Source organism: Mycobacterium sp. BK086 (genome assembly GCA_004362315.1).
In the GTDB taxonomy this organism is placed as follows: Bacteria; Actinomycetota; Actinomycetes; order Mycobacteriales; family Mycobacteriaceae; genus Mycobacterium.
In genome coordinates this window covers 228,125-285,795 of the sequence record SNWL01000009.1, presented here as the reverse complement: position 1 = coordinate 285,795, position 57,671 = coordinate 228,125, and the positions used below count along the sequence as shown (strand labels likewise).

51 protein-coding genes and 2 tRNA genes (2 of these 53 running past the window's edge) are annotated in these 57,671 nt (G+C 67.1%); 28 read left to right on the top strand and 25 right to left on the bottom strand.

What is annotated here, in order from left to right; genetic code table 11:
- Window positions 1-1,944, bottom strand: partial view of an acetyl/propionyl/methylcrotonyl-CoA carboxylase subunit alpha gene (locus EV580_RS30605; protein WP_133696426.1) — the 5' portion only. The gene continues 33 nt to the left of window position 1, outside the view; only the first 1,944 of its 1,977 coding nucleotides appear in the window; the start codon lies at window positions 1,942-1,944; the stop codon falls past the left edge of the window.
- A 2-nt stretch (window positions 1,945-1,946) separates the two neighbouring features.
- Complete coding sequence (locus EV580_RS30600; RefSeq protein ID WP_133696424.1) at window positions 1,947-3,497, bottom strand: carboxyl transferase domain-containing protein; 1,551 nt, start codon at window positions 3,495-3,497, stop codon at window positions 1,947-1,949.
- A gap of 57 nt (window positions 3,498-3,554) precedes the next feature.
- Here EV580_RS30600 and EV580_RS30595 point away from each other — a divergent pair, with 57 nt between their 5' ends.
- Window positions 3,555-4,229: an SACE_7040 family transcriptional regulator gene (locus EV580_RS30595; RefSeq protein ID WP_370581631.1), complete on the top strand. Its 675-nt coding sequence runs from the start codon at window positions 3,555-3,557 to the stop codon at window positions 4,227-4,229.
- Here EV580_RS30595 and EV580_RS30590 read toward each other — a convergent pair.
- The 3 genes from EV580_RS30590 to EV580_RS30580 all read right to left on the bottom strand — a co-directional run bounded on the left by EV580_RS30590 (window position 4,217) and on the right by EV580_RS30580 (window position 6,559).
- Complete coding sequence (locus EV580_RS30590) at window positions 4,217-4,372, bottom strand: DUF6131 family protein (protein ID WP_133696423.1); 156 nt, start codon at window positions 4,370-4,372, stop codon at window positions 4,217-4,219. The genes EV580_RS30595 and EV580_RS30590 overlap by 13 nt on opposite strands.
- Before the next feature lie 40 nt (window positions 4,373-4,412).
- The gene (locus EV580_RS34390; protein ID WP_133696421.1) at window positions 4,413-4,622 is read right to left on the bottom strand and encodes a hypothetical protein; all 210 of its coding nucleotides are present in this window, start codon (window positions 4,620-4,622) and stop codon (window positions 4,413-4,415) included.
- Window positions 4,623-4,684: 62 nt separating this feature from the next.
- A complete protein-coding gene (locus EV580_RS30580; protein ID WP_133696419.1) occupies window positions 4,685-6,559 on the bottom strand; it encodes an alpha/beta hydrolase family protein in 1,875 nt (624 codons plus the stop codon).
- Between the two features lie 141 nt (window positions 6,560-6,700).
- Between EV580_RS30580 and EV580_RS30575 the strand changes: the two genes are divergently transcribed.
- A complete protein-coding gene (locus tag EV580_RS30575; RefSeq protein ID WP_133696418.1) occupies window positions 6,701-7,450 on the top strand; it encodes an MmpS family transport accessory protein in 750 nt (249 codons plus the stop codon).
- Here the strand turns inward: EV580_RS30575 and EV580_RS30570 are convergent.
- Window positions 7,447-8,766 (bottom strand): MFS transporter, encoded by a 1,320-nt coding sequence (locus tag EV580_RS30570; protein WP_133696416.1) that lies wholly within the window; start codon window positions 8,764-8,766, stop codon window positions 7,447-7,449. The genes EV580_RS30575 and EV580_RS30570 overlap by 4 nt on opposite strands.
- A gap of 36 nt (window positions 8,767-8,802) precedes the next feature.
- Between EV580_RS30570 and cmrA the strand changes: the two genes are divergently transcribed.
- Entirely contained in the window at window positions 8,803-9,609 is an 807-nt protein-coding gene (cmrA, locus tag EV580_RS30565) for a mycolate reductase (RefSeq protein ID WP_133696414.1), read from the top strand.
- Here cmrA and EV580_RS30560 read toward each other — a convergent pair whose 3' ends face one another.
- Window positions 9,610-11,181 carry a helicase HerA-like domain-containing protein gene (locus EV580_RS30560; RefSeq protein WP_133696413.1) on the bottom strand — a complete coding sequence of 524 codons (1,572 nt, stop codon included), beginning with the start codon at window positions 11,179-11,181 and terminating at the stop codon, window positions 9,610-9,612.
- Window positions 11,182-11,254: 73 nt separating this feature from the next.
- On the opposite strand from EV580_RS30560, the gene orn reads away from it, so the two are divergent.
- From orn to EV580_RS30535, 5 genes are all read left to right on the top strand, one after another.
- On the top strand, window positions 11,255-11,890 hold the full coding sequence (gene orn / locus EV580_RS30555; RefSeq protein ID WP_166654958.1) for an oligoribonuclease: 636 nt from the start codon (window positions 11,255-11,257) through the stop codon (window positions 11,888-11,890).
- A 44-nt stretch (window positions 11,891-11,934) separates the two neighbouring features.
- Window positions 11,935-12,010 (top strand) — tRNA-His (locus EV580_RS30550).
- Between the two features lie 63 nt (window positions 12,011-12,073).
- Window positions 12,074-12,397 carry an Mtp family mycobacterial-type pilin gene (locus EV580_RS30545; protein WP_133696410.1) on the top strand — a complete coding sequence of 108 codons (324 nt, stop codon included), beginning with the start codon at window positions 12,074-12,076 and terminating at the stop codon, window positions 12,395-12,397.
- A 389-nt stretch (window positions 12,398-12,786) separates the two neighbouring features.
- Window positions 12,787-14,067, top strand: a complete 1,281-nt coding sequence (locus EV580_RS30540) for a hypothetical protein (protein ID WP_133696408.1) — start codon at window positions 12,787-12,789, stop codon at window positions 14,065-14,067.
- 153 nt (window positions 14,068-14,220) lie between these two features.
- Entirely contained in the window at window positions 14,221-14,658 is a 438-nt protein-coding gene (locus EV580_RS30535) for a hypothetical protein (RefSeq protein WP_133696406.1), read from the top strand.
- Between the two features lie 3 nt (window positions 14,659-14,661).
- Here the strand turns inward: EV580_RS30535 and EV580_RS30530 are convergent, their stop codons facing one another.
- Window positions 14,662-15,636: an amidohydrolase family protein gene (locus EV580_RS30530; RefSeq protein ID WP_133696404.1), complete on the bottom strand. Its 975-nt coding sequence runs from the start codon at window positions 15,634-15,636 to the stop codon at window positions 14,662-14,664.
- Window positions 15,637-15,645: 9 nt separating this feature from the next.
- Window positions 15,646-16,866: a L,D-transpeptidase gene (locus EV580_RS30525; protein ID WP_133696403.1), complete on the bottom strand. Its 1,221-nt coding sequence runs from the start codon at window positions 16,864-16,866 to the stop codon at window positions 15,646-15,648.
- A 154-nt stretch (window positions 16,867-17,020) separates the two neighbouring features.
- Between EV580_RS30525 and EV580_RS30520 the strand changes: the two genes are divergently transcribed.
- From EV580_RS30520 to EV580_RS30495, 6 genes are all read left to right on the top strand, one after another.
- Window positions 17,021-17,093: transfer RNA gene (locus tag EV580_RS30520), tRNA-Lys, on the top strand.
- 179 nt (window positions 17,094-17,272) lie between these two features.
- Window positions 17,273-18,847, top strand: coding sequence for a cellulase family glycosylhydrolase (locus EV580_RS30515; protein ID WP_133696401.1), 1,575 nt, complete (start codon window positions 17,273-17,275; stop codon window positions 18,845-18,847).
- Between the two features lie 99 nt (window positions 18,848-18,946).
- Window positions 18,947-20,491 carry a PQQ-dependent sugar dehydrogenase gene (locus EV580_RS30510; RefSeq protein WP_286171929.1) on the top strand — a complete coding sequence of 515 codons (1,545 nt, stop codon included), beginning with the start codon at window positions 18,947-18,949 and terminating at the stop codon, window positions 20,489-20,491.
- A 48-nt stretch (window positions 20,492-20,539) separates the two neighbouring features.
- Entirely contained in the window at window positions 20,540-21,796 is a 1,257-nt protein-coding gene (locus EV580_RS30505; protein ID WP_255496958.1) for an alpha/beta hydrolase fold domain-containing protein, read from the top strand.
- Between the two features lie 4 nt (window positions 21,797-21,800).
- Window positions 21,801-23,174, top strand: a complete 1,374-nt coding sequence (locus EV580_RS30500; RefSeq protein ID WP_133696400.1) for an FAD-binding oxidoreductase — start codon at window positions 21,801-21,803, stop codon at window positions 23,172-23,174.
- Window positions 23,175-23,276: 102 nt separating this feature from the next.
- Complete coding sequence (locus EV580_RS30495; protein ID WP_133696398.1) at window positions 23,277-24,476, top strand: cytochrome P450; 1,200 nt, start codon at window positions 23,277-23,279, stop codon at window positions 24,474-24,476.
- 432 nt (window positions 24,477-24,908) lie between these two features.
- Here the strand turns inward: EV580_RS30495 and EV580_RS30490 are convergent, their stop codons facing one another.
- Window positions 24,909-25,136 (bottom strand): DUF3618 domain-containing protein, encoded by a 228-nt coding sequence (locus EV580_RS30490; RefSeq protein ID WP_133696396.1) that lies wholly within the window; start codon window positions 25,134-25,136, stop codon window positions 24,909-24,911.
- 87 nt (window positions 25,137-25,223) lie between these two features.
- On the opposite strand from EV580_RS30490, the gene bcp reads away from it, so the two are divergent.
- Window positions 25,224-25,697: a thioredoxin-dependent thiol peroxidase gene (bcp, locus tag EV580_RS30485; RefSeq protein WP_133696394.1), complete on the top strand. Its 474-nt coding sequence runs from the start codon at window positions 25,224-25,226 to the stop codon at window positions 25,695-25,697.
- Here the strand turns inward: bcp and EV580_RS30480 are convergent.
- Complete coding sequence (locus EV580_RS30480; RefSeq protein ID WP_133696393.1) at window positions 25,694-26,593, bottom strand: hypothetical protein; 900 nt, start codon at window positions 26,591-26,593, stop codon at window positions 25,694-25,696. The two genes, bcp and EV580_RS30480, sit on opposite strands and share 4 nt — an antisense overlap.
- A 92-nt stretch (window positions 26,594-26,685) precedes the next feature.
- On the bottom strand, window positions 26,686-28,017 hold the full coding sequence (locus EV580_RS30475; RefSeq protein WP_133696391.1) for a dipeptidase: 1,332 nt from the start codon (window positions 28,015-28,017) through the stop codon (window positions 26,686-26,688).
- Between the two features lie 39 nt (window positions 28,018-28,056).
- Here EV580_RS30475 and EV580_RS30470 point away from each other — a divergent pair, with 39 nt between their 5' ends.
- Complete coding sequence (locus EV580_RS30470) at window positions 28,057-28,368, top strand: ArsR/SmtB family transcription factor (protein ID WP_208114679.1); 312 nt, start codon at window positions 28,057-28,059, stop codon at window positions 28,366-28,368.
- A gap of 2 nt (window positions 28,369-28,370) precedes the next feature.
- Window positions 28,371-28,760: a VOC family protein gene (locus EV580_RS30465; RefSeq protein ID WP_133696388.1), complete on the top strand. Its 390-nt coding sequence runs from the start codon at window positions 28,371-28,373 to the stop codon at window positions 28,758-28,760.
- A 3-nt stretch (window positions 28,761-28,763) separates the two neighbouring features.
- Here EV580_RS30465 and acpS read toward each other — a convergent pair whose 3' ends face one another.
- From acpS to EV580_RS30450, 3 genes are all read right to left on the bottom strand, one after another.
- On the bottom strand, window positions 28,764-29,156 hold the full coding sequence (gene acpS, locus EV580_RS30460) for a holo-ACP synthase AcpS (protein ID WP_083119904.1): 393 nt from the start codon (window positions 29,154-29,156) through the stop codon (window positions 28,764-28,766).
- 10 nt (window positions 29,157-29,166) lie between these two features.
- Window positions 29,167-38,403, bottom strand: coding sequence for a type I polyketide synthase (locus tag EV580_RS30455; RefSeq protein ID WP_133696386.1), 9,237 nt, complete (start codon window positions 38,401-38,403; stop codon window positions 29,167-29,169).
- A gap of 511 nt (window positions 38,404-38,914) precedes the next feature.
- Window positions 38,915-39,649, bottom strand: a complete 735-nt coding sequence (locus EV580_RS30450) for a DUF1906 domain-containing protein (RefSeq protein ID WP_133696385.1) — start codon at window positions 39,647-39,649, stop codon at window positions 38,915-38,917.
- Window positions 39,650-39,821: 172 nt separating this feature from the next.
- On the opposite strand from EV580_RS30450, the gene EV580_RS30445 reads away from it, so the two are divergent.
- From EV580_RS30445 to EV580_RS30425, 5 genes are all read left to right on the top strand, one after another.
- Window positions 39,822-40,844: an ABC transporter ATP-binding protein gene (locus EV580_RS30445; protein ID WP_133696383.1), complete on the top strand. Its 1,023-nt coding sequence runs from the start codon at window positions 39,822-39,824 to the stop codon at window positions 40,842-40,844.
- A gap of 15 nt (window positions 40,845-40,859) precedes the next feature.
- Window positions 40,860-42,053, top strand: a complete 1,194-nt coding sequence (locus EV580_RS30440; protein ID WP_133696381.1) for an ABC transporter substrate-binding protein — start codon at window positions 40,860-40,862, stop codon at window positions 42,051-42,053.
- Window positions 42,032-42,883: an ABC transporter permease gene (locus EV580_RS30435; protein ID WP_133696380.1), complete on the top strand. Its 852-nt coding sequence runs from the start codon at window positions 42,032-42,034 to the stop codon at window positions 42,881-42,883. Before EV580_RS30440 ends, EV580_RS30435 begins: the two co-directional genes overlap by 22 nt.
- The gene (locus EV580_RS30430; protein ID WP_133696378.1) at window positions 42,883-43,683 is read left to right on the top strand and encodes an ABC transporter permease; all 801 of its coding nucleotides are present in this window, start codon (window positions 42,883-42,885) and stop codon (window positions 43,681-43,683) included. The genes EV580_RS30435 and EV580_RS30430 overlap by 1 nt, the downstream gene beginning before the upstream one ends.
- Before the next feature lie 70 nt (window positions 43,684-43,753).
- Entirely contained in the window at window positions 43,754-45,049 is a 1,296-nt protein-coding gene (locus tag EV580_RS30425; RefSeq protein WP_133696376.1) for an MFS transporter, read from the top strand.
- Here EV580_RS30425 and EV580_RS30420 read toward each other — a convergent pair.
- Window positions 45,003-45,419: a ChaB family protein gene (locus EV580_RS30420; protein WP_133696375.1), complete on the bottom strand. Its 417-nt coding sequence runs from the start codon at window positions 45,417-45,419 to the stop codon at window positions 45,003-45,005. The genes EV580_RS30425 and EV580_RS30420 overlap by 47 nt on opposite strands.
- 210 nt (window positions 45,420-45,629) lie before the next feature.
- Between EV580_RS30420 and EV580_RS30415 the strand changes: the two genes are divergently transcribed.
- From EV580_RS30415 to EV580_RS30390, 6 genes are all read left to right on the top strand, one after another.
- Window positions 45,630-47,027, top strand: a complete 1,398-nt coding sequence (locus tag EV580_RS30415) for an acyl-CoA dehydrogenase family protein (RefSeq protein ID WP_133696373.1) — start codon at window positions 45,630-45,632, stop codon at window positions 47,025-47,027.
- Window positions 47,028-47,090: 63 nt separating this feature from the next.
- A complete protein-coding gene (locus tag EV580_RS30410) occupies window positions 47,091-48,074 on the top strand; it encodes an Acg family FMN-binding oxidoreductase (RefSeq protein WP_133696372.1) in 984 nt (327 codons plus the stop codon).
- A 69-nt stretch (window positions 48,075-48,143) separates the two neighbouring features.
- Complete coding sequence (locus tag EV580_RS30405; RefSeq protein WP_133696370.1) at window positions 48,144-48,395, top strand: dsRBD fold-containing protein; 252 nt, start codon at window positions 48,144-48,146, stop codon at window positions 48,393-48,395.
- A 76-nt stretch (window positions 48,396-48,471) separates the two neighbouring features.
- Entirely contained in the window at window positions 48,472-49,341 is an 870-nt protein-coding gene (locus EV580_RS30400) for a universal stress protein (RefSeq protein WP_133696368.1), read from the top strand.
- 33 nt (window positions 49,342-49,374) lie between these two features.
- Window positions 49,375-50,022, top strand: a complete 648-nt coding sequence (gene dosR, locus EV580_RS30395) for a hypoxia response regulator transcription factor DosR/DevR (RefSeq protein WP_133696367.1) — start codon at window positions 49,375-49,377, stop codon at window positions 50,020-50,022.
- Between the two features lie 36 nt (window positions 50,023-50,058).
- Window positions 50,059-51,786, top strand: coding sequence for a sensor histidine kinase (locus tag EV580_RS30390; RefSeq protein ID WP_133696365.1), 1,728 nt, complete (start codon window positions 50,059-50,061; stop codon window positions 51,784-51,786).
- Here the strand turns inward: EV580_RS30390 and EV580_RS30385 are convergent, their stop codons facing one another.
- The 9 genes from EV580_RS30385 to EV580_RS30345 all read right to left on the bottom strand — a co-directional run.
- Window positions 51,787-52,668, bottom strand: a complete 882-nt coding sequence (locus EV580_RS30385) for a universal stress protein (RefSeq protein WP_133696364.1) — start codon at window positions 52,666-52,668, stop codon at window positions 51,787-51,789.
- Window positions 52,649-53,641 carry an Acg family FMN-binding oxidoreductase gene (locus tag EV580_RS30380; RefSeq protein ID WP_133696362.1) on the bottom strand — a complete coding sequence of 331 codons (993 nt, stop codon included), beginning with the start codon at window positions 53,639-53,641 and terminating at the stop codon, window positions 52,649-52,651. The genes EV580_RS30385 and EV580_RS30380 overlap by 20 nt, the downstream gene beginning before the upstream one ends.
- Window positions 53,642-53,715: 74 nt before the next feature.
- Window positions 53,716-54,453, bottom strand: a complete 738-nt coding sequence (locus EV580_RS30375) for an SDR family NAD(P)-dependent oxidoreductase (RefSeq protein WP_133696360.1) — start codon at window positions 54,451-54,453, stop codon at window positions 53,716-53,718.
- Window positions 54,450-54,908, bottom strand: coding sequence for a nuclear transport factor 2 family protein (locus tag EV580_RS30370; RefSeq protein WP_133696359.1), 459 nt, complete (start codon window positions 54,906-54,908; stop codon window positions 54,450-54,452). The genes EV580_RS30375 and EV580_RS30370 overlap by 4 nt, the downstream gene beginning before the upstream one ends.
- Window positions 54,909-54,910: 2 nt before the next feature.
- On the bottom strand, window positions 54,911-55,114 hold the full coding sequence (locus EV580_RS30365; protein ID WP_133696357.1) for a (2Fe-2S)-binding protein: 204 nt from the start codon (window positions 55,112-55,114) through the stop codon (window positions 54,911-54,913).
- Window positions 55,115-55,125: 11 nt separating this feature from the next.
- Window positions 55,126-55,722: a fatty-acid--CoA ligase gene (locus EV580_RS30360; RefSeq protein ID WP_133696825.1), complete on the bottom strand. Its 597-nt coding sequence runs from the start codon at window positions 55,720-55,722 to the stop codon at window positions 55,126-55,128.
- Window positions 55,723-55,778: 56 nt separating this feature from the next.
- The gene (locus tag EV580_RS30355; protein ID WP_133696355.1) at window positions 55,779-56,081 is read right to left on the bottom strand and encodes a hypothetical protein; all 303 of its coding nucleotides are present in this window, start codon (window positions 56,079-56,081) and stop codon (window positions 55,779-55,781) included.
- Window positions 56,082-56,097: 16 nt separating this feature from the next.
- A complete protein-coding gene (locus tag EV580_RS30350) occupies window positions 56,098-57,591 on the bottom strand; it encodes a class I adenylate-forming enzyme family protein (protein ID WP_133696354.1) in 1,494 nt (497 codons plus the stop codon).
- Window positions 57,592-57,618: 27 nt separating this feature from the next.
- Window positions 57,619-57,671 carry the 3' portion of a hypothetical protein gene (locus EV580_RS30345; protein ID WP_133696352.1) on the bottom strand. The gene runs 670 nt beyond the window's last position, so only the last 53 of its 723 coding nucleotides appear in the window; its start codon lies off the right edge, out of view; its stop codon occupies window positions 57,619-57,621.

Below are 57,671 nucleotides of genomic sequence, written 5' to 3'. Positions count from 1 at the left end.
GGCCAGCAGCTGTCCCACCTTGACCTGATCGCCCACGGCGACATGGAGTTCCACCACCCCGTCGACCGGCGCTGTCAGCGAATGCTCCATCTTCATCGCCTCGACGGCGACCACCACGGTGCCCGCGGTGACCTCGTCACCATCGGAAACCCCGACCGCCACAACCGAACCCGGCATCGGGCTGACGAGCTCGGCGTCGCCGCCGACCTCGTCATCCGGGCGCACCGGCGCTTCGCGCACCTCGTCCACCACGACGGTCCGGCCGGCGCCGGCGAGCCAGATCTGGTGGCCGTCGACGGCCACCGTGTAGGTGCCCCGCAGCCCGTCGATGGTCAACGCGAGGTGATCGCCCACCAACTGAGCTGACAACGAACGGCTTTCACCGTCTTCGATCCGGGCCACCGCGCCGGCAGGGGTTCCGGTGATGTGGACGTGATCGGTGCGCTCGCCGCTGCGCAGCCGAATGCTGGTCGGCGCGGGCGCGCCGATCCGCCAGCCCGACGGCACATCCCACGGGTCAGCGGATCCGGTGGGCCAGCGCTGCAGCCAGCGGTAGGCCGCCGCGGCGATGAATGCGTCGTCGCCGGCCGGCGAACCGGTGAAGACGGTGCGGTCGATCAGACCGGTGTCGAGCCGGCCCGCCGCCACATCCTCGTCCGCCAGCAGAAAACGCAGGAACTCGACGTTGGTGCCCACCCCCAGCACCGCGGTCTGCGACAGCGCACGGTCGAGCGTGCGCAGGGCGGCGGCACGGTCTTCGCCATAGGCGATCACCTTCGACAGCATCGGGTCGTAGTCGCTGCCGATCGTCATGCCCTGCGACAAACCGGAATCCACCCGGACGCCCTCACCGGACGGCTCCTGCAGTCCGAGCACCGGTCCGCCGGTCGGCAGGAAGCCTGCGGCGGGATCCTCGGCATAGACCCGCGCTTCGATCGCGTGCCCGTCCATGACGATGTCGTCCTGAGTGATGGGCAGCTTCTCCCCCGCCGCGATGCGCACCTGCCACTCGACGAGGTCGTGTCCGGTGACCAGTTCGGTGACCGGATGCTCGACCTGCAGCCGGGTGTTCATCTCCATGAAGAAGAACTCGTCGGGGCGGTCCGCGGACACGATGAACTCGACGGTGCCGGCGCCCACGTAGTCGACGCTGCGGGCGGTATCGCAGGCCGCCGCACCGATCCGCGCCCGGGTGTCGGCGTCCAGCAGGGGCGAGGGTGCTTCCTCGATGACCTTCTGGTGGCGCCGCTGCAGACTGCATTCCCGCTCACCGAAGTGCAGGACGGTGCCGAACGTGTCGGCGAGTACCTGGACTTCGATATGCCTGGGCCGCAACACGAATCGTTCGAGGAACAGAGTGTCGTCACCGAAGGCCGCGCCGGATTCCCGTCTCGCCGCGGCCAGCGCGGCAGGCAACTCGGCGGCATCGTCGACGCGCCGCATGCCCTTGCCGCCGCCACCCGCGGACGGCTTGACCAGGATGGGGAAACCGATATCCCCGGCGGCGTCGATCAGGTCGGCGTCGGTCAGGCCCGGCCGGGCGATACCGGGCACCACCGGAACCCCGAACGCCGACACCGCGGACTTGGCGGCGATCTTGTCGCCCATCGTGCGGATCGCGCCCGACGGCGGGCCGATGAACGCCACGCCCGAGTGTTCCAGTGCCGCAGCGAAATCGGAATTCTCCGAAAGGAACCCGTAGCCGGGATGGACAGCCTGCGCGCCGGTGCGCACCGCCGCGGCCACCACGGTGTCGATGTCCAGGTAGCTCTGCCGGGCCGGCGGCGGCCCGATCCGGACCGCGACATCAGCCTCGGCAACATGGCGGGCACCGGCGTCGGCGTCGCTGTAGACCGCGACCGAGCGGATGCCCATGGCCTTCAGCGTGCGGATGACGCGCACGGCGATCTCGCCCCGGTTGGCGACAAGCACAGTGTTGAACATCGTCACATCCTGAAGACGCCGTAGGACACGGGCTCGACGGGCGCGTTGGCGGTCACCGAAAGCGCCAGCCCCAGAACAGTTCTGGTGTCGGCGGGATCGATAACACCGTCGTCCCACAGCCGTGCGGTCGAATAGTACGGATTGCCCTGATGTTCGTACTGCGCGCGGATCGGCGCCTTGAAGGCGTCCTCTTCTTCGGCTGTCATGTCCCCGCGCACAGTGGCCAGCACCGAGGCCGCCTGCTCGCCACCCATCACCGAGATCCGCGCGTTGGGCCACATCCACAGGAACCGCGGCGAATACGCCCGTCCACACATCGAGTAGTTTCCGGCGCCGTACGAGCCGCCGATCACCATCGTCAGCTTCGGCACCCGGGCGCACGCCACGGCCGTCACCATCTTGGCGCCGTGCTTGGCGATGCCACCGGCCTCGTAGTCGCGGCCGACCATGAAGCCGGTGATGTTCTGTAGGAACAACAACGGCACCATGCGCTTGTCGCACAATTCGATGAAATGTGCTCCCTTGAGGGCGGATTCGCCGAAGAGCACGCCGTTGTTGGCCACGATGCCGACGGGGTGGCCGTGGATGTGGGCGAAGCCGGTGACCAGGGTGGTGCCGTATTCGGCTTTGAATTCGCTGAATTCGCCGCCGTCGACGATGCGGGTGATCACCTCGTGCACGTCGTAGGGCACCCGCGCATCCACCGGGACGACGTCGTAGAGCTCATGCTGATCAGCGATCGCGTCGACGCTTGCCCGGACATCCCACGGCAGCGGTTCGCGCGGGCCGAGGGTGTCCACGATGCGGCGGACGATGCGCAGCGCGTCGCGGTCGTCGTGCGCCAGATGGTCGGTGACGCCGGAGGTTTTGGAGTGCAGGTCGCCGCCGCCGAGTTCCTCGGCGGTCACGACCTCGCCGGTGGCGGCCTTCACCAGGGGCGGGCCGCCCAGGAAGATCGTGCCCTGGTTGCGCACGATGATCGCCTCGTCGCTCATCGCGGGAACGTATGCGCCGCCCGCCGTGCACGAGCCCAGCACCGCGGCGATCTGCGGGATGCCGGCCGCGCTCATCGTGGCCTGGTTGTAGAAGATCCGGCCGAAGTGGTCGCGGTCGGGGAACACTTCGTCCTGGCGAGGCAGGAATGCACCGCCGGAGTCGACGAGGTACAGGCAGGGCAGCCGGTTCTGCAGCGCGATCTCCTGGGCGCGCAGATGCTTCTTGACCGTCACCGGGTAATACGTGCCGCCTTTGACCGTCGCGTCGTTGGCGACGATCATGCACTCCCGCCCGGACACCCGGCCGATCCCGGTGATGATCCCGGCGGCCGGGCATTCGTCGTCGTACATGCCGTCGGCGGCCAACGGAGCGACTTCCAGCAGTGCGCTGCCAGGATCCAGCAGTCCGTCCACCCGGTCGCGCGGAAGCAGTTTGCCGCGCGCGACATGCCGCTCACGCGCGCGTTCCGGGCCGCCGAGCGCTGCGGCGGCCAGCTTGCCGCGCAACTGCTCAACGAGCTGCAGATGCGCCTCACGGTTCGCAGCCGCTGATGTCATCGTCGATGTCCCGTCGAATTGAGTTAATGACGACTAACTCGTGCTAGGTTAGTGAAGATTAACCGAAACGTCCAGACCTGGTGCAGGAGGGGTCTCATCGAAACGTCCACCCGCCGAAGCAGGCAGAAGTCGGATCGCCGATCTGCCCTGCTGGCGGCCGCGGAGCGGCTGATGGCGGACAAGGGCTTCCAAGCCGTGCGGCTCGAGGACATCGGCGCGGCCGCCGGGGTCAGCGGCCCGGCGATCTACCGCCACTTCCCGAACAAGGAAGCACTGCTGGTCGAATTGCTCGTGGGCATCAGCACCCGACTGCTGGCCGGCGCCCGCAGTGTCGTCGCCGAGGCAGATTCGCCGGACTCCGCACTGACCGGGCTGATCGAATTCCACCTCGACTTCGCCCTTGGCGAGTCCGACCTCATCCGGATCCAGGATCGCGATCTCGCACACCTGCCGGTCTCGGCGCAGCGTCAGGTTCGGCGGGCACAGCGCAGTTATGTCGAGATCTGGGTCGACGTGCAGCGGCAGGTCCATTCCGACCTCGACGAGGCCGACGCCCGGTTGATGGCACACGCGGTGTTCGGTCTGCTCAACTCGACCCCACACAGCATGAAGCCCCTGGCGGCCAGGTCGGCCGACCAGGGGCGTTCACGTGATGTTCTGCGGGCTATGACGATGGCGGCGTTGTCATCTGCCGACCATCACGCCCGCGGTGGCGTCGGTCAATACCAGTAGCGGCGGCCGCCGACCGGGCGTCCGACACTGCCCAGCAACCACAGGACCGCGCCGACCACCAGCAGGATGACACCGATGGTCCACAGGATCTGAATATTCAGAACGAACCCAAGGATGAGCAGGATTGCTCCGAGAACGATCATTGCTTCCTCCAGTTACTCACTTACTGAACCCTTTTCGTTACTACTGGCTGGGCTGTGGCAGGTTGCAACTCGCCACGGTCGGATTGACTCCCGCGTAGTTGAGAGGTCCGGCCACCACCGTCAGGGCAATGGACCCCGCGGTAGCACAGTTGGTTTGGCTGTTGGAGAAGTAACCGCGCTGCCAGGTGGCAAAAACTCCGATGAGCAGCCAGATAATGACGATCGCGCCTATGATCCCGCGGCCTCGCATGGTGTTCCTCCTTGTACGTCCGCAGCACTTGGCGCACAAGGTTTTACCCGCCCGAAAGTTTCCTAAACCTGACGCTTGTCAAACGCCGCTGCCAGCCAGTCGGCAACGGCGCGGGCCAGGGCGGCGTGGTTCTCGCGCTTGACGATCTCGTGCCCGTCGTCGTCGAAGAGCAGATAGCGCACGGTGCGGCCGCGTTCACGCAGTGCCTCGACCATCTGCTCCGATTCGCTGACCGGAACGTTGGTATCGGTGCCGCCGTGCACCACCAGCAGCGGGGCGACCAGGTCGTCCACCCGCTGCAGCGGTGAGAGCGCGTCGAGCAGATCCCGGTCGGCGATCGGATGGCCGTATTCGGGATAGGAGGCCGCCGCGATCCACGGCTCGGTGTTGCGATAGAACGTGCCCAGATCGCTCATCCCGCAGATGCTGACGCCGGCCACGAACAAATCCGGGTGGAACGTCAACGCGGCCATCGTCAGGTAACCGCCGTAAGACCAACCCGCACAAGCGATCCGGCCCGGATCGGCGATGCCGTTCCTCACGAGATAATGAGCGCAGTCGGCGACGTCGTCGATGGCGTCGAACCGCTTTTCCTTGTCGTCGGCGTGAACGAATTCGCGGCCCTGGCCGCCCGACCCCCGCACGTTCGGGGTGAACACCGCGATGCCCTCGTCGAGCAACCCCGGGAAGATCTCGCTGTGCGACGGACGAGCCTGGCCCTCGGGGCCGCCATGCAGGTAGATCATCATGCCGGACTGGGCGACACCGGGCGGCGGGCAATAGAGCCAGCCGAACAGCGAACGACCATCGCGCGCAATCACCGTGTGCAGAGTCGGCCGCGCGGAGACCGGGCCGACACTGGGTTTGCGGTCGATGCGCTCCCATTCCCGGGAACGCGGATCGACAAGCTCGACGGTGCGTGGCATGTCGGCGCCCTGCAGCGTCAGGGCGACCATCGACCCGCCGGCGCTGATGGACAATTCGCTGGCCACCAGGTTCGGCAGGATGATCGGCTCGGTGAGCGTGTTGTCCGCATATTCGAGTATCTGTAACTCGCTGCAGCCGTTGATGTTCCACAACAGCGCGACGGTGGAGAGGTCGTCGCTCACCACGAACTCGTCGAGGTCGTACCCAGGACGCTCGGCAGCCACGTGATACGCCACGCCGTCGGGGGTGACGGTGACCTCGAGCAAACGGCTATGTGTCGCACCGTTATCGCTGCGGATCAGCGCGCGCACGTAGCCATCGGCAAAGTCCGGGCCATAGGTGTACGCGGGGTGATACAGCGTGGTCTCCTCGCCGTCGGGCCCCGAACGCAGCCGCCGAGGGTGGTGATCGTCCAGTATCACGCCCATATCGGTGTTAGAGCCGGGATCCGAAGGCAGCAAAGCGATTTCGGTGAGACCGGTTTGCATGATGAGCTCGCGATAGCCGCGGGGGCCGACCCGGATCAACGCCGAACCGGCCCAGGCGTCGACCAGCCGGCCACCGGAGCGGCGATCCAGGACAGTCACGGTGCCGTCGGCCGGATCGATCAGGCTGGACTGGCCGACCCCGTCCTCGCCGGTCAAGATCACGCAGACCCGGGTGCCGTCCCACGCGATCAACTCGGCGGTGCCCGCCATTCCGTCCTCGCCCATGCCGTCGATACGGCGGGCCATCCGGTCGTCGGGCTCGGTGGTGACCACCCAGATCTGACTTCTGGTGCTGCCCTCCGGGGCGACCTGGCAGGCCAGCCAGTGCCCGTCGGCGGAGTGGATGACCTTGGTGACCGGCCCGTCCACGGGCAACTCGACATCACGCGAGGAACTTGCCCGCCAGCCGCGGAGGAACCGTTGCACGGCGCGTGGATAGCCGCCGTCGTCCACGATGTGGGCGAACGCCGTCGCGTCGGGCGACAGCGATGCGCCGTAAGTCGCGCGAACGTCCTGTTCCACTCCGCCTCACATTCCACTGAGTTTGGGTTACTACTCGGTATCACGTTCCACGCGGCTCACCGGTGGTAAACACATCCAGAGCTGACAGGGACCGGACGGGGGCTGCCGCGCGCAGGTAGCCTGGGCAACCATGAGGTGGGCATGAACGATCCACGTCGATCGGGGTGGTCTGACCCGACGCAGGCCGGAAGCGGCTATCCGCCGAATTCCGATCCCGCCTACGCCGGCCAATATTACGGACCCGGCTACAACCCCCCTGGGTACAACCAGGGCGGGACGCAACCCACCGAGCAGCTGCCGTCGTCCTACTGGCAGCAGGGTGGGGGCTATCCGCCCAACGAACCGCCACAACCGCCACCTGGCCCGCCCAAGTCGCCCAAGTGGCTGTGGATCGCTGCCGGAGTCGCAGTGCTCCTCGTGGTGGGCCTGGTCATCGCGCTGGTGATCGTGAGCAGCTCAGCGCGGGAGACGACGGTGGTGGCGCCGCTGCCGCCGCTGTCCGAAACGCAGTCGACCACTCCCCGGGCGACCACGTCGATCCCGACGACGACGCTGCCCTCACTGCCGACGACGACCGGCACGCCGGGAACGCCGACCGTGCCGGGGGGCACCACCAGCCCGACGGGCACCGACACCGTCGTCTACAACGTCATCGGCGACGGGCGCGCGATCAACATCACCTACGTCGACACCGGCGGCATCATGCAGACCGAGTTCAACGTGATGCTGCCGTGGAGTAAAGAGGTCAGCCTGCCGTCCCCCGCACGCGCGTCGGCCAGCGTCGCCGTCGTCAACGTCGGGCGCGACGTGGTCTGCAACGTGTCGGTCAACGGCACGCAGGTGCGGGAACGCACCGGCCGCGGCCTGACGATCTGCACCGGAGCCGGTTAGCTCGGCTGTCTGTCGTTGGGCACCTTCACCAGGAGCATCCCCAACAGGCCTACGGCCAGCACCAGGCACAGCCCACCCAGGCCTGCGCGGTCGGCGTGGAAGGCGTCCACGAACACGAAGAACAGCCACGGCGCCAGGAACGACGCCGCCCGCCCGGTCATCGTGTAGAGCCCGAACGCGACGGCTTCCTTGCCGTCGCTGACCATCCGCAACAACACGGTGCGTGCCGAGGTCGTGACAGGTCCGACGCAGAGTGCCAGCAGCAGCCCGCAGATCCAGAACACGACAGGCCCGGACAGCGACAGCAGCGTCAGCCCCACCGCGATCATCACCGTCAGCGACACGACGATCACCGGCTTGCCGCCGATGCGGTCGTCGACAGGACCGGCGAGCACCGCGCCGAGGGCGGCCATGGTGCTGGCGATGACGCCGAAGATCAGCACGTTGGCCTGTGAGATGCCATAGACGCTGACGCCGAGCACGGCGCCGAAGGCGAACACCCCGGCGATGCCGTCACGGAAGATCGCGCTGACGATCAGGTAATAGACGAGGTTGCGATCGCGGCGCCACTCGTCGCGCAGGTCGTTCCACAACCGGCGGTAGCCGCCGAGCAGGCCGACGGCCTGGGCTTCTGGGTCGACCGCCGGGGTGAAGGTGTGCGCGGTGATCAGCAGTGGCAGGGCGAGCACGACGAACCAGACCGCTGCCATCACCATCGCGGCACGCACGTTCTGACCATCGGCGACCGGGACGCCGAACAGGCCGCGGTCCGGGCCGTTCCCGGCGATGAACGCGGCGTAGATGACCATCAGAAGCGCGACGCTGCCGAAGTAGCCGGCCGCGGCCCCGATCCCCGAGATGCGCCCGGAGTTCTGCGGGGTGGTGAGCTGCCGCAGCATCGCGTTGTACGGGACGCTGGCCAGATCGCCGCAGGCCGCGGTGAATGCCAGCAGCACCAGACCCATCGCGAAGTACGTCGGGTCGGCCCGGATCAGGCTCATCGTCGCCGTGGAGGCCACCGCCAAACCGGTCAGGATGGTCAACGCGGCGCGGCGGCGATGCGGCGCCTGGACCAGCACCCCGGTGAGCGGGGCGAGCAACGCGACGGTCAGTCCGGCGATGGCCAGTGCGCGGCCCAGCCAGCTGGCCGGCGAGGTGTCACCGGGCAAGCCCTGGCCGACCGTGCTGGTCAGGTACACCGCGAAGACGAAGGTCGCGACGATCGCGTTCATGCCCGTTGAGCCGCAGTCCCACAGTGCCCACGCCACGACTTTCGACCGACCGGCGGTCTGGGCAACCGACGGGGGCCTGCGCATGCCGGTCAGAGTAGTCACTCCCCCTACGATTGCCGCATGCCAGTACCCGCACCTTCACCGGAAAGCCGAGCCGTCGTCACCGGTGCCTCTCAGGGCATCGGCGAGGCGCTGGCCACCGAACTGGCCGCCCGTGGCCACCATCTGATCATCACCGCGCGCCGCGCCGACGTGCTGCACGCGCTGGCCGCGCGGCTGACCGAGCGCTACGGCGTCATCGTCGAGGTGCGCCCGGTGGATCTCGCCGACCCTGCCGCGCGGACGGCGTTGGCCGACGAACTCGCCGAGCGGGACATCTCGATCCTGTGCGCCAACGCGGGCACCGCGACGTTCGGGCCGGTGGCCAAGCTCGATCCGGCCGCCGAGAAGGCGCAGGTTCAGCTCAACGTGCTCGGTGTGCACGATCTGGTGCTCGCGGTCCTGCCGGGAATGCTGGCCCGCAAGGCCGGCGGCATCCTGATTTCGGGGTCAGCCGCCGGGAACTCGCCGATCCCGAACAACGCCACCTACGCGGCGAGCAAGGCGTTCGCGAATACGTTCAGCGAGTCGCTGCGCGGCGAGGTCAAGAGCGAGGGGGTGCATGTCACGGTGCTCGCGCCCGGCCCGGTGCGCACCGAGCTGCCCGACGTGTCCGAGCAGTCACTGGTGGAGCGCTTGATCCCCGATTTCCTGTGGATCAACACCGAGTACACGGCGCGGATCTCGCTGGATGGGTTGGCGCGCAACAAGATGCGGATCGTGCCGGGGCTGACGTCCAAGGCGATGTCGGTCGCCGCGGGGTATGCACCGCGAGGGGTCGTCACGCCGATCGTCGGCGCCGTCTACAAGAAGCTCGGCGGCGACTAGCTACCGTCTCCGGCGGCCGGTTCCGAAAATGCTGCGGGTGATCTCGCGGCCGATCACCGTTCCCGCCGAACGCATCGCGCTCTTGAACGCCGGGCTGTTCATCACCTGATCGAGCACACCCGGTTCCTCCTTCGGAGGCTTGGGCATCGGCGGCAGGTCGATTCCGGTCGGCAGCAGCGGCGGCAGATCCACCAACTCCTCCGGCGACGGAGCCAGTTTCGCGGCCAGCTTCTCGTAGGCGGACTCGCGGTCGACGGTCTGGCCGTACTTCGCGAACAGCGGACTCGACTGCGCGGCAGCCTTGATGGCGTCGGGTCCGATGGTGTCCATCAACGACTGCGGCGGGCGCATCCTTGTCCACGCCACCGGTGTCGGCGCGCCGCGTTCGGAGAGCACCGTGACGATAGCCTCGCCGATGCCGAGTGACGTCAAATCCGTTTCCAGATCATAGAATTCGGTCTTGGGATAGGTACGCACCGTCTTGGACAGCGCCTTCTGATCGTCGGGAGTGAAGGCCCGCAACGCGTGCTGGACGCGCGCCCCCAATTGGGACAGCACGTTGTTGGGCACGTCGGTGGGCAGCTGCGTGCAGAAGAAGACGCCGACGCCTTTGGACCTGATGAGCTTGACCGTCTGCTCGACCTGCTGCAGGAACGCCTTGGACGCGTCGGCGAACAGCAGGTGGGCCTCGTCGAAGAAGAACACCAGCTTGGGCTTGTCGATGTCACCGACCTCAGGCAGGTAGGTGAACAGATCGGCCAGCACCCACATCAGGAACGTCGAGAACATCACCGGCCGGGCCGCCTGGTCGCCCAGCTCGAGCAGGGTGATCACCCCGCGGCCCTGGGCGTCGACGCGCAGCAGGTCCGCCGGATCGAGTTCGGGCTCACCGAAGAACGTGGCACCGCCGTCGGCCTCGAGATTGACCAGCGCGCGCAGGATCACCCCCGCGGTCTGCGGCGAAACCCCACCGATGGTCTTCAGGACTACCTTGCCCTCATCACTGGTCAAGTAGGTGATCACCGAGCGCAGATCCTTCAGGTCCAGCAGCGGAAGCCCCTGCTGGTCGGCCCAGTGGAAGATCAGCCCAAGCGTCGACTCCTGAGTAGGGTTGAGCCCCAACACCTTTGACAGCAGGATTGGCCCGAACGCCGAGATCGTCGCGCGCACCGGGACACCGATGCCGTCAGTACCCAGCGACAGGAACTCGACCGGGAACGGGGCCCCGGTCCAGCCGTCGTCGCCGGTGTCCTTGGCGCGCGCAAGGGTGCGGTCACTGGACTCCCCCGCCCGCGCCAAGCCGGACAGGTCGCCCTTGACGTCGGCCATCATCACCGGCACCCCGGCGGCCGAGAGCTGTTCGGCGACCACCTGCAGCGTCTTGGTCTTGCCGGTCCCGGTGGCCCCGGCTACCAGGCCGTGCCGATTCATCATCGCCAGCGGGATCCGGACCTGCGCTGTGGGATCAACGACACCGCCGACAACGACCGAGCCGAGATCGAGCGCCTGGCCCTCAGTCGCGTAGCCGGCGGCGATCTGCTGGGCAGGAGTCGCTGTCGAGTCGCTCGTCATCGGCCGGCCTCCTGGTCGCTCGGTAATGGCCGCTACGACACTACTGGGCGTGCTGGGCTTAGGGTTGAGCGCTGTGCGTGAAGAATTGGTGTGGATCGACTGCGAGATGACCGGGCTCGACCTGCGGAACGACAAGCTCATCGAGATCGCGGCCCTGGTGACCGACGCCGAGCTCAACGTCCTCGGTGACGGCATCGACGTCGTGATCCACGCCGACGATGCGGCGCTGGACGGCATGGTCGAGGTGGTCGCCCAGATGCACAAGCGCTCCGGGCTCACCGAAGAGGTGCGCACGTCGACCATCGACGTCGCGTCCGCCGAGCAACTGGTCCTGGACTACATCCGCGATCACGTGAAGCAGGCCAAGACCGCGCCGCTGGCGGGTAATTCGATCGCCACCGACCGTGGCTTCATCGCCCGGGACATGCCGACCCTGGACAACTATCTGCACTACCGCATGATCGACGTCAGCTCGATCAAGGAGCTCTGCCGGCGCTGGTATCCGCGGATCTACTACGGCCAGCCCGAAAAGGGACTCGCGCACCGGGCGCTGGCCGATATCCAGGAGTCGATCCGGGAGCTGAAGTACTACCGGCGCACCGCGTTCGTGCCGCAGCCGGGGCCGTCCACCAGCGAGATCGCCGCCGCGGCCGCCCAGATCGACGCACCCGGCGAAATCGATTCGGTTGTTGAGGCAGACAACAGCTAGTATCGACGACGCTGCTGCCGTCCCCGTGACGGTGTCCAGCGATGGTGGCTGTAGTTCAGTTGGTAGAGCACCAGGTTGTGATCCTGGCTGTCGCGGGTTCGAGTCCCGTCAGCCACCCCAGCAGGTCAGGGGCCCTTTTAGGGCCCCTGACTTTTTTCTTGCGCACCTGCCGTCAGCCAAGTCATGCCAACCCGCCGGCGCGCGCTGGCCCTCAGCGGTCTGGGGCTGGCCGCCTCAGCGCAGGGCGCCCCCGCGCCCCTTCCGGCCTACAACCATCACTGGTGCCCGGGAGACAACTGGGATCCGCACTGGGGCAACAACTCCGACTGGAACAACTGCCACGACTGGGACGACCACGGTCCGGCCCCAATGGGCTACGGCGGGCCGCCGCCGTGGGCACCGCCGCCCCCAGGACCGCCGCCGTGGGCGCCATGGGCCTCCGTCTCCTGGAATGCCGACGCCAACGGCTGGGGCTTCTGGAATGGCGGGATGTGGGTGCCGCTGTAGTCGACCAGCGCCACCCATCAGTCAGGGAACCGCATGGTTCCCTGACTTTTTTCTTGCACACAGAACGAAGTATCAAAGTTTGCTGAACAAAGATATACACACGTTTAATACAGGTAGTCAGCTACGGCTCATGAGGTGGGGCCATAACTGGTCTGACCAGTCGGGCCTCTTGATACCGGTGGTAATGCCATTATCCACCCCACCCGCCTCTAGCTGCGAGAAAACGGCCGATCTCGCCCGCCCCGGCACGCCCCGGCTCTCGATTCCGCACCGAAAAACACGAAACGGTAAAAATTCTGACTGAATCTGCCACTTAAGCGGGACAATTATTTGGTTGTACGTTACTGTCCGGTAATAGCTCACATGGCTTAGCTGGGGAGGGCTGAAACATGGACGCCGATCCGACAAGAACCGGACCCACGGGGTTCGCTGAGGACCACGAACGCCTCGGTGTCTGGGTCGACCGGGTCGACGCCTTCCTGCTCGCGCTCGACGCCATCGATGCCGACGATCCGTTCGACTTCTGCGCGGAGGCCTGGGAGATCTGGCAGAGCGCCGTTGCCGCTGATCCCCCGGCCGAAAACAGTCCCGCGGTGCTCGTCGCTCTCGGCGGACTGCAGGCCGTTGCGCACGCAATGACATCGTCGACGCTCGACTACTACCGCACCCCGGACGCCCGGGATCGCAAGACGCTGTCGACTGTTCACGCATCGCTCAAGGCTTGTCTGGGGACCCTCCGGCGCGAGTCCGCGCGGTGGCTGTCCGAAGGTTTGCCCGCCGCGGATGAAATAAAGGCACGCAGTGCAACTTTGGTAAACAGTCTGCAGGCGACAAATGCGCCGGGTGCGTCGCCAATTTCGGACAGCGGAATTGTGTTCGACAAAGTGTGCGCACTCACCGACACCGAGAACCGGCGGTACCGGGAAGCGTACGACCGGCTGCGGTCCATGCTCAGCCGAGAGTTGTTGCAGCACATCAGCGATGAGAGTGAGACCCTGTCCGATGTCGTGACGGGCATCGTCCTGGATCTGCAGACCAGCCGTGGCTCCACCTTCGACGAGAATGTCATGGCCCAACGCCGGGACAGGATCGCTTCTGCCCTGGCCTCCGTCACCGGGGCTCTGCACGCCCACCACGAACAATCGGTCAAGACCGCGGCACGGACCTTCGGTTACGACAGTCCAGAAACCAAAGCCGTCGAGAAGCTCTTCGACGACGCCAAACAGACGTCGTTCGAGTATCGCTGGCTCGACGAACTGCACGAGCCCCTACAGCGCGGTGACGGTGCGGTGAAGTACCAGTTCACCGCAAGGCGGCATGGCGAATCGGACGTGGACGTTCGGATGGATCGCGACTACATGGCTCAGTTCGCCAAGTCGAAGAGGAAGTGGGTCGGCCCCGACGATCTGGTGGTGATGGCCGGCGATCCCAGCGTGCTGGACATGATCAAAGCGATTGCACCCAAGGTGAATTCACTGCAAGGGCAGCTGGACGCGATCCTGTATCCGAACGTCGCCGACGACGTCGCCGCGGTCAAGGAACTGATCGCCCGATTCGGGGGCCAGAAGGGTCTCGACGCGTTGCACTCCGCCCCCGGCGCCACCAACAAGCCGTGGATGCCGCCGCACCTGTCTCCGCGGGTGCTGTCCTTCGTTCGAACCTTCGAATAAGCCAATCTGGCGCTGTAACGCAACTCACTGTTAGCTCAGCAAACACCTGTGGTTGAAAGTGTGAGCGGGCGGGTACAGGGACGTATGCCGCGGATAACCGCAGCACTATGGCTTGGCGTCCGGGGGGACGCAGTTGCGAAGGGACGTAGGGACATGAGCTTTCGGCTATTGACGGACTCTGACAATTCTCTTAGCCCGGGCATCTGGATCGATCGGCTCGACGCCTTCATCGCCGCCCTCGACGCGATCGACGCCGACGAAGCGCTCGAGTACTGCGAGCAGGCCTGGGACATCTGGGACGGCGCCGTCTTCTCCGATCCCCTGCCCGACTCCCACCCCGCCATGATCATCGTCCTCGGGACCCGGCAGGCGCTGGCCAGCGTGATGGCCGCGGCCTACCGCAGCACAGCTGAGGGCCAGGATCCGATGCCGCTGTCGGCCGTGCACGCCTCGCTGTCCGAGGAACTCGGTGCCGTCCGCGCCGAGTGCGACCGGTGGGAACGAGAAGGCCTGCCGTCGGCCGCCGAGGTCAGGGCGCGCAGCGCCACCGCGGTGACCGGTCTGCACGTCGCCACCAAGCGGTCGGCCTAACTCTCACCGTCGGGGGATCTTGTCCCCGAATAGTTGCAGCGCGTTCTCGCCGGCAACCTTGCGCCGCACCGCGTCGTCCACCTCGAGGTCCCGCAGAAATTGCGCGCCCGTCACGTTGTCGTCCATCGGGTAGTCCACCGAGAACATCAGCCGGTCGGGGCCCATCACGTCCAAGGCGCACGCGAACGCAACCGGATTGAAGTTGCCACTCGTGGTGATGTGGAAGTTGTCGCGCAGATAATCCGACGGCAGCCGCTGCAGCTGGCCGCCGCCGTCCCCACCGAGCCCGTAGTAGCGGTCGATGCGGTACGCCGCGTACGGCAGCATCTCGCCCAGGTGGCCCAGGATCATCTGCAACCCGGGGAACTTGTCGAACAGGCCCGAGTAGATCAGACGCAGCACGTGAGTACCGGTTTCGGCGGCGAAGCCCCACGAGGCAAGGTGTAGACCATCTTTCACGTACGGGGCGAACCAGGCGTCCATCACGGCAGGGTGAGGCGTGGTCGGGTGCAGGTAGATCGGCACCCCCAGACGCTGTGCGAACTCGAAGAGCCCCAGATACGCGGGATCGTCGAGATAGCGGCCGTGGGTGTGCCCGTTGATCAGACCGCCGACGAGGCCCAACTCCCCCACGGCCCGTTCCAGTTCGGCGGCCGCGGCATCGGGGTCCTGGGTGGCCAGGGCGGCGAAGCCACCGAACCGATCCGGGGTGGCGCGCACCGTCTCGGCGAGGTCGTCGTTGGCGCGCCTGGCGTTGTCGACGGCGCGGGCGGTGTCGGCATCGTCCTGCACGCCGGGATCGAACAGGGAGAGGATCTGGAAATCGATGCCCGCGGCATCCATCTGCTCCAACCGCAGCGCGCCGCGGTCGTAGAGGCGCTGATGCGCGGTGGCGTTATGCGTTTCGAGCCAGGTGCCGACGACATTGCCGGCGCTGACCGGGTTCCACGCGTAGTGCTCTTCGAGTGCGATCAACACGTCGCGACTCTAGGCGTTCGCGTTGCCCGCTTTCCACTGCGGCCACGGAATGTTCCAGTCGCCGAGGCCGTCGGTTCCCGGAAGCGTTGAGCCAACGGTGTTGTGGACCTCGACGATGTCGCCGCGCTTGGTGTTGTTGTAGAACCACTGCGCGTTGCTCGGGCTGGCGTTCAGGCAGCCGTGGCTGGTGTTGGAGTAGCCCTGCGCGCCAACCGACCACGGCGCGGAGTGGACGTAAATGCCGCTGTAGGACATCTGGGTGGCCCAGTCCACTTCGGTGCGATATCCGTTGGGCGAGTTGGACGGAACGCCGTACGTCGAGGAATCCATGATCATGTGCGAGAGCCGGTCGCCCACGATGTAGACGCCGTTGTTGGTGGGCGTGCTGTTCTTGCCCATCGAGATCGGAATGGTCCGCTCGACCACGCCGTTGCGCCGGACGGTCAGCTGTTTGGTGTCGTCGTCGGCGGTCGCGATCACCTCATCGCCGATGGTGAAATGCGACGCCAGATTCTCCTGGCCGAAGAGCCCGTCCCCGAGGTCGACGCCGTAGGTGTTCACCGCGACGTCGACGGTGGTGCCCGGCTTCCAGTAGTTCTGCGGGCGCCAGCGCACCTCGCGATTGTTGAGCCAGTAGAAGGCGCCCTCGACGGGCGGGTTGGTGGTCACCTTGATGGCGCGCTCGGCGGCCAGCCGGTTGGGGATGTTCTCGTCGAAGCGAACGGCGATGGGTTGCCCGACGCCGACGGTCTCGCCGTCCCCGGGCAGCAGGTACGGCATGGTCAGGTTCTCGGGCGACTGCGTCTCGAAGGTGAGCTTCTCGGCCGTCACACCGCCGAGGCCCAGCGACTGGGCGGTCAGCGTGTAGCTCTTGTTGTAGCCCAGCGGCTCGCTGGTGGACCACGTCACGCCGTCGGGGCTGAGCTTGCCCTCCACCGGGTTGCCGGCCTCGTTGACCATCGTCACCGATCCGAGCACCCCGCTGGTGGCGCTGACCGTCACCGGCCGGTCGAGCGGGACGTCGACCGCGCCGTCCTTGACCGACACCGTCAGCTGGGGAATCAGCAGGTCGCCGTAGGGCGTGCCCTTGTCGGCGATGACCTTGACCGGCGGCGGGCCGGCCGGTTCACTGCTGCAGGCGCCGAGCCCGATCAGTAGCGCCGGGACGAGCGCGAGCGCAACCAGACGACGCCGCGACCGCGGACGGGGTGCCGAGCCGGCCTGCCTCATATCGCTCTCTGTCTCGCTAGCTGTGGAAAAGCTGGGGGTGATTGGCAATATTCTAAGGGAATCCCGGCGATGGTGACGACTACACAGGTCAACGGCCACCTGCGCAATTTCATGTTCGGCAGTGGTGTTTGTTATTGTCGCTTCCGCGGTTCACGCGCCGTTAGCTCAGTTGGTAGAGCAGCTGACTCTTAATCAGCGGGTCCGGGGTTCGAAACCCTGACGGCGCACAGCAGAGGAGCCCCGGAGATTTCCGGGGCTCTTTGCCGTTCCTGGCCCACTGATCAAACGATCAGCGAAGCCTCCCAGCGCGAGAAACACCGTGCAACTTGGCGATTCGACCGGCCAGCTAATCCTCAGCGCGCTAAGGTGTCGCCAATCCATCTACGTCGGACAGCCGGGGGGCTCGATGAAGCGTCGGACTGTCGCTGCAGCATTGACTGCGGCGCTGGTGTGCACCGCCACCACAGGCAGCTATTACGTGGCGCCACCGACCGTGTCCCGGGGCCAGGTGTACTCCATTCCCGTGGTCCTCACCGGCGCGGTCGACGAGGCGCCGACAACGCTCGGCATCGCGGATTCGACGCTCTACACCCTGTCCGACGCCGATATCGACGTCACCCTCGATCACTTGAAGGACATGGGCGTCAACGACATTCGCATCGCGGTGCCATGGGTCTACATCCAGCCTCAGGACAATGAGGACTACAACTGGACCAAGATGGACTACGTCGTGCACGCGGCCAGCGAGCGCGGCATGAACATCGTCGGGGTGCTCAGCGGCACGCCGACCTGGGCGGGCTTCCCCCTCAACGGGCATTCCGATCCTGCCGACTACGCGCGCTTCGCGGCCGCGGTGGCCGGCCGCTACAACGACACCAGCACGATCGGCGCGATCGACGACTACGAGATCTGGAACGAGCCCAACGGTGCGCTCTTCTACAACCCCGTCGACGCGTCGGCCTACACACGGATGCTCCAGGCGGCGTACCCGGCGATCAAGGCGAACAATGCCAACGCCACCGTGATCGCCGGGGTGCTGGGGGCAGTCAAGACCGTCTCCGGGATATCGCTGGCACCGCAGCGCTTCCTGGCGCAGATGTACGACGCGGGCGCCGAAGGCTACTTCGACGCCCTGTCCTACCACCCGTACCACTACACGCTGGCGTTTTCGCTGGGCACCGGTATCGCCAACTCGCCGCTGGAACAGGTGAAGGCCCTTCGGGCGCTGATGGACGCCAACGGGGACGCCGACCTGAAGATCTGGGCCACCGAATACGGCCTGCCGACCAACTGGCCGATCACCCAAACGCAGCAGGCCGCCTTCATTCACGACTTCGTGGTGTCCTGGCAGGACGTCGCGGGCGCGGGCCCGATGTTCATCTACACCACCCGCGACTCCTACACCGGAGGCTTCGACGACGAGCAGAACTTCGGTCTGTTCAAGACGAATTGGACGCCGAAGGAAGCGGTCGCGACGGTCGAGGAATTGATTCATCAGCTCGCAACCGGAACCCTGCAACCCTTCGACGTCACCCCCTATGCGAACAGCGTCGACTTCTTCGGCGCGGCGGTGATCCTCATCCGCCAGTTCATCAACCTGGTGGCGATCGTGCCCCGGGCGCTCTTCCAGCTGGCCAACTCCGCGGTCACGGTCATCACCCGCGCCATCGGATCGCTGTTCGGGATCGTCCCACCGGCTGCCGCAGCGGCCGTTTCGCAGAAGTCCTCGAGCGTCAGGGTCGCCGCGGCGACGCCGACGACGAAAGTCGCTGCTGCACAACCGGACCGCAAAACCGTCGCACACGCGGCACCGCGACCGAAGCTGTCGGCGCCGCGCACCACTCCATCCGACGAACCGGCGCCGACCGCATCCGCATCCGGCAAGACCAAGCCTGCCAAGGCGAGCGCCACAGCGTCGACGCCGTCGAAAGCCAAGACGGGCCACACCGGCGGACCCGCGCCACGTCCTACGGCCCGCTGACGTCCGTCAGCAACCTCACAGAAATCCTCCGCGCACCCCCGCGGGCGTGGCACAATCAGCAAAGCCGTCAATTGGCTGACCACCACTCGGGGGGCACCTATGGTGCACGCCAAATATGTTGCGCGCATTGGCATCGTCGTCACCGCGCTGATCTTCGGTTGGGCACTGTTGGGCTCATCCGGGGTCGCGATGGCCGACACCACCTCGAATTCCGGTGCGACGGGAACGCACGCGCCCCGCACCGGCCATGCCGCACCGAAGCAGTCCACCGCCCGCAAGGCGCCGGTAGCCGTCACCCGTAGCGCGCGTCCGCAGCCCACCGCACGTGCCAAGCCGGCCGCGTCCGCCACATCCAACTCGATCGTGTCCGACGTGACCGCCTGCGCGTGCAACCTGGTCAAGGCGGTGGCCACCCAGGTCGCGGTCTTCGTCTCCGAGCTCCGCCCGCCGGTCGTCCCGCAGCCGCCACCTGACCCGTTCGGTGCCTGGATGGCACTGGCGTGGGTTCGCAAGCAGGCCGACGACGCCTTCGCCCAGATCGCCGCCCAGCCCGTCGTCAAGCAGGTGGTCCAAGCGGTCAGGCACTTCGCCGAACAATCCTTCGACGCCATCATGGCGTGCGGGTCACCGCCGACCGGGTCGGATGTATTCGACCGCACGACAATCGCTTCGGGCCTGACCAATCCGACCGACTTCGCCTTGCTACCCGACGGCCGCATCCTGATCACCGAGAAGGGTGGCGCGATCAGGATCTACGAGAACGGCGCGCTGACCGCCGCCCCGCTCGTGACGCTGCCGACCCGGACCGAGGGCGAACGCGGGCTACTCGGCATCGCGGTGGATCCCGAATTCGCCACCAACGGATACGTCTACGTCGCCTACACCACCACCGACGCCCACTATCAACTGTCGCGGCTCACCGTCACTGATACCGGCATCGACCCCGCCTCCGAGTTCTCGCTGTATCGCTCACCCGACGAGGAAGCGAACTTCCATCAGGGCGGCGCCCTGGCGTTCGGGCCGGACGGCAAGCTGTACTGGGGCATCGGCGACAACACCGTCGGCGCCAATGCCCAGGACCTGTCGAACATCCACGGCAAGATCCTTCGCTTGAATCCCACGGATGGCACTGCGCCGCAGGACAATCCATTCGTCAATACCGCGGGCGCCGAGTCACGGATCTGGGCGTACGGCCTGCGCAACCCATTCCGCCTGGACTTCACCCCTGACGGGCGGCTGCTGGCCGGCGATGTCGGCCAGAACGCCGTCGAAGAGCTGGACCTGATCACCAAGGGCGCCAACTACGGCTGGCCGAACGCCGAAGGCACTTGCGCCACCTGCACTTCCACCAACCCGATCTACACCTACGACCATTCCGCCGGTAGCGCGGCCATCACCTCCGTCCTGTTCTACAGCGACGACGCGTTCGGCCCCAGCTATCAGGACAAAGTCTTCATCGCCGACTACATCCGCGGCTGGATCAAGGTGCTGACCTTCAATTCCACCTTCACGACGTACCTCGGTACGTTGACTTTCGACACCACCGCCGGCAGCACCGTCAAGCTGGCCCAAGGACCCGACGGCACCATCTACCAGCTGACGATCTTCCCCGGTGAGCTGTCGATTCTGACCCCCACTGACTGAAGTCACTGCTATACCCGTCCTATGGGCCACGGGGGCAGGGTTGGGGGTATGGCGGTTGCGCTGGGAATCGGCGCGGCGGTCTGGACTGGCTTGGGGGCATCAACGGCAGCGGCCGACGTCGCCGGAACCGGTGGGGCCGGCAGCCATCAAGCCGCCAAAACCAAGGGCACGGCCGCGTCGGCGCGCGGTTCGGTGACGGCACCGGCCACCGCCAAGCGCCGCGCGCCCGTCAAAGCTCCGGCCTCCCCCACCGCACCGATCGCAATGTCTCACATCGTCACCGCCGCGGCCAGCACCCGGCGCGTAATACCAAGCGTCGCTACCGAATCGGCCCCGGCCGCGCCCGCCACGAACTCGGTGACCTACACCGCACCGCCATCCCTCGGCGACCAGATCACGCTGGCATCCCTGCGGCTGCTGCGCGTCGTCTCCAACATCATCGGAACCGATCTCTACGGCCTCATCGGCAAGGCGATGTCGAGCTCCAACCCGCCGTCGTTCCTGCTCGGCGGGCTGACGGCCACCAAGACCACGTACACCACCACCGAAGGTGCGGAGTGGAAGGTCTGGGAGTTCACCCCACCAGATCCCAGCGGTAAGGCTGTGGTGGCCATTCACGGCGGCGGGTTCATCCTGCAGCCGATCCTGCTGCACTGGGTCGACTACACCAACATGGCTCGCGAGACCGGTGCCACCGTCATCGTGCCGATGTATCCGCTGGCGACCACCGAAGCCGGCGCGGCGGTCCACACCGTTCCGGCGATGGCCGATTTCATCTCCGATCAGATCGACACCTTCGGCGCCGAGAACGTTAGCGTCTACGCGGATTCGGCCGGCCCCAATATCGCGCTGAGCGCCGTCCGGCTGTTGATCAAGGCCGGCAAGCCCGTGCCCGCCAGCATGGTGCTGCTGTCGTTCGCACCCGACCCGACCCTGTCCAACCCGGACATCAAGAAGACCAACGACCCGATCATCGACATCAACAACCTCGAGTTCTATGCCGACTCCAACAACTGGGCCGCCGGCCTCGAGTTGACCGATCCGCTGATCGATCCGATGACCTTCGAAGGCGATGTCCTGAAAGGCCTTCCGCCGACCACCGTCTACGTCGGGTCCACCGAATTCGTGTTGCCCGACAATCTGCTCTTCCAGAAGAAGGTCGTCGACGCCGGCGGCACGATGTCGTTGGTGATCGGCCGCGGGCAGATCCACGACTGGGCGCTCGGTGTGCCGGTCAACTCGCAGGCACTGGTGGTGCGCAAGGACATCTATTCCGAACTCGGGTTGCTCACGACTAGCGTCTAGCTCCATGGCTGATCTGGCGGCGCTCTTCTCCGACATCGTCGGCCCCACGCACCTGCTGACCGGGCACGCGATCTCCGAGGACTACGGCCACGACGAGGCGCTGACCATCCCGCCGCAGCGGCCCGCCTATGTCGCCAAACCGGCCACCGCCGACGAGGTGGCCGCCCTGCTGAGAGCCGCGACCGAACACCGTGTGCCGGTGACCGCGCGCGGATCGGGCTGCGGGCTGTCCGGGGCGGCCCAGCCGGTGGCCGACGGCCTGCTGATCTCGTTCGAGCGGATGAACTCGGTCTTGGAGATCGACGCCCACAATCACGTCGCGGTCGTCCAGCCCGGCGTCACGCTGACGGAGCTGGACGCCCAGACCGCCAAGGCCGGCCTGAGTTACACCGTGTACCCCGGCGAGCTGTCCTCCAGCGTCGGCGGCAACGTCGGGACCAACGCAGGTGGGATGCGGGCGGTGAAATACGGCGTCACCCGCCACAACGTGCTCGGCCTGCAGGCGGTGCTGCCGACCGGCGAGATCATCCGTACCGGCGGCAAGATGTCGAAGATCTCCACCGGTTACGACCTCACCCAGCTGATCATCGGCTCGGAGGGCACGCTGGCGCTGGTGACCGAGGTGACCGTCAAACTCGTTCCGCGCCTGGCCCACAGCGCCACGGTGCTCGCCCCGTTCGGCGACTTCGACCAGGTGATGGCTGCCGTCCCGAAACTCATCTCCAGCGGGCTGAACCCGACCATCGTCGAATACATCGACAACGTCGTGATGGCCGCGATCGTCAATGCCGAGAACCTGGAACTGGGGATCCCCGAGGCGATCCGGGAATCCTGCAACGCCTACCTCGTGGTGGCGCTGGAGAACAACCACGCCGATCGCCTCGACGAAGACGCCGCCACCCTGGGCGAGCTGCTCAGCGAATGGGGTGCATTGGATGCGTATGTGCTGCAAGGTAATTCAGCCCGCAGGCTGATCGTGGCACGGGAGAACGTGTTCTGGACCGCCAAGGCGATCGGCGCCGACGACATCATCGACGTCGTGGTCCCCAGGGCGTCGATGCCGGAGTTCCTGCGCCGGGCCCGCGACATCGCGCTGGCCGAGGGCGTCGGCATGAGCGGCTGCGGGCACGCCGGCGACGGCAACGTTCACGGCGTGCTGTTCTGCAAGGACCCGGAACTCCGCAAGAAGCTGCTGACCGAGATCTTCGCGTTGGGCATGTCACTGGGCGGGGCGATCTCCGGTGAGCACGGCGTCGGGCGGGCCAAGGCCGATTACTTCTGCGAGCTGGAGGACCCGGCCAAGCTGGCGCTGATGCGGCGGATCAAGGACAGCTTCGATCCGGCCGGCATCCTCAACCCCGGCGCGGTATTCGTCTAGCCGCGACCCTTGACCGGCCCTCGCCGGGGCTGCTAAACATGGCACCACCCCGAAGTTTGAGCGATCGCTCAGCACGCACCGGGGCCGACGCGGGGATGAGCCATGACGACTGCGAACGACACCGTCTACTACGACCCCTACGACGTCGACATCGTCGCCAACCCGTATCCGGTGTATGCCCGGCTGCGCGACGAAGCGCCGGTCTATCACAACGAACGCTATGACTTCTGGACGCTGGCACGGCACTCCGACGTCGAGGCCGCGCTGTCGAATTGGGAGACGTTCTCCAACAGCCGCAGCGACATCCTGGAGCTCATCAAGTCCGACTTCGACATGCCCGGCGGCGTGATGATGTTCCAGGACCCGCCCGCACACACCCAGCTGCGCGGCCTGATGTCGCGGGTGTTCACCCCGCGGCGGATGGCCGAGATCGAAGACCAGATCCGGCGGTATTGCATCGGCTGCCTCGATCCGTGGGTCGGCACGAGCGGTTTCGACATCATCGCCGAGCTGGCGTCGATGATGCCGATGCGCGTCATCGGAATGCTGCTGGGAATCCCTGAGTCCGAACAGATTTCAGTGCGCGACGCCAACGACGCCAATCTGCGCACCAAGCCCGGCGCCCCGATGAAGGTGGCCGACCCCGACCGCATCGCCGACGGCCGCATCTATGCCGACTACGTCGAGTGGCGGTCCAACAACCCCTCCGACGATCTGATGACCGCACTGCTCAACGTCGAGTTCACCGACGACGAGGGCGTGACCCGCAAACTCACCCGCAAAGAAGTGCTGCACTACACCCAGGTGGTGGCCGGCGCGGGCAACGAGACCACCGGCCGGCTGATCGGCTGGCTGGCCAAAGTGCTGGCCGAACACCCCGACCAACGGCGCGACGTGATCGCCGACCGCTCGCTGCTGAACCGCACGATCGACGAGACGCTGCGCTTCGAACCGACCGGGCCGCACGTCGGCCGCTATGTGCTGAAGGACTTCGAGTGCCACGGGACGACGGTGCCGGCCGGCAGCGCGATGCTGCTGCTGTTCGGCGCCGCCAACCGCGATCCGCGGCGTTACGACGATCCCGACAGCTTCAACATCCACCGCGACACCATCAGCCACCTCACCTTCGGCAAGGGCGTGCACTACTGCCTGGGCGCCAACCTGGCCCGGCTCGAGGGCCGGGTGGCCCTCGACGAGGTCCTCAACCGGTTCCCGGAATGGGACATCGACTACGCAGGAGCGAAGCTCGCGCCGACGTCGACCGTGCGGGGCTGGGAGCGGTTGCCGATCGTTCTTCCCTGACCGGGATGTGACGTTGCCCAGGTCGCAGGCGCACAGTCCCCGGAGCGATGTGAGATGCGTAACTGAGAATCTGCTGAGCAAGCCGTTAAGTCAGCTGGGTGACCAGCGCGTTTGCCCGCCGATAGGTAACCGGAGGACGGTTCTCAACTGAAAGACAGCGCATTGTGCTGCAGTAATGTCGCGAACCCTGTTATAGTCGCCGTTAGCTGAATTGACCAACAGCAGGCCTCGGACATACGTCCAGTGACAAAGTGAGGACTTAGCCGCATGGTGCCGGAGAAGCTCGTTCCACACCCAGCAGGCGAAGTAGCTCCGCAGGCCTCCGCAGCGATCACCCCGATGCAGGTTCGTAGCTGCAGCCGGATCGGCCTTGTTGCCAATCCCCCCGGTTTCCGTCTTTCGCTCGGCGACTGGTTCCGTCGCCGCTGATCGCTATCCGTTACGGATTCGGCGGATCACCAGCACCACCGTCACCACGCTGACACCGGCCAGCGCCGCGGCCACCGGCGGTCTCTTCACGAAGCGCAGCAGCGCCGCCTTGACGTCGTCGGCGATGCGCTCCGGATTGGCGCGCACAGCCAGCGAATCGACCGTCGCCGCCAGCCGATCACGAGCCTGGTCGATCTCGGCCTTGATGACCTCGGGATCCCGGTCCGCCACTTCCGTCCTCCAAACTGCCGCCCTGCCGAACTACCCTAGAGCAACCCGGGCCAACCCCGATGCACCGGGAGATGAAGGGATCACTAGGTGACCGAGACCGCGCGCCTCGAAGTCGGCGACAAAGCACCCGCGTTCAGCTTGCCGGATGCCGAGGGCAAGACCGTCAAGTTGTCCGACTTCAAGGGCCGCAAGGTGATCGTCTACTTCTACCCGGCCGCGATGACGCCGGGCTGCACCAAGCAGGCGTGCGACTTCCGCGACAGCCTGGCCGAGCTGAACGGCGCGGGCATCGACGTCGTCGGCATCTCTCCGGACAAGCCGGAGAAGCTGGCCAAGTTCACCGACCGCGACGCGCTGACGTTCCCGCTGCTGTCGGACCCCGACAAGAAGGTCCTCACCGAGTGGGGCGCCTACGGCGAGAAGAAGCTGTACGGCAAGCTCGTTCAGGGCGTCATCCGCTCGACGTTCGTGGTCGACGAGAAGGGCAAGATCGAGGTCGCCCAGTACAACGTCAAGGCCACCGGCCACGTCGCCAAGCTGCGCCGCGATATCTCGGTCTAGTCCGACTTCTTGTGGCGCTGCCTGGCACCCGAGGCGACGCTGGACTTCTTACCGCTGTCAGCACTGCGGCTGGCAGCCGGCTTGGGTGCCGCCTTCTTGTTCGGCCGGGCTGATGCTGCTACCGGCTGGGGCAGGTTCGGTAGTCCGGTGCCGACCCCGAGCTTGATACCCGGGCCCACCTGGGTGGTGCTTTCGCCCGGCGCCTGGCCGAAGGCGATCGCGATGGCGAAGGGGCCGGGGCCCGCGGTCACGTCGCCACTGGTGAACGCGTCGATCGCCGAGTTGAAGAAACTGGTTTGGCTGCCACCTGATTTGACGACGTTGTTGAACCCCCAGCCGTTGAAGGCGAAGTTGCCGAAGCCGACCGCCGAGACGCTCTTCCCCGGCTCGGTGACGAATGCGCCATTGGTGACCACATTGCCGACGCCGTTGGCCAACGTCATTCCGATCTCGGAGGTAGGCGGCAACAAGAACGGGAACGGGTTGGTGATCGCCTGAGCGATATTGAAGGCACCCTTCGTGATGGTCGTGCCGTTGGTGCCCCACTGGGTGGCGATCCCAACCAAATCCCCGGCTTGAGCGGTCACGTTGTCGCCCCACGCCCACGCAAACGTAAAGGCGCCGCTGGTGGTCGCGGTGGCCACGCCCAAGTTGTCCGTCCCGATCAGCGGAACGCGGCCTACGGCGAGGGCGGCCCCGAACCATCCCGCCGCCGTCGCGGTCGCGTTGGGCCCGACCGCAATCGCGATACTGGTCGGACCGCTCTGACAGTTCGCCGTGTTACCCAATCCGAAGAAGGACGCGCAGTCGGCCGAGGCTGCGGGCGCCGCGCTGATTGCCGTTGCGACAAGTGCGCCGGCGAGCGGCATGGCGGCGAGCAGGTGTGTCTTCGTCACGCGGACTCCCAGGAACAGGGGTATTGACGAAACCGACAATAATTCGGCTCGCAACACACTGCACGCGTATCGCACTACTCGAACGGGCCAGGCTAGACCTCGCCCAGTTTCCCCAGCAGCAGCGCCTCGGTGGTGGCGGCACGCTCCAGCACGCCGAGATGCAGACTCTCGTTGACACTGTGCGCCTGGGTGCTCGGATCCTCCACCCCGGTGACCAGGATGGTGGCGTCGGGGAACGCCTTGGCGAACTCGGCGATGAACGGGATCGAGCCGCCCATCCCCATGTCGACGACATCGACGCCCCAGGCCTGACGGAACGCGGCGCGAGCCGCGTCGTAGACCGGCCCGCTGGCGTCGATCGCGTAGGGCTGGCCGATATCGCCCGGGATGACCTTGACGTGTGCGCCCCACGGGGCGTGCTGTTCGAGGTGCTTGCGCAGCGCGTGCAGATGCGCCGCGGCGTCACCCCCCGGAGCCACCCGCATGCTGACCTTCGCGCTGGCGCGCGGAATCAGCGTGTTCGACGCCTTGCCGATTGGCGTGGTGTCGATGCCGATGACGGTGATCGCCGGTTTGGCCCACATGCGTTGAGCCACAGGGCCAGAACCGATTTCGTGCACGCCGTCGAGCAGCCCGGATTCGGCCCGCACCCATTGCGGTCCGCGATCCACGTCGGCCGCACTCGTCTCGTACAAGCCCTGCACCGCCACGTTGCCGTCGTCGTCGTGCAGGCTCGCCAGCAGGCGCACCAGAACACTCAACGCGTCGGGCACCACGCCGCCCCACAGCCCCGAGTGCAGGCCGTGATCCAAAGTCGCGACCTCGACCACGCAGTCGGCAAGCCCGCGCAGCGACACCGTCAGCGCCGGGATCTCCGAGGTCCAGTTGTCGGAGTCCGCGATCACGATGACGTCGGCGGCCAGCTTGTCTTTGTGCGCGGCCAGCAGTCGGCCCAGTGACGGGGAGCCGGACTCCTCCTCCCCTTCCACGAACACGGTCACCCCGACCGGCGGATTGCCGTCGTGCGCCCGGAATGCCGCCAGATGCGTGGCGATGCCTGCCTTGTCGTCGGCGGTGCCGCGCCCGTACAGCCGGCCATCGCGTTCGACGGGCTCGAACGGGTCCGAATTCCATTGCGCCGGATCACCTTCGGGCTGCACGTCGTGATGGGCGTACAGCAGCACGGTCGGTGCACCCGGAGGGGCTGGGTGATGGGCGATCACCGCGGGCGCACCACCCTCGGCGACGATCTCGACCTGGCCGAAGCCGGCCTTGGTCAGTAGGTCTGCGACGGCTTGTGCGCTGCGGTGCACCTCGTCGCGGCGGGCCGGGTCGGCCCAGACCGATTGGATCCGCACCAGGTCTTCCAGATCGGCGCGCACCGACGGAAGCACGGCCTGCACGCGTTCGACGAGATCGCTCATGCAGACGACGTTAGCGGGAACCTTTCGGCCACCATTGACATGCAAGGAATTACTTGCCTATTGTCCGAACACGTGGGTGACGTCTTCAAGGCCTTGGCGGACCCCACACGCCGAACCATCCTCGATGAGCTGACCGACCGGAATGGGCAGACGCTCTTCGAAATCTGCGCCCGCCTGGCGACCAAGCATGGGCTGGGCCTGTCACGACAAGCGATTTCGCAACACCTCGACCTTCTCGAAGCCGCGGGTCTGGTCGAGACGCGGCGTTCGGGTCGCTACAAGTACCACGACATCAACCCCGCACCGCTGGCGCCGATCGTCGAGCGGTGGTTGAAGAAAGCGGAGGATTGAGCATGCGAATCAACCTGACCAGCGTGCTGGTCGACGACCAGGACACGGCTCTGCGGTTCTACACCGACGTTCTGGGATTCACCACCAAGCACGACATCCCGATGGGCGAGCACCGGTGGATCAGCGTGGTGTCCCCGGACCACCCCGACGGCACCGAACTCGTCCTCGAACCGGACAGCCATCCGGCGGTCAGACCGTTCAAGGAGGCCTTGGTGGCCGACGGAATCCCGTTCACCTCATTCGCCGTCGACGACGTCCGCGCGGAGTTCGCGCGCCTGAGTGCGCTCGGGGTGACGTTCACCCAGGAGCCCGTCGACATGGGACCGGTGATCACTGCCGTGCTGGATGACACCTGCGGCAACTTGATTCAGATCGCCCAGCACACCGGCTGAGGGTTACAGCGTCTCCAGGATGGCGACCGCGGCGGCGGTATCACCCTCATGCGTCAGCGACACGTGAATGGTCACCTCGGCCAGATGCTTGGCGATGTCACCGGTAAGGCGGACCTTGGGCCGGCCCCACATATCGGTGATCACCTCGATGTCGCGGTGGATGCCTTCCGGCAGGACCGGACGTTGCGCGAACCGCGAACCCGACCACGCCTTGATGACGGCTTCCTTGGCGGCCCACCGGGCGGCCAAGTGCCGCGCCGCCACCGAACTCTTGTCGGCGGCGTCACGGCGCTCACCCGGGGTGAACGTCTCGGCGAACACCGTGCCCGGCTGGTCCACCTGCTCGGCAAAGTCGGGAATGGAGACCACATCGATCCCCACACCGACTATCGCCACGCCGGAGACCCTACCTCACATAGACATCGTCATCGCCCAGCCGTGAGGCCGGGTCGAGCAGCATGGCCGCTTCCTGACGCTTCTCAGGCGAGTCGTGGTCGAACCGGCGATCGGCAGGCTTCTCGTACATCGGCCGTCCACCGGCGATGGCCGAAGCCAGTCGTCGCTGACCGGCGAGCACGCGCTCGTTCGCCCGCTTGGTGTAATCCGCTCGCTCCTCGGCACTGAGCGAGGCCAGGAAGGCCTGCGGGTGCACCAGCGCGATCAGACCCGACACGTGACCGAAGCCGAGGCTGGTGACCAGACCCGCCTTGAGCGGGAACTTGTCGCCAAGGCGCAGGGTCTCCCGCGCCCACACGAAGTGCCCGGAGGTGGCCAGCTCGTCGTCGACGCAGTCCAGGCTGCGGTTCGGCGGGATGACGCCGTCGCGCAGGATCTGGCAGAGCCCCATCATCTGGAAGACCGCGGCGCCGCCCTTGGCGTGGCCGGTCAGGCTCTTCTGGCTGACGATGAACAGCGGCGCACCGGCGGCACGGCCCATCGAGTCCGCGAGCCGCTCGTGCAGCTCGGTCTCGTTGGGATCGTTGGCCAGCGTCGAGGTGTCGTGCTTGGAGATCACCGCGATGTCGTCGGCGCCGACGCCCAGCTTGGCCAACGCGCGGGCCAGCTGCGAGTCCTTGCCGCCGCGACCGGCACCCAGCGCACCGAGCCCCGGAGCCGGGATCGAGGTGTGCACGCCGTCGCCGAAGCTCTGCGCGTAGCCGACCACGGCCAGCACCGGCAGGCCCATCTTCAGCGCCAGGTCGCCGCGCGCCAGCAGGATGGTGCCACCGCCCTGCGCTTCCAGGAAGCCCAACCGGCGACGGTCGTTGGCGCGGGAGAACTTCGAGTCGCTGATGCCCTTGGCCCGCATCGTCGCGGTCTCGGCGGTCGCCGCCATGTCACCGAAGCCGATGACGGCTTCCAGTGTCATGTCGTCGAAGCCACCGGTGACCACCAGCTCGGCCTTGCCGAGGCGGATCTTGTCCATGCCCTCCTCGACCGAGACCGCCGCAGTGGCGCACGCGCCGACCGGATGGATCATCGAGCCGTAGCTGCCGACGTAGGACTGGATCACGTGCGCGGCAACGACGTTCGGCAGCACCTCCTGCAGGATGTCGTTCGGCTTGGCCTTGCCCATCAGGTTGCCGTGGTACATCGTCTGCATCGACGTCATACCGCCCATACCGGTGCCCTGCGTCGAGGCCACCAGGCTCGGGTGCACCCAGCGCATCAGCTCGGTCGGAGTGAATCCGGAGGACAGGAACGCGTCGACGGTGGCGACGATGTTCCACAGCGCCACCCGATCGATGGAGCTGGCCATGTCCGGGCTGATACCCCAGACCGTCGGGTCGAAGCCGGTCGGGATCTGCGCCCCCACCGTCCGCGACAGCTTGGTCTTGCGCGGCACGCGAATCTCGGTGCCCGCCTTGCGGATCACTTCCCAGTCTGACGAGTCCGGCACCGGACGGGTGACGGTGTGCTCGGGATCGAACTCGACGAACGCACGGGCGTCAGCTTCCGAGGACACGACGAACCGGAAGTCCTTGTCCAGGAAGACACTGACCATCAGCGGCGACGCGTGGTCGGGATCGATGGCCCCGTCGTCGACGAATTCGCGGATGCCGCACCGCTCCACGACCGCGTCGTGATAGCGCTCGACCAGATCGGCCTCGTCGACCAGCTCACCGGAGGCACTGTCGTACCAGCCCGGCTTGGGGTCGTCCTCCCACACGATCAGCCCTGTGGTCCAGGCCAATTCGAGGACACCGGCCGCCGACAGCTCGTTGTCGACCTCCATCTCGAAGCGGGTGCGCGACGAGCCGTACGGGCCGAGCTCGGCACCGCCGACGATGACCACCAGGTCGGCCGGGTCGACGTCGAGATCAGCCCACGCCGGCGGAGTGTTCGCGACGTAGCCGCGCGGCGGCGACGGCAGGGCGGCAATGGTGCCCGCAGCCGGCTCGTCGGCGGATTCCGCTGCCTCAGCAGTCATTTCCTCGCGGGCCTTGGCAGCCAGCTCGGCCATGTCGAGCTGGACATCGCCGAGCCCACCGGTCAGGTCGACCTTCAGCGGGGTGTGCGCGGAGGCGACCTTGGCCTCCACCGTGCACAGATCCAGCAGCATGGCTGCCATCTCTTCGGTGCTGTAGGTGGTGACACCGGCTTCCTCGACCGCACCGACGATGGCGTCGTTGTGGCCCATCAGCCCGGTGCCCTTGGTCCAGCCGATCAGGGCGTGCGCGAAGCTGACCCGCTGTGCCCACGAGGTTTCCGCGTTCCAGCGGTTGACCACCGCGTCGAGTGCGGACTTCGACTCGCCGTAGGCGCCGTCACCGCCGAACATGCCGCGGTTGGGTGAACCGGGCAGCACCACGTGCAGACGTGAGGCGATGTCACGCTCGGCGCCGATGGACGACAGCCCACCGATCAGCCGCTCGACGGCCCACAGCAGGACCTTCATCTCCATCTCGGAACGCGAGCCGGCCTCCGACAGGTCACCGGCCACGCGCGGCGCGGCGAACGGGAACAGCAGCGTCGGGGTCAGCGCGTCCTTGAGGTGGATCGACTGCGGCCCAAGGCTTTCGGTCTGCTCGCTACCGACCCATGTCGCCAGTGCGTCGATGTCGGCGTAGGAGGCCATGTTGGCCGGGACCACCCACAGCGACGCGCCGTAGCGGGCGTGGTCGCGGTAGAGCGCCTTGTAGAACGCGAGGCGATCGTCGTCGAGCTTGGAGGTCGTCGCGACCACCGTGGCGCCACCGTCGAGCAGAGCCGCCACCACGGATGCGGCGATCGAGCCCTTGGACGCGCCGGTGACCACCGCGACCTCGTCGGAATATTGACCGGTTCCGGGATTTTCAGCGCCCGCGGCGATCCGGCCGAACAGCGAGGCGTGGATGTTGCGGCCCGCGGCCAGGGCGCGGCCCTGCCACCAGTTGGCCTGGGTGGCAACGACATTGCCCGCACCCTCGAAACGCTCACCGAGGTGCATCCAGTCGGCGTCGATATCGCCCTCGTCGGCCAGCCACAGCTTGACCAGATCTTCACGCGCACTGGCCCAGCGGTCGTCGAGGACGACAGCCTTCTTGGCGTCGAATGCCGGCGCCACCAGCCGTGGCCAGTCCGAGCCCAGCTCGGCGGTCACCAGATCGATGAGTTCGGCGTCTGTCGAGGTCGGAGCGGCCGACACCGGGTTGTCCAGACCGAGCTGGCCCAGCACCATGCGAGCGGCCGAGGCCAGCACGCCGTCGCGGCCGGTGACCGTCTCGGCGAACTCGGTCAGCGCGGCCGAATCGACCACGCCGCCACCGCCACCGCCTGCCGAGGGCAGCGACACCGCAATCCCCTTGCGGGCAGCCACCGAAGCGACCGCGGCGTCGATCGCCTTGTCCACGGACGCGGCGTCGGCCAGCGCACCGTCGTGCAGGCCGCCCAACGCACCACCGCGCACGCTGCTGCCCTCACGGGTGCCCAGCGCCAGTTCGGCGGTGACGTGCTTGGCCCAGCCGTCGCCCAGTTCCCAGGTCTTCTTCACCCGCTCGGCGATCGCGGCCGGACGCTTGCCCGACGGGCCGAGCACCGTGCGCAACTGATCGTTGATCGAGTCCGAGAGCACCGGGCCGAACGGCTTGTAGGTGCGCGCCAGCTTGGAGACCTGACCCTTCAGCGATGCCAGGTCCGCCTCGGCAGCACCGTCGATGGCGCCCAAGTTCAGCTCCGAACCGAGGTCGACCAGCAGCTGGTTCCGCCGCGAGGACGCACCGTCGGTGATCGATTCGATCGAATCCAGCGGCTCGATCTGATCGATGCGCATCTTGGCGCTCAACGCGATCAGCGCCAAAGTGGCGTCGCCCGCGTCGAATCCGATGTCGTCGGGGCGCGGCCCACCCGAGGGTGCAGCTGCCGGTGCCGGTGCCGCCGGGGCGGCGTCGGCCGCGGCTTCGGCAGGCGCCTCGGCGGCGGGGGCTTCGGGCTCGTCGTCCGGTTCCGGATCGGTGTCGTTGGCGAACAACACCGCGGCATCGCGCTCGGAGTTGAGCACTTCCACTGTGCTGTGGGCATATTCGGGCAACTTCAGGGTGTTACCGGCCAGGCCGGCCACCGTCGGCGCGGACTTCACGCCGATCTCGACGAAGCGCTCGACACCCAGGCCGCCCGCGGCCTCCTCGATGAACAGGAGGTCCTGCGTCTCGATCCAGCGCACCGGGCTGGCGAACTGCCAGGCCAGCAACTCGACGACGATCTTGCGGCACAGCTGGCCAGGCTTCTCGTTGCGCCAGGTGTCGTAGTCGGCCAGCACTTCGTCGAGCGGCTCGGCGGGCACCAGGTCGCGGATCTCCTGGATGAAGTCACGGTCCAGGGTGAAGGGCCGCGGCACCAGGTTCGGGATGTAGCGCCCGACGATCAGAGCCGGGTCCGGATCCTCGGGCATGACGCGTTCCAGCGCCCGGCGGAAGTCGTCGACACCGACCCGCAGCACGTCGGAGTGGAACGGCACGTCGATGCCGGGGACCAGGATGAACGACCGCTTGCCGCCGCTGATCTCGCGACGCCGCTCGACCTCTTCTTCCAGCGCCTCCAGACCGCGCACCGTGCCGGCGATCGCGTACTGCGAGCCGCGCAGGTTGAAGTTGACGATCTGCAGGAATTCGCTTGTGCGTTCGGCGATTTCGGCGACAAAGTCCTTGACGTCGGCGTCCGCCAGGTCGATCTGCGACGGGCGGATGGCCGCCAGCCGGTAGTTGGACCGGCCCATCTCGTCACGCGGCACGATGTCGTGCATCTTGCTGCCGCGGTGGAACACCACCTCCAGCAACGCTTCCAGCTTGTAGACGTTCGACACGCACGCCAGCGCGGTGTACTCACCCACCGAGTGACCGCAGGCGATCGCACCCTCGACGAACGCGCCCTGCTCCCGCATCTCGGCCACCTGAGCGGCGGCGACGGTGGCCATCGCCACCTGGGTGAACTGCGTCAGGTAGAGCACGCCCTCGGGGTGCTGGTAGTGCACACCGGAGGCGATCAGGCTGGTCGGGTTGTCGCGCACCACATGCAGCACCGAGAAGCCCAGGGTGTCGCGGGTGAACTTGTCGGCGGTGTCCCACACCTTGCGGGCAGCCTTGGAGCGCGCACGCACCTCCATGCCCATGCCCTTGTGCTGGATGCCCTGACCCGGGAAGGCGTACACCGTCTTCGGCGCCGCCAACCGCGCGGTGGCGCTCATGACGAGGTCGGTGCCGACCTTGGCGGTGACTTCCAAAACCTCTGCGCCCAGGTCGATTCCGACCCGGTCGACGCGGAAGTCGATCTCGTCGCCCGGCTTGACCATGCCCAGGAAGCGGGCGGTCCAGCCGATCAGCTTGGCCGGCGGGACCGGCTTGCCGTCGGTGGCGGTCACCACGTGCTGGGCAGCGGCCGACAGCCACATGCCGTGCACGATGGGCGACTCCAGACCAGCCAGCAGCGCAGCGGCCTGATCGGTGTGGATCGGGTTGTGGTCACCGGAGACCACGGCGAACGGACGCATGTCGACCGGGGCACCGATGACGACGTCGCGGCGACGGCGGCGCGGAGTGTCGGTGGCGTTCAACGACACCGCTCCCCCGGCCCGAACCGGATCCGCGAGTTCCTTGGCGCCGTTGCGACCCAGGATCGCGAAGCGCTCCTCGAGGACCGCGAGGATCATGCCCCTGGCGTCGGTCACGTTCACCGTGACCGGCACGACGCGGCCGACCTCGGTATCGGTGGCCACCGAAGCCGTTGCGGTGACGGTCAATTGGGTCGGTTCCTTGGGCAGCGGCTTGAGCAGCTGGGCCGCGTGGTCCAGGTGCACCAGGCTCAGCAGGCCCTCGACGACCGGGAAACCGGTGTCGGTGACCGCGCCGCCGATCGCGGCGAACACCGCGGGCCAGCAGCGGCCCACCAGCGCGTCGGGAACGGTCGTCAGGGTCGGCGCCAGCGGCGAGCCGAACGTCGCCGTCACACCGGTATGGTCGGCCACCCGCTCGGGATCCCACCCGACGGTGACGGTGGTGGAGCCGTTGACCACCGGCGGCAGCGCGTCGGGGCCGTCGACCCCGGCGGCGATGGCCAGCACGGCACGCATGGCGCCCGCGGCGTCCTCGGTGCGCACCACCGGGGTGCCACCGTCGATCACCGTGGCCGGCAGCGTGTAGGCGATGTCGATCCACGTGCCCGACAGCGGGACACTCAGGACCACCCGGTCAGGACCGGTGACCTCGAGTCGCGCTCCGGTGGAATGGTTTGTCGCCGAACGGTTGTCGTGCACCAGCCACTCCGCGGGCGCCGCGATGCGATGCACCGGGTTGGACGCGGTCCGGCCTGCCCACAGCACGTCGGGCGAATCCAGCACGATGGCCAGCGGTCCGGTGACGTCGGTGCGCACGCGCAGCCGCGCGGCCGCGGGCTCGGGCTGTGCGCCCGAAGCAAGCAGCTCGTCGACGGCGGCCTGCTCGAAGCGGTCGAGCAGTTCGCCCACCGGCTCATCGACCCGGGTGATGCCCTCCACGGCCTGAGTGCCGGGAATGACGCACACCTGATCGGCGGTGTAGCGCGCATCGTGGGCCTGCCACAGGGAGTCGCTACGCCACCAGCGCCGCACGTCCTTGTCGATGACCGGGACGAAGTTCACCGGCTTGCCCAGCACCTTGCACAGCTGGATGAAGAACGGCACGTCCGCCGGGTGCAGCAGCACCGAGGATGCGTCCGGGTAGCGGTCGGTCAGCGCCTGCAGCGCCTGGTCGGGGTTCTCCAGCAGCCATTCGCCGTCGGCCGACGACGCGTCGAACAGCGTCTCGATCGGGCCGGTGTCTTTCGCATTGAGGCGGGCCTCGGCGCGTTGCAGCATCTCGGCGAAGCGGTCACGCCAGGTGATGTCCAACCACGGCGAGTCGGCGATCTTGGTGTCGGCGGTCGAGTCGCCGTCACCGATCGCCAGTTCCACGTAGCGCTGCAGCCACTGCAGGTAGGTCATCTCGGCGACGTCGCCGAAGTACGGCTTGGCGGTGACCGCCATCGCGGCGATGATCTCCTCGCGACGCTCAGCAACCGCGTCGGCGTCACCGGCGACATCGTCGAGCAGCCGGCCGCACCGGGAGGCGGCATTGTCGATCTCGTGGATGTCGGCACCGAGCTGGCTGCGCCCGGATGCCATGCCGTTCAAGGCTTTTCCGGCCCCGACCCAGGTGTCGGTGCCGACGGTGTCGACCAGCAACTGCTTGACGGCCGGCGAGGTGGTGGCCTCCAGGCAGGCCATCGCAGCGGTGCCGACCAGGATGCCGTCGACCGGCATCAGCGGATAGCCGTAGGCCAGCGACCACCGGCCGGACAGGTACTCCGCCGAGCGCTCCGGCGTGCCGATGCCACCGCCGACGCAGACCGTGATGTTGGCGCGGCCGCGCAGTTCGGAGTAGGTGGTCAGCAGCAGGTCGTCGAGGTCTTCCCAGGAGTGGTGGCCACCGGCGCGGCCGCCCTCGATGTGGACGATGACGGGCTTGGTGGGCACCTCGGCGGCGATCCGGATGACCGAACGGATCTGCTCGACGGTGCCCGGCTTGAACACCACGTGGGCGATGCCGACGGTGTTCAGCTCGTCGATCAGCTCGACGGCCTCTTCCAGATCGGGGATGCCGGCGCTGACGACGACGCCGTCGATCGGTGCCCCGGACTGGCGTGCCTTCTGCACCAACCGCTTACCGCCCAGCTGCAGCTTCCACAGGTAGGGGTCGAGGAACAGCGAGTTGAACTGGATCGTGCGGCCCGGTTCGAGCAACGTGGCCAGCTCGGCAATGCGCTTGTCGAAGATGGGCTCGGTGACCTGGCCGCCGCCGGCCAGCTCGGCCCAGTGTCCGGCGTTGGCCGCCGCGGCGACGATCTTGGCGTCGACGGTCGTCGGCGTCATGCCCGCGAGCAGGATCGGCGAGCGGCCGGTGAGCCGGGTGAACTTCGTCGACAGCTTCACCGAGCCGTCGGGCAGGCGGATCACCGAGGGCGCGTAGCTCGACCACGGCTTGGCGACCTCGGGCACGGCGCCGACCGTGAACAGATTGCGCTGCCCGCCGCGGGTGGCGGCCGGCACGATGCCGATGCCCAGCCCGCGGATCACCGGGGCGGTGAGTCGGGTCAGGATGTCACCGGGGCCGAGGTCGAGAATCCAGCGGGCGCCGGCCTCGTTGAGCGCGGTGACCTCTTCGACCCAGTCCACCTGCTGGACCAGGATCGCGTCGGCCAGGCCACGAGCCAGCTCGACGTCAAGGCCGACCGCGGCGGCCCAGCGGCCGACGATGTCGATGCCGTCGGCCAGGCGAGGCGTGTGGAAGCCCACCTCGACCTGGACCGGATCGAACATCGGCTTGAAGACCGCGCCGCCACGCACCTTGTTCTTGCGGTCGGCCGCTTCGGCCTCGGCGATCTGCTCGCAATAGAGCTCGAAACGGGACAGCTGCTCCGGGGTGCCGGTGATGACGACAGAGCGCCGGCCGTTGCGGATCGACAGCACCGGAGGAAGCACGGTACGGACATCCTGAGCAAACTCTTCGAGGAGTTCGTAGATGCGCTCGGGCTCGGCGTTGGTCACCGAAACCATCGGCGGACGGTCACCGAGGACCGAAATGCCGCGGCGACGGGCCACCAGGGTGCCCGCGGCACCGATCAGCTGAGCCAGCGCCAGCAGCTGGACGTCCTTGGCGCCGGCAGCGCGCAGCGCCTCCACGGCCAGCACGCCCTGAGAGTGGCCTGCGACCGCGACCGGCGGTGCGGCGGCCAGATCCATGCCCTGGCGAGCCAGCGCGCGGATGGCGGCGATCTGGGTCAGCAGGACGCCGGGAACCGACACCGCCGCCGACGTCAGCTGCTTGGCCGAGGGAATCGCCTCGTCGGCGGCCAGCGCGCGCACCCAGCGCAGCGGCTCGAAGCCGATCGGGCGGACCACCACCAGCTCGTCGGCGACGGGCTCCAGCAGCAGCTCAGCCTCACCGGCGAGGGTTGCGAGCTCGGATTCGATGCCGGCCGAGGTGACCAGCTCTTCGAGGGTCTCCAGCCAGGCGCTGCCCTGCCCGCCGAAGGCAACGGCGTAGGGCTCGCCGGCATTGAGCCGGTCGACGAGAGCATGAGTACTGGTCTGCTTGGCACCGCCGCGCCGTGATCCGTCCCCCGTGGACAGCCTGTCGTGCTCGTGGATCGTCACCTTATGTATCTCCCTTGGTGCTCGTCGTCGCGTCTTCGCGCATTCGCTTCGTATGTGTCGGCGTGTCAGGCCTGCGCTGCCCTGCGCAGGTCTTGTCGGCGATTCCCCGTCGAATCACGGCGTCCGCGCGATCCCTCCCCCGAAGGCCTGCGGAACATCCCGGCTGTACTAAGAGTGGCATAAGAACCAGCACCATTTTCCGTCCGATATTGGTTACTGGCGAGTTCTACGCACGGGTAACAGCACAACGGGTAACACAGCGCCAAACGGCCGCCCAGACCATCCGGGACAAACGTCCTGCATGTAGGTGGTTACGGTTGAGTAGGCGCAACGGTGCAGATCAAAGCACGATTGTTATCGAATCGTTACCTGAGGATTTTTCGCCAGGTGGCGAGCGCGACGACATCCAGCCAAGCACTTGCTCGGTTTTTCAGTCCACATTTGTTCACCAAAATGGCGTCAAGAAGTTTGCTGGCAAATTCTTACTGATGGGTAGGTTTTGCCCGTTGAGTCAGTCCCACTGCCCGAATTGCGGCTTCAGGACGTTGTTCAGGTCGACCCCGACGCCGCCGACCTTGCGCTTGTCGATCTCCACCTGGTGCAGGTGCGCGGCAGGATGCGTGTAGCCCTGCGGCGAACCCCAATTGTGCTGCCAGAACCACGTCCCGATGCCGTCCTGCAACGCCCAGTCGATGACCTTGGAATTGCCGTAGACGCCGACCCGCTGGTGCCCGATCACCGATTCCCAGGCGCGCAGGTACGGCGCGACCTGCGTCTTGTACTGATCGAGGCTGGGATCGTCATCGATGGACACATAGACAGGGGCTCCGACCGGGCCGCCCGCCGCGGTGTGCAGCGCCCAGCCCCGCTTGGCGTGCGTCAGGCCGGCTTGCTGCCCGCCGAGCCAGTCCGCCGTGTCCTGCTTGCCGAACTGGTAGTTGGACACGATTTTCAGGCCGGCCTGATAGAGGTCGCGAGCTTCGGTCAGCTGAATCGGCTTGCCCAGCATCCACTCTCCGCCCGGCCGGCGATCCGAGACGTACCGGATCGCGCCGAGCGCGCCCGACGCCCGGATGTCGGCGGCGCTGATGACGCCGGCGGCGTAATCCAGCAGCACGCCCAGCGGGGTGGTGGTCGCGGTGGCTGGCGCCGCGGCCGCGGCAGGCGCTGACGCTACGGCGCCCAGACCCAGGGCGGCCGGGGTGACGGCGGCGAATTTCAACACGTCGCGGCGCGACACAGACACGAGCCTCAGAGTACGACAACTGCCCCACCATCCCCATCAACGCCACTGGTCACATCTGCATCGCGTCTGGGCATTTGACGTCCGATCGCGAATCCGGTCGCGCAGGCGTTCGAGGACCGGCGAAGTCGCCTATGACGCTGCGGTTCGACAACTCAATCCGTAGGATCCACCCATGCCATCCGCCGCTCCACAGATCGAGTTGCGCGGGGTGCGGAAGGTATTCGGCGACGTGACCGCCGTGGAGGGCGCGGACCTGAGCGTCGACGACGGTGAACTGTTCGCGATCCTCGGCCCGTCCGGATCGGGCAAGACCACGGTGCTGCGGATGATCGCCGGCTTCGAGCAGCCGACGGCAGGCACCGTCCACCTCGGCGGCGCCGACGTCACCACGCTGCCGCCGGCCAAGCGGGATACCAACACCGTCTTCCAGGACTACGCCCTCTTCCCGCACATGACGGTGGCCCAGAACGTCGAATACGGGCTCAAGGTCAAAGGGGTGGGCAAGGCCGAGCGCAGGGAACGCACCGGGGCCGCCCTGGAGATGGTCCGGCTGTCCGGGCACGCCGCGCGCAAGCCCGCTCAGTTGTCGGGCGGACAGCAGCAGCGCGTCGCGCTGGCCCGCGCACTCGTGGGTCGGCCCAAGGTGCTGCTGCTCGACGAGCCACTTGGCGCACTCGATCTCAAGCTGCGCGAGCAGATGCAGGTGGAGCTCAAGGCAATTCAGCGCGAAGTCGGCATCACCTTCGTGATCGTGACCCACGACCAAGATGAAGCACTCACCCTGTGCGACCGGCTGGCGGTGTTCAACAACGGCCGCATCGAACAGATCGGCGCCGCGCGAGAAGTGTACGAGAACCCGGCCAACCGCTTCGTCGCCGATTTCGTGGGAACTTCCAACGTGGTCGACGGCGCGACCGCCGAAGCCCTTGTCGGGCAAGACGGAACGTTCGCGATCAGACCCGAGCGGATCCTGCTGCTGACCCCGGACGAACCGGTGCCCGCCGGAATGCGCAGTGTCACAGCCGAAGTCGCCGAGGTGGTGTACGCCGGACCGATCACCCGAGTGGCCGCCGATGCCTCCGGGGTTCGCCTGACCGCGACACTGCTGTCTGCCGAGACCTCCACCGACATCGCCCACGGCGCCACGGTCGTCTTGGCCTGGCCGCCCACTGCCGTCCGATCCCTGTCCGCATAAGAGAAGGAGCTCGCCATGAGAACCACCACCCGTCGCCTCGGTGCCGCGCTGGTCGCGTGCGCCGCACTGGTCGCCGCCTGTTCGAACTCCAACACCTCCGGCGGCGGAAGTTCCACGGCGCCACCGAAAATGGAGCCGCTGTCCGCGCTCGGCAAGGGCGAGGGCCAGCTCAACCTGATCGCCTGGCCCGGCTATGCCGAGGACGGCTCCAACGACCCGAAGGTCGACTGGGTGCATCCGTTCGAGCAGAAGACCGGCTGCAAGGTCAACGTCAAGATCGGCAACACCTCGGACGAGATGCTGCAGCTGATGCGCACCGGCCAGTACGACGGAGTCTCGGCCTCCGGCGACGCCACGCTGCGGCTCATCTACGCCGGCGACGTCGCACCGGTCAACACCAAACTCGTGCCCAACTACGAGACCATCTCGGCGTTCCTCAAGGACAAGCCGTGGAACTCGGTGAACGGCCAGATGTACGGCATCCCGCACGGCTGGGGCGCCAACCTGCTGATGTACAACACCGACGTCGTCAAGGGCGCCCCTGACACCTGGGGTGCGGTGTTCCCGGGCGCGCCGGAATACAAGGGCAAGGTCACCGCGTACGACTCCCCCATCTACATCGCCGACGCGGCGCTGTACCTGTCGAAGACGAAACCCGAACTGGGAATCAAGAATCCGTACTCCCTGACCGAGGACCAGCTCAACGCCTCGGTCGACCTGCTCAAGGCCCAGCACGGCAACATCGGCGAGTACTGGTCGGACTACACCAAGGCGGTGCAGGCCTTCGAATCCGGCACCTCGGTGATCGGCACCACCTGGCAGGTGATCGCCAACATGATCACAACCGACAACAAGGTGAAGATCGCAACTGTGCTGCCCAAGGAGGGCGCGACCGGGTGGTCGGACACCTGGATGGTGTCGTCGAAGGCCAAGAACCCCAATTGTATGTACCAGTGGATGGATTGGATCACCTCACCCGAGGTCAACGCTCAGGTCGCCGAATACTTCGGCGAGGCCCCGGCCCAGACCAAGGCCTGCGACTTCACCACCGACAAGACGTTCTGCGACACCTATCACGCCACGGATGCGGCCTACGCGGAGAAGATCAGCTACTGGACGACGCCGCAGAAGCAGTGCGTGGACGGCAGCGGTGACAACTGCACGGCCTACAGCGAGTGGGTCGACAAATGGCAGCAGATCAAGGGCTGACGCACGCGGTGGGCCGGCGCCTGCGCCTCGCTTTCCTGCTTGTTCCGCCGCTGGCCTGGCTGGTGGTGGCGTACCTGGGTTCGCTTGGTGTCCTGCTGCTTTCGGCGTTCTGGAGCACCGACACGTTCACCGGTGCGGTGGTGCGGTCCTACACCAGCGACAACTTCGTGCGGGTGCTCACCGACGCCGTGTTCCGCACGGCCACTTTGCGCACGGTCGGAATTGCATTGAGCGTCACCGTGATCTGCATCGTGCTCGCGGTACCGCTGGGGCTGTACATGGCCAAGGTCGCCTCACCGCGGGTCCGGCTGGCCCTCGTGGTCGCGGTGACGACACCGCTGTGGGCGAGCTATCTGGTGAAGGCCTACGCGTGGCGGATGCTGCTGTCCCCGGAAGGCCCGCTGAACTGGGTGGCGGGCTACACACCGGGCTATGGCCTGATCGCCACCGTGCTCACGCTGGCCTACCTGTGGCTGCCCTACATGGTGATCCCGGTGTTCGCCGCCTTCGAGCGGGTGCCCGACCCACTGATCGACGCCAGCGCCGACCTGGGCGCCTCCGATGTGACCACCCTGCGAACCATCGTGGCGCCGTTGGTGTTTCCCGGTATCGCCGCCGGTTCGATCTTCACCTTCTCGCTGTCGATGGGCGACTACATCGCGGTGACGATCGTCGGTGGCAAGACTCAGATGCTGGGCAACATCATCTACGGGCAGCTGGTGACCGCCAACAACCAGCCGCTGGCGGCCGCGCTGTCGCTGATTCCGTTGGCCGCGATCGTGCTGTACCTGCTGGCGATGCGGCGCACCGGCGCATTGGAGAACGTCTGATGTTGTCGCCCACCCTGCGCCGGTTGGTCCGGATCTGGACGCTGGTCGTGCTCGTTTTCCTCTACGCGCCACTGCTTCTCGTCGTCGTCAATGCGTTCAACTCGTCCAAGACGTTCGCCTTCCCGCCCACCGGTTTCACCCTGCGCTGGTGGGCGGACGCGTGGGCCAGCGACGGCATGTGGCATTCACTGGGCAACTCGGTGGTGGTGGGCTTGTGCGCCACGGCGCTCGCCCTGGTGCTGGGCACCATGGCGGCGTTCGCTGTCCAGCGCTACCGGTTCTTCGGCAGGCAGACCATCAGCTTCCTGGTGGTCTTGCCGATCACGCTGCCCGGAATCGTGACGGGTATCGCACTGAACGCGACGTTCACCTCGGCATTGGGCATGACGCTGGGGCTGGCGACGGTCATCGTCGGACACGCGACGTTCTGCATCGTGATCGTCTTCAACAACACTCAGGCGCGGCTGCGCCGCATGGGCACCGGGCTGGACGACGCGTCGGCCGATCTGGGTGCGTCAGGCTGGCAGACGTTCCGGTACGTGACCTTCCCGATGATGCGCGGCGCCCTGCTGGCCGGCGCGATCCTGGCGTTCGCATTGAGCTTCGACGAGATTGTCGTCACAACGTTCACCGCAGGACCGACGGTGCAGACGCTGCCGATCTGGATCTTCGGCAACCTGTTCCGGCCCAATCAAGCCCCGGTCATCAACGTCGTGGCCGCGACTCTGACCCTGATCGCGGTGATCCCGGTGTGGCTGGCTCAGCGTTTCGGCGGTGATCCGGCGTCGACCAGGGTCTAGCCGGCCCGGGAATCAATTTGCGTCGCCGAGAGATGATGGGTGAGGCGAATCAGCGAAAGGGTGATCGGCAGTGCGGGCCTGGATTGTGTGGTCGACGGGAGTGTTGGCCTACGTCGTGGCCGTCCTCGACCGCACCACCCTCGGTGTCTCGGGGCTTGACGCCGCCAAGCGATTCTCGGCCAGCCCCGGCGTGCTCTCGACGTTCGTCGTGCTTCAGGTCATCGTCTACGCCGCCGCGCAGATCCCGGCCGGCATGCTGCTGGATCGCTATGGCTCCAAGGTGATGATCATCGCGGGCGGCACCCTGATGGTCGCGGGCCAGCTCGCGCTGGCGTTCACTGTCTCGCTGCCCACCGCGATCGCAGCCCGTGCCGTGGTCGGGCTCGGCGACGCGTTCACCTTCATCTCGGTGTTGCGACTGGTGCCGCACTGGTTCAAGCCCCGGCAGATCCCGCTGGTGACCCAATTGACCGGCATCTCAGGTCAACTCGGACAAGTTCTTTCGGCCGTGCCGTTCCTGTCCCTGCTGATCGGCTCAGGGTGGACGCGGGCGTACACAGCCGTCGCGGCGTTGGGCGTGCTGTCGCTCGTGCTGACCCTGCTTCTGGTCAAGAACACGCCACCCGGGGTGACCGTGCACGAGCCGGTGGTCAGTCTGCGCGAGACCTTGGCCAGCGTGAAGACCATCTGGATGCGCCCCGGCACCCGGTTGGGTTTCTTCACCCACATGGGCACCCAGTTCTCGGTCACCGTGTTCGCGCTGATGTGGGGTGTCCCGTATCTGACGGTGGCGCAAAATCTTTCGCGCAGCGAGGCAGGCACACTGCTGACCATCTCGGTGGTCGCCGCGGTCGTCTTCGGGGTGGTGATCGGCATGGTCACCGGCCGGCATCCGCACCGGCGCTCCTGGATCGTGCTGGGCATCGTCGTCAGCAATGCCCTGGTCTGGACGGTCGTGCTGGCGTTGCCGCATGCCGCGCCGCGCTGGCTGCTGGTCGTGCTGATCGTGGTGATCTCGTTCGGCGGCCCGGGATCGATGGTCGGCTTCGACTTCGCCCGCACGTTCAATCCACGTTCCACGCTGGGTACCGCCCAAGGTGCGGTGAACATGGGCGGATTTCTCGCCTCACTGCTGGTGATGCAGGCGATGGGCATGGTCATCGGCGCCACCGGCGGCTACTCGTTCGAGTCGTTCCGGCTGGCATGGTGTGTGCAGTACGTGGTGTGGGTGCTGGCGATCACCGGCATCCTGATCACCCGCAGGAAGGCCCGGCGCACGATCGGTGACATCGAGGAAAGCCGCTACCTGCTCGAGTTCTTCAGCGACGCCGAGTTGCGCGGCGGTTCGCCTTCTCGATCGCGGTGACGAGCTCGCCCTTGGTCATCGTCGAGCGGCCGCTGATGTCCAGCCGCCGGGCGACGTCGAGCAGGTGCTTCTTACTGGCGGTGGCATTGACGCCCTCGGCAGTTTCGCCCGTCGGGTTGGGCCCGCCGCTGCGGGCCCGGGAGTCCGAGGGCCCCTTGGTCTCCTTGGCTTCCCAGTGGTCGCCGATCTTCTCGTAGCTGTGCTTCAACGCGCTGTAGGCCACCCGGTGCGCGCGCTCGCCCTCGCCGTATTCCTCGGCCGCCGCGTCGTGCACCTTGGCGAAGGTCCGCTGCGCCTTCGGCTCGGACTTCCGCAGCGTGCTAGGCAGTTCGCTCTTCTTGGCCCGGCCATCGTTGGTTGTCTTCGGCATGAGAGAACGGCTACCCGGGGCGGGACGCCAGAAACTTCTCCGGGCAGCGGTAACGTCTGCCCGCCGGACGTCGATATCCCAGTCAGCCCCGAGCTGCCGTGCAAAACCCGACTCCACGGCAGCCCGGGCTCCAATTTTTTCCAGCACTGTCGGTGCGACGTTTGATCATGCGGTACCGGAGGTATCACCCAGGCGTCGAAGGGACGCACGATGGGCTTGGACCTCACGCCGACGACGGCACAGCACGACCTCGCTCGCCGCACACACGAATTCGCGAACGACTGCATCCGCCCCGTAGCCGGCGAGTACGACCGCCGCCAGGAGTTCCCGTGGCCGATACTCGAAGAGGCGGCCGCGCGGGGCTTCTACAGTCCGCTGTTCTACCGGGACCTGATCGGCGACCCGACCGGCCTTTCGCTGCCGATGTTCATGGAGGAACTGTTCTGGGGTTGCGCTGGAATCGGATTGGCGGTGGTGATGCCCGCACTGGCGCTCTCCGCGATCGGCCAGGCCGCGACTCCGGAGCAGATGCTGACGTGGGCACCCGAATGTTTCGGGACGCCAGGCGATCTGAAGCTGGCCGCGCTGGCGATCTCCGAACCCGAGGGTGGCAGCGACGTTCGCAATCTGCGGACCAGAGCCCGCCGGTCCGGCCCAGAAAAGGACGCGGACTGGGTGATCGACGGACACAAGATGTGGATCGGCAACGGGGGTATCGCCAACGTTCACGTCGTCAATGCCGTCGTCGACGAGGAGCTGGGCCACCGGGGACAGGCCCTGTTCGTGGTGCCCGGTGGCACACCGGGTCTGGAGCTGGTCCGCAAGCTCGACAAGCTCGGTTGCCGGGCCTCGCACACCGCCGAGCTGAAGTTCGACGGTGTCCGGATTCCCGCCGAGAACCTGCTCGGCGGGCTCGACAAGCTCGAACACAAGCTCGCCAAGACGAGGGAAGCGATGGCCACCGGCGGTCGGCGCTCCGGTTCGGCCACCTTGGGCACGTTCGAACAGACCCGCCCGATGGTGGCCGCACAGGCACTCGGAATCGCCCGCGCCGCTTTGGAATACATGACGACCTACGCCAATCGACGGGAGGCGTTCGGCGCCCCGATCATCGACAATCAGGGCATCGCCTTTCCACTGGCCGACCTTGCCACAGGGATCGATGCCGCCCGGCTGCTGACCTGGCGGGCGTCGTGGATGGCCGCCAACGGCGTGCCGTTCGAGCGCGGCGAGGGTTCGATGGCCAAGCTGGCGGCCAGCGAGATCGCGGTGAAGACCACCGAGCGAGCGATCCAGACCATGGGCGGCTGGGGCTACATCAGCGACCATCCGGTGGAGAAGTGGTATCGCGATGCGAAGCTGTACACGATCTTCGAAGGCACCAGCGAGATCCAGCGCATCGTGATCTCGTCGGCACTGGGCGCCGCCGACGGCGGACCTCCTATGCACGTCGAGCTGGAACCATCCGGCGGCCCGCTCAACAGGATCTTCGGCCGCGGCACCCCGGCGCGCGGCCGGGTCGCCAGTGCCGCACTGGCCATGCGCGATCGGGTGCCCGAACCGGCGATGCGCATGATGATGAAGGTCCTGGCCCCGCCGCGCCGGTAAGGCCCATCTTTCGGTGACTTCCGGCCCCTGGCACCCGAGCCGGGCCTTTCTAGAGTTGATGTCATGGCCACGGCGCCGCTCGATCCTCGAATGATCGCCAGAGCGGTCGAATTGGCTTGTCGTGCACCGTCGGTGCACAACAGCCAGCCCTGGCGCTGGGTCGCCGACGGACCCACGCTGAAGCTGTTTCTGGATACCACCCGGGTGCCGCACGCCACCGACCCCTCCGGCCGGGAGGCGATCATCAGCTGCGGCGCCGTGCTCGACCACCTGCGGGCAGTCCTCGCGGCCACCGGGTGGCGTGCCGAGATCGCCCGATTCCCCGATGCCGCCGACCCCCGCCACGTGGCCACCGTCGACGTCAGCCCATCGGAGTTCGTCGGCGAGATCGATCGTGCCCGCGCCGATGCGATCCTGACCCGGCACACCGACCGGTTGCCGTTCACATCACCACCGAACTGGGCTGTCTTCGAACCGGTGCTGCGCGGCATCGTCGACGCCGAGCGGACCACGCTGCACGTGTTGCCCGACGTGGTGCGTCCACAGCTGGCTCAGGCATCGCGGCTGACCGAATCACTGCGCCGCTACGACTCCTCGTATCAAGCCGAATTGTATTGGTGGACAGCACGATACGAAGTATCTGACGGGGTGCCATACACCACACTGGTGTCGGGGGCCGACCGGGACCGGGTCGATGTCGCGCGCACGTTTCCCACCGGAGAGCACCCGGACCGGCGACCGGAGGTCGATCACGACCGGTCCACGATCCTGGTGCTGTCGACCTTCGGCGACTCCCGTCTGGACGCGCTCGCATGCGGCGAGGCGCTCTCGGCCATCCTGCTGGAGGCGACCGCGGCCGGACTTGCCAGTTGCACGCTGACCCACATGACCGAACTCGAGGCCAGTCGCGACATCGTCCGCGCCCTGACCGGCACCCAGGACCACCCGCAGGTGCTCATCCGCGTCGGGCTGGTGCCCTCGATTGCCCAGCTGCCGCCGGCCACTCCCCGCCGGCCGCTGGCGGATGTTTTGGAATTCCGCCGCTGAACTGGGGACTTCAGTCCCTACCGGCCTCGATGGCCGAGTGGTCGGATCGAAGTGAACGAGGGGGAGATCATGGAGCACGACGAAACCAAGCATTCCGCGGTTCTGATCGCCGTCGACGAGGACAGCGACCGTACCTGCGCCACCGCACACCTGAGCTGGCGAAGCACCGCATTGATCGGGACGGGAATCGCCCGCATGCGGGCCGGCGACGCGCATGCGGTCGAACTCCGCGACGAGGTGGCCGTCGCCCGGGCGTTGTCCAACCTGGCCAGCCAGCTGTTCGCGACGTCCATGTCGGAGATCGAGACCGCCGCCGGCTGACCGCCGCTGCGTGGTTTTCCACCACAACGGCCTGCACGTCGGCACAATGGAAGCCGTCGTCCCCGGGGAGTCACCGATGCCCGAACCGTTCACACCGCCGTCGATAGTCGTCGGCGTCGACGGGTCCAGGGCGGCCGTGCGCGCCGCGCTGTGGGCCATCGACGAGGCGGTCAGCCGCGATATCCCGCTTCGACTCATGTACACGATCGACCCGTCCGGCTCCGGCGCGAGCGATTCGCAGGAGGAGGCGAGCCAGCAGGCCAGCGCCGAACTTGCGGTGCGGTACGCGGCCAACGCGGTCGAGTCCACCGAGCGGCCCGTCAAGGTCGAGATCGACATCCTCTCCGGCCACCCGGTCGCCACGCTGGTGGAGGCGTCCCGCTTCGCAGCGATGGTCTGCGTCGGGGCGGTGGGGCTCAAGCACTTCGACCGCGACCGCATCGGTTCGACCGCCACCGCGCTGATCGCCTCCGCGCACTGTCCCGTCGCCATGGTGCGCGGCTCGGAACGGGCCACCGCACCCGGCGTGGGCTGGGTCGTCGTCGAGCTCGACGAATCCCCCGACAGCGCGGCCGTTTTGCAGTCCGGGGTGCAGGAGGCCCGATTGCGGGGCGCGCCGCTGCGGGTGCTCAGTTCCTGGCAGTCGCGCTACACCGATGTGCACGACACACACGCGGTGTCCGACGGCAACCGGATGGTGCGCGCCCAGCTGGATCGCCGGCTGTCGCACTGGAAGCACCAATACCCCGATCTCGATGCGCGCCCCGTCGCGATCCACGGCAGTGTGCTGAACTATCTGGCCAAGCACGGCGAGGAGATTCAGCTCGTCGTGGTCGGTGCGCGCAACGCGGTGGGCATCGAAGAACTGCTCGGTCCGACGGGGTCAGCGGCGCTGCACAACACCGATTGCTCGGTATTGGTGATCGATCGTCAGCGGTTGTTGTGACCGTTGGCGGCCTTTGCCCGATAGTGTTGGCGAATGGTCAAGGTCTTTCTGGTCGACGACCACGAGGTCGTTCGCCGCGGACTGATCGATTTGCTGTCCGCCGATCCCGAGCTCGAGGTCATCGGCGAGGCAGGGTCGGTGACGCACGCGCTGGCTCAGATCCCGGCGCTGCAGCCCGATGTCGCGGTGCTCGACGTCCGCCTACCCGACGGCAACGGCATCGAATTATGTCGTGACCTGCTGTCCAAGATGCCCGACCTGCGTTGCCTGATGCTGACGTCGTTCACGTCCGACGAGGCGATGCTGGACGCGATCCTGGCCGGCGCCAGCGGGTACGTCGTGAAGGACATCAAGGGCATGGAGCTGGCCCAGGCGATCAAGGACGTCGGCGCGGGCCGCTCGCTGCTGGACAACCGGGCGGCGGCGGCGCTGATGGCCAAGCTTCGCGGTGCCGCCGAGCGGGCCGACCCGCTGTCGGGTCTCACAGAGCAGGAACGAGTTCTGCTCGGCCTGCTCGGCGAGGGACTGACGAACAAGCAAATCGCCGCGCGGATGTTTTTGGCCGAGAAGACGGTAAAAAACTACGTTTCGCGATTGCTGGCAAAACTCGGTATGGAGCGTCGAACGCAAGCCGCGGTGTTCATCTCCAAGCTCGACCAGAACCATCACAGCGAAGACTGAAGCGCCGCTGCCGATCCGGTGGCAACATTGTCTTTCGTGACCGATGACAGAGTCCGGTCGGGGGGGAATCAAAAACCAGCGTCACCGCTGCGGGACACGCTGGGTCAGCTGCGATTGCGCGAGCTGCTGGTGGAAGTTCAAGATCGGGTCGAGCAGATCGTCAAGGGCCGTGATCGGCTCGACGGGCTCGTCGAAGCGATGCTCGTGGTGACCTCGGGCCTTGAACTGGACGTCACCCTGAAAACCATCGTGGACACCGCGATCGACCTGGTGGACGCCCGCTACGGCGCGTTGGGTGTGCGGGGCGACGAGGGCGAACTGTCCGAGTTCATCTACGAGGGCATCGACGAGGAGACCCGCGAACGGATCGGACCGCTGCCCTCGGGCCGAGGGGTGCTCGGTCATCTGGTCGACGAGCCCAAGCCAATTCGGCTCGACAACATCCTGCAGCACCCGGCATCGGTCGGGTTCCCGCCGAATCACCCGCCGATGCGGACCTTCCTCGGTGTCCCGGTGCGTATCCGCGACGAGGTATACGGCAACCTGTACCTCACCGAAAAGGCCGACGGGCAGCCGTTCAGCGAGGACGACGAGGTTCTGGTCGAGGCGCTGGCCGCGGCCGCGGGTATCGCGATCGACAACGCACGGCTCTATGAGCAGTCCCGCACCCGGCAGTCGTGGATCGAGGCGACCCGCGATATCGGCACAGAACTCCTGGGCGGCGCGGACCCGGCACAGGTGTTCCGCCTCATCGCCGACGAGGCGCTGGCGCTCACGGCCGCGGACGCGGTACTCGTTGCGGTGCCCACCGACACCGAACTGCCCACCGACCAAGTCAGCGAGCTCCTCGTCGTCGAAACGTCCGGGGTGATCGGGCACGCCCAGTCGATGGAGCCGATCACGGTGGCCGGCAACGTCATCGGCGAAGCCTTCGCCACACAGACACCGCGGCGCTTCGACAATATCGGCGACGCGCTGACGGCCATGCCCGGAGCGGGCCCGGCCATGGTGCTGCCCTTGCGGACCACCGAGACCGTCGCCGGTGTCGTGGTGATTCTGCGGCGACGGGGCCGCCAGACGTACAGCGACGAAAAGCTGGACATGATGGCGGGTTTCGCCGATCAGGCGACGCTGGCCTGGCAGCTGGCCACCACCCAGCGGCACCTGCGCGAGCTCGATGTGCTCTCCGATCGCGACCGGATTGCCCGCGACCTGCACGACCACGTGATCCAACGGTTGTTCGCCATCGGATTGACTCTGCAGGGCACGATTCCGCGCGCCAAGGTCCCCGAGGTGCAGCAGCGGCTGGTCGCCACCGTCGACGAATTGCAGGGCGTGATCCAGGAGATCCGCACCGCGATCTTCGATCTGCACGGCGGCTCGGCGGGCACCACCCGACTGCGTCAGCGCCTCGACGACGCGGTCGGCGCGTTCGCCGGGTCGGAGGTGCGCATCACGGTCCAGTACGTCGGGCCGCTGTCGGTGATCGAAGCGCCGCTGTCCGATCACGCCGAGGCCGTGGTGCGCGAGGGGATCAGCAATGCGGTGCGCCACGCGAACGCCGAAACCGTGACAGTCACCGTGCGGGTCGAGGACGAGCTGGCGATCGAAGTGGTCGACGACGGGCGCGGCATGCCCGCCGATGTCACCCCCAGTGGGCTGATCAACCTGCGTCGCCGCGCCTATGAGGTCGGCGGAGACTTCACCGTTGGCGATGCGCCCGATGGCGGCACCGCCCTGCGGTGGACGGCACCGCTGCCCTGATCACCGCGCGACGATCACCGGCATCCGCACGCCGTGCACCACCGCGGTACTGACCGACCCGAGCAACATGCCCGCGAAGCCGCCGCGGCCATGGCTGCCGACCACCACCAGCTGGGCCGACTCGGACTGCTCGATGAGCTGATGGGCCGGCCGGTCGGCGACCACCACACGATTGACCACGACATCGGGATAGCGTTCCTGCCAACCGGATAGCTGCTCGGCGAGCGTCTGCTCGCCCAGCGTCTGCATCGCCGACCAGTCGACGCCGGGAACTTCGAATACCCCGGTGTCACTCCAGGCATGGACCGCCACCAATTCGACCCCGCGGAATGACGCCTGCTCGAAAGCGATCTCGATCGCCTTCTGCGACGTCGGCGAGCCGTCCACCCCCACCACCACCGGAGCGGTCGACGGATGGACCATCAACGGATCCTGGTCGTGGATGATCGCCACCGAACAATGTGCGTGCTGCACCAGCCCGGTGCTGACCGAGCCGAGCAATCCGCGCGCCAGCGCTCCGCGGCCACGGCAGCCCACCACGATCAGCTGCGCGTCCTTGGACTGGCTGACCAGCGTCGGCACCACGGGCCCGGACGCCAGCTCGGTGCTGACCTCGACGGGATGGTCCCTGGTGGCGTCGGCGACGACGGCCGACGCGGCGTCCAGGATTTCGCGACCCGAATCCTCTTGCCATTGAAGGTAACCCGGCGGCGTCGGCACTTCGGGGAACGCCATCACCACGGGCGGATTCAGCACGTGCACCAACCGCACCGACAGACCGCGCAGCGCCGCGGTGCGCGCGGCCCAGTCGACGGCGACCTTCGATTCCGGGGATCCGTCGACCCCGACGAGAACGTCGTATTTAGTTGCTGGAGTTGACATTGCACACTCCTTCGAAATCAACGACCTCGGCCAGCGGGCGACGGGGTGTGGCAGGCAGCGGGTCGGCGTTGACCGCGGCCCAGCCCATCCGCAACATCATCTGAGGATAGCCACTGGTCCCGAACACGTCGGCACGCACCGCTTCTCGGGTTTCGGCGATCTCGAGCGGCTCCGTCACCGGGCATGTCGCCAGCCCCATCGCGGTGGCCGACAGCAGCACCAGACTCGTGGCCTCCCCGGCGCGCAGCCGGGCCAGGTCGTCATCGGTCTCGGTGCCCAGTGCGATCAGAACAGCGTTGTCCACGGGCGAGATCGACTGGGCCAGTGAGGGGCCGGCGAACATCCGCGCCGGAAGCGCGGCGTGCGAGTCAGGTGCGGGCGTGTTGCGCGCGGGCACACCGGCCAGCGATCCGTACCGTCCGCTCCAGGCGCTGAGCTCGCTCAGGTAGTCGGTGTCGTCGGCGTGCCGCCGGACCGACTCGGCGATGATCGCGGTGAATTCAGGCAGGAGATCGAGCTGCCGCAGCATCACGCCGGCGCGAGCCGCGCGGGCCCCCATCAAGCTGATGTCACCGTAGGGCACCGGCCATGCGCTGTAGTTGCGTCGGTCCGTGCGGCGCCGGGCGATCGCGGCCGCCAGCGTGATGTCGAGCTCCCCCGCCCGCTGCCGGAATACCTCGATCGACGCCAGATGATTGCGATCGGCGGGATCGGGAAAACGGCGAATCCTGGGCTGCCAGCCCAGTGCGGCCAGCGCGACAGCGCAGTGATGCAGGGTTGCGCCACAGCTGATCAGCAGGTCGCGACGGTCGGGGTCGGCCTTGGGCAGATGCCGGCTCGGGTCGGCATAGAGGTGCAGGCTGTCTGGCCCGACGCGCCAGTGCCACGGCTGCGAGTTGTGCACCGAGGGTGCCTGCGTCGCGAGGGTCAGGACGGCCCGAACCGTGTCATGGTCAGGAAACTGCAAACTCATGACTCCACTGTCGCCTGGCACAGGAGAATCTGACAGAGACGTAAGTCCCAAGCTCTGAGGACTTGTGCGGCCCGTCAGGGATGCCTGCTGGTCACTCCCCCGTCGACCACCAGGTGCGACCCGGTGACGAACGACGCCTTGGGCGACATCAGGAACGCGACGGCGGCGCCGACCTCCTCGGGACTGCCGAGGCGCCCCAGCGGCGCGGCGGCCTCGAAGCCTTGGCGCACCTCGTCGATGTCGATCGCGATCTGCAGCATCGGGGTGCGGATGAACCCGGGGCAGACCGCGTTGACCCGGATACCTTCGGGGCCCAGCTGAGCGGCCATCGAACGGGTCAGCCCCAGCAGGCCGGCCTTGGATGCGCAGTAGGCGGGGATGAACGGGTTGGCGGTCAATCCCTCGATGCTGGAGATCCCCACGATGGCGGGCCCGGCGCCGGCGCGGGCAGCCTCCTGCAGGTGCGGCAGGATCAGCTGCGCCAGGATCGCCTGGGCCTTCAGATTGACGTCGAGCACGGCATCCCAGGATTCCGCGGTGAAGGCCCCCACCGGTTCCGGAATGACCCGCCCGGCGGCATGCACCAGCCCGTCGATTCCGTCGAGCGCCGCGGCGGCGGCGTCGACTGCCGCGCTCAGAGCGGCGTCGTCGCAGACATCGACAACGGCGTGCGGCATGCCCAGTGCGTCGGCGACCTCGGCGACCGCGGGCGCGATGTCCCACAGCGCGACACGGCGACCGTCGGCGATCAACGCCTCGGCGGATGCCCGGCCGATTCCCGATGCTGCTCCGGTGACGATGACACCACTCATTTGTCGGCCTCCTCCATCAGCTCCGCCCGCCGGCGCGGACTCGGCGGATTGGTGAACCAGAGGTTCTCCTCGCGTAGCTGCCTGCTGCGCCATCCGCTTTCGGTGCGGACCATAACGTGGTGGTAGTAGCCGCCGCATGCGCTTGTCTCAGTCGCACCGGGCAGCAGCATCGGGTTGTAGAACATCGCCCGCACGGTTGCGGTGTCGCCGTCGATCTCGGCTTCGATGTTGGTGACGAAGTGCTGGGTCATCGGCATCAGCGTCAGCGAGCGCTCGAGCCAGGTGCAGACCTCGTCGCGGCCCGCCGACGGTCCCCCGATGGAGCTGTAATCGAGGTGAGCGTCGTCGGTGAACAGCGACCGCAGCAGGGCCCAGTCCTTGCCGTCGACGGCGCGTGCGTAGCGGTGGAGCACCGAGGCGATCTCGAGTTCATCGCTGATCCGCTGGATGTCCATGTTCACCTCTTGTGTAGGAAACCCTTGTGGCCCTTGGGCTCTGCCGTGCCGGCGGCTTCGATGATGGCACGCACCGTGCGGCGGCAGCGACCGCACTCCGCCCCGGCGCCACAGGCCCCGGCGACCTGTTTGGTGGTGGTCGCCCCGGCCTCGACGGCTTCGGCCACCACCTGGCTGGTGACACCGTTGCAGAGACAGACGAACATCGACGCGACCCTCAGGCGTCCTCGTCCAGGCGCATGATGTGCTGCATTCGACCGACGAACACCGGCGGGTAGGCGCCGATCCCGGTGCCGCCCATCCACTCCGCCGCCGCGACGTCGGGGTGGTTCACCCACGCGATCGCGTCGGCCTCATCGTCGAGTTCCTGCAGGATCATCAGCTCATGGTCGTCATCGAAGGCCTGAAAGATCCGGACCGCCCGGACACCGGCGGCCGCGAAGCGGGGCAGCCCGTTGTGGACACCGTCGATCAGCGCGGGGACATCCTCGATCGCGGCGATCGCCGCGACGATCACCCCCGGCGCGGCGCCCTCGGGGGGTTCGACCAGGGTGACCTTGTCCACCGTCTCCCCCGCGAAGATGGCGGGGAAGTCCTCGATGCCGACGGAGTCGAACCAGTTGAGGAAGACCCGGGACCGCAGCACCTCGAGGACGGGTTCCTTGCTGCGCAACGAGATCGTCACCATGACCCGGCCCGGATCCCGCGTCGAGGTGTAGACGAGAACGTAGTGGGCGCCGAGGTCGACGAGCGCGGGCTTGCTGCGCTGGAGCACGGGCCAGACCCGGCTCGGGTCGGGAACCCGGTAGTCCATGGCGAGGACGAGCGTGTGGGTCTGGCCCTGCGCCGTGCCGTCCACGCCGACGCCGTCTAGTCGCTGGCCGGCAGCGGTTTGGCGGTCTTCTGCTCCAGCAGAGTGGTGCCGACGCTCAGACTGCCTGCCCCGGCCTTGGTGACCAGGAGTTCGGCGCCGGCTTCGTCGACGTAGCGCTTGCCCATCACGGTGCCACCGGAGAACTCGGGATCCAGTTGGGCCCCTTCGGTTTTCTCGGCGTCCATCGGGATCATCGCGACGCCGCCGGCGCGCAGGTCGTCGAGGCTGTCCGACGAGCGCACGACGATCACCTGGGTGTCGCACACCTGGCTCTGCAGGCGGGTGCCGGTCTTGATCATGGTTGTCCTCCTGGGATTAGTTGGGCGTCGGCGACTTGAGCTCGTCGGCCAGTTGGCGGCGAAGCACCTTGCCGGTTGGCGTGGTGGGCAGTTCGTGGCGGAACACCACCCGGTCGGGAGTGCGCGAGCCGCGCAGCTGGGTGCGCACATGAGCGCGCAGGTCCTCCGGGTCGGGGGTGATGTGGGCGACCGGGACGACGACGGCGACCATGATCTGGCCCCATTCGTCGTCCTCGACACCGACGACGGCGACGTCGCGCACGTGCGGATGTTCGACGAGCACATCCTCGACCTCGGCCGGGGCGATGTTCTCGCCACCGCGGATGATCGTGTCGTCCGAGCGCCCGCCGATGAACAGGTAGCCCTCGGCATCCAGATAGGCGACGTCTTTGGTCGGGAACCAGCCTTCGGCGTCGAGCACCGAGCCGATCTCGGCGTAGCGGCCCGACACCTGATCGCCGCGGACGTACAGCTCGCCGACCTCCTCGGGCCCCAGGACCGTGCCGTCGTCGGCGCGAATCTGGACCTCGATACCCGGCACGGGCTGGCCGACCGAGCCGAGGCGCTTGCGGGCGGACTCGTCCTCGGCCTCGTGGGCCGCGCGATGGTCGTCCGGGGTGAGAACCGCGATGGTGGAACTGGTTTCGGTCAGGCCGTAGGCGTTGACGAAGCCCACGCCGGGCAACAGACCGAGCGCCTTACGCACCAACGGCAGCGCGACCTTGGAGCCGCCGTAAGCCAGGGTGCGCAGCGCGGGCAGCGGGGTGGGGTTGGCCTCGAGCTCGGTGATGATGCGATCGAGCATGGTGGGCACCACGGTGGCACTGGTGACCGCCTCGGCCGAGGCCAGCCCGATCCACTTCAGCGGATCGAACTTGCGCAGGTACACCATCTTTCGGCCGGCGTACAGATTGGACAGCGCCGCGCCGACTCCGGCGATGTGGTAGGGCGGCACGCAGATCAGCGCGGCATCCCCCGGCTCGGCGGAGGCGAACTCCACGGTGCCGGTGACATAGCTCGTGAGGTTGTTGTGGGTCAGCTCAACGGCTTTGGGTCGCGACGTGGTGCCCGAGGTGAACAGCACCACCGCCACATCGTCGGGGTCGGGAAACTCGGCGGCCGGCTCGGCCGTCTCGGCGGCGGCCAGGAATTCCTGCGATTCCATCCGTGCCGTCCCCAAACCCGCAACCACATCGGCGTATTCGGCGTCGAAGACGATGAGCGGGTCCGGCAGCCGCTCGATCAGCTCGGCCAGCGCCTCACCGGAGAGCCGGTAGTTCAGCGGCGTGAAGGCACGTGCGGCGCGGGCCGAGGCGAAGATCAGCAGCGGCAGCATGGCACCGCCGAGACCGACGTAGACGACACTGCCCGCGCCGGAAGCGGCGATGACGCCCGCCCCGCCGTCGGCCAGCGTGTTCAGCTCGCCCACCGTCAGCCGCTGGTCGTCGGTGACAACCCCGACTCGCTCAGAGTCGGAAGCCGCCATCTCCAACAACAGTGCCACGCTCATTGATCGACCTCTCCTGCCGTCGCGCGCCTAGACCGGGTTGAATTCCGAGATCAGCCAACGACCGTCGGTCTTGGTCAGCT

Bases quoted from the DNA above. Each gene is read 5' to 3' on its own strand.
- EV580_RS30350 (WP_133696354.1), bottom strand. From the start codon at position 57,591: ATGAGCGTGGCACTGTTGTTGGAGATGGCGGCTTCCGACTCTGAGCGA.
- EV580_RS30420 (WP_133696375.1), bottom strand. From the start codon at position 45,419: ATGCCGAAGACAACCAACGATGGCCGGGCCAAGAAGAGCGAACTGCCT.
- EV580_RS30495 (WP_133696398.1), top strand. From the start codon at position 23,277: ATGACGACTGCGAACGACACCGTCTACTACGACCCCTACGACGTCGAC.
- EV580_RS30510 (WP_286171929.1), top strand. From the start codon at position 18,947: ATGGTGCACGCCAAATATGTTGCGCGCATTGGCATCGTCGTCACCGCG.
- EV580_RS30540 (WP_133696408.1), top strand. From the start codon at position 12,787: ATGGACGCCGATCCGACAAGAACCGGACCCACGGGGTTCGCTGAGGAC.
- EV580_RS30440 (WP_133696381.1), top strand. From the start codon at position 40,860: ATGAGAACCACCACCCGTCGCCTCGGTGCCGCGCTGGTCGCGTGCGCC.
- EV580_RS30435 (WP_133696380.1), top strand. From the start codon at position 42,032: ATGGCAGCAGATCAAGGGCTGACGCACGCGGTGGGCCGGCGCCTGCGC.
- EV580_RS30570 (WP_133696416.1), bottom strand. From the start codon at position 8,766: ATGCGCAGGCCCCCGTCGGTTGCCCAGACCGCCGGTCGGTCGAAAGTC.
- EV580_RS30380 (WP_133696362.1), bottom strand. From the start codon at position 53,641: ATGAGTTTGCAGTTTCCTGACCATGACACGGTTCGGGCCGTCCTGACC.
- EV580_RS30370 (WP_133696359.1), bottom strand. From the start codon at position 54,908: ATGGACATCCAGCGGATCAGCGATGAACTCGAGATCGCCTCGGTGCTC.
- EV580_RS30375 (WP_133696360.1), bottom strand. From the start codon at position 54,453: ATGAGTGGTGTCATCGTCACCGGAGCAGCATCGGGAATCGGCCGGGCA.
- EV580_RS30405 (WP_133696370.1), top strand. From the start codon at position 48,144: ATGGAGCACGACGAAACCAAGCATTCCGCGGTTCTGATCGCCGTCGAC.
- EV580_RS30505 (WP_255496958.1), top strand. From the start codon at position 20,540: ATGGCGGTTGCGCTGGGAATCGGCGCGGCGGTCTGGACTGGCTTGGGG.
- EV580_RS30600 (WP_133696424.1), bottom strand. From the start codon at position 3,497: ATGACATCAGCGGCTGCGAACCGTGAGGCGCATCTGCAGCTCGTTGAG.
- EV580_RS30515 (WP_133696401.1), top strand. From the start codon at position 17,273: ATGAAGCGTCGGACTGTCGCTGCAGCATTGACTGCGGCGCTGGTGTGC.
- EV580_RS30385 (WP_133696364.1), bottom strand. From the start codon at position 52,668: ATGTCAACTCCAGCAACTAAATACGACGTTCTCGTCGGGGTCGACGGA.
- EV580_RS30400 (WP_133696368.1), top strand. From the start codon at position 48,472: ATGCCCGAACCGTTCACACCGCCGTCGATAGTCGTCGGCGTCGACGGG.
- EV580_RS30355 (WP_133696355.1), bottom strand. From the start codon at position 56,081: ATGATCAAGACCGGCACCCGCCTGCAGAGCCAGGTGTGCGACACCCAG.
- EV580_RS30590 (WP_133696423.1), bottom strand. From the start codon at position 4,372: ATGATCGTTCTCGGAGCAATCCTGCTCATCCTTGGGTTCGTTCTGAAT.
- EV580_RS30470 (WP_208114679.1), top strand. From the start codon at position 28,057: ATGCAAGGAATTACTTGCCTATTGTCCGAACACGTGGGTGACGTCTTC.
- EV580_RS30560 (WP_133696413.1), bottom strand. From the start codon at position 11,181: ATGACGAGCGACTCGACAGCGACTCCTGCCCAGCAGATCGCCGCCGGC.
- dosR (WP_133696367.1), top strand. From the start codon at position 49,375: ATGGTCAAGGTCTTTCTGGTCGACGACCACGAGGTCGTTCGCCGCGGA.
- EV580_RS30430 (WP_133696378.1), top strand. From the start codon at position 42,883: ATGTTGTCGCCCACCCTGCGCCGGTTGGTCCGGATCTGGACGCTGGTC.
- EV580_RS30445 (WP_133696383.1), top strand. From the start codon at position 39,822: ATGCCATCCGCCGCTCCACAGATCGAGTTGCGCGGGGTGCGGAAGGTA.
- EV580_RS30415 (WP_133696373.1), top strand. From the start codon at position 45,630: ATGGGCTTGGACCTCACGCCGACGACGGCACAGCACGACCTCGCTCGC.
- EV580_RS30525 (WP_133696403.1), bottom strand. From the start codon at position 16,866: ATGAGGCAGGCCGGCTCGGCACCCCGTCCGCGGTCGCGGCGTCGTCTG.
- EV580_RS30535 (WP_133696406.1), top strand. From the start codon at position 14,221: ATGAGCTTTCGGCTATTGACGGACTCTGACAATTCTCTTAGCCCGGGC.
- EV580_RS30475 (WP_133696391.1), bottom strand. From the start codon at position 28,017: ATGAGCGATCTCGTCGAACGCGTGCAGGCCGTGCTTCCGTCGGTGCGC.
- EV580_RS30360 (WP_133696825.1), bottom strand. From the start codon at position 55,722: ATGGACTACCGGGTTCCCGACCCGAGCCGGGTCTGGCCCGTGCTCCAG.
- EV580_RS30465 (WP_133696388.1), top strand. From the start codon at position 28,371: ATGCGAATCAACCTGACCAGCGTGCTGGTCGACGACCAGGACACGGCT.
- EV580_RS34390 (WP_133696421.1), bottom strand. From the start codon at position 4,622: ATGCGAGGCCGCGGGATCATAGGCGCGATCGTCATTATCTGGCTGCTC.
- EV580_RS30365 (WP_133696357.1), bottom strand. From the start codon at position 55,114: ATGTTCGTCTGTCTCTGCAACGGTGTCACCAGCCAGGTGGTGGCCGAA.
- EV580_RS30500 (WP_133696400.1), top strand. From the start codon at position 21,801: ATGGCTGATCTGGCGGCGCTCTTCTCCGACATCGTCGGCCCCACGCAC.
- EV580_RS30575 (WP_133696418.1), top strand. From the start codon at position 6,701: ATGAACGATCCACGTCGATCGGGGTGGTCTGACCCGACGCAGGCCGGA.
- EV580_RS30545 (WP_133696410.1), top strand. From the start codon at position 12,074: ATGCCAACCCGCCGGCGCGCGCTGGCCCTCAGCGGTCTGGGGCTGGCC.
- cmrA (WP_133696414.1), top strand. From the start codon at position 8,803: ATGCCAGTACCCGCACCTTCACCGGAAAGCCGAGCCGTCGTCACCGGT.
- EV580_RS30410 (WP_133696372.1), top strand. From the start codon at position 47,091: ATGGCCACGGCGCCGCTCGATCCTCGAATGATCGCCAGAGCGGTCGAA.